A 57,671-nucleotide genomic window follows, 5' to 3' on the forward strand; every position below is an offset into this window, starting at 1 on the left:
AATTTTGCGAAGAAAAAGATATAGAATATGATGCAGATAACTATATTCTTCGTCGGGAGATTCTTTCGTCGGGAAAATCGCGTGCTTTTATCAATGACACCCCGGTTGCATTAACTGATCTGAAAGAGTTGGGCAGTCAGCTGATAGATGTTCACTCGCAGCATCAAAACCTGCTGCTAGCTGAAGATCATTTTCAAATGCAGGTAGTCGATGTTCTGGCTGGAAATAAAAAGCTGTTAAAAGAATATCAACAAGCTTTTAAGCTATATAAACAATCGGAAAAAGCACTTGAAGTGCTTAACGATTCTGTAAGAAAGAGCAAAGAAGAAGAGGATTATTTACGTTTTCAATATGAGTCCTTGCACGAAGCATCTTTAGTTGAAGGAGAGCAGGAAGAACTTGAATTGGAACAGGAAACATTAAATCATGCTGAGGAAATAAAATCGGCTTTGTATAAGTGCCACATCTTATTGTCGGATGATGAAAGAGGTATTGTCCCCGAACTAAAAGAAAGTCTGTCGGTTTCTCAAACATTACTAAAAGTCTATACAAAAGCCGAAGAAATATCGCAGCGTATACAGACTGCATATATTGATCTGAAAGATCTAAGTTCCGAATTGGAGCGATTGGCTGGCGATGTGGAATTTAATCCGAATAGATTACTCGAAATAAGCAATCGCTTAGATCTTATTTATAGCCTACAACAGAAACATCGATTGTCATCTGTCGCAGACTTGATTCAACTTTATCATGAATTGGAACTAAAGATAGAAAATATTGATTCGTTTGATTTACAGATAGAAAAGTTGGAAAAAGAGGTCGCTGAAAATAGAGTAAAGATGCTTAGTTTAGCCGCAAGCCTAAGCGAAGAAAGAGCAAAGGCAACCGAATCGATAGAAAAGGATTTAGTGGATAAAATAGCTGTGTTGGGAATGCCTAACGTTCGTTTCGAATGTAAATTGACAACCAAAGCACAACCCGATATTACAGGGATAGACCATCTTCAGTTTCTATTCTCTGCAAATAAGAATATACCTTTGCAACCCGTATCTGACATTGCATCGGGTGGTGAAATCTCACGTCTTATGCTTTGTCTGAAATCGATGATTGCAGGAGCAACAGCTTTACCTACAATTATTTTTGATGAAATAGATACAGGTGTATCAGGTGAAATAGCTGACAAGATGGGGCAAATCATGCAGGAATTCGGACAGAATATGCAGGTAATTGCTATTACTCATCTGCCGCAGATTGCCGCAAAAGGTAATGTCCATTATAGAGTTTACAAGTCGGATAATGCAGAAACAACGACAACTAATCTTATCAAACTGTCTAATGAGGAACGTCTCGAAGAAGTGGCGCGTATGCTTAGTGGCGCTACTCTCACAGATGCTGCTGTGCAAAATGCCAAAGTAATGTTAGGTCATAAATAGAATAAAGATGAGTATAATCCCCTTTCTTGATCTGAAAAGAGAATATGAGCGATATGCTGTTGAATTACGGCAGGCTACATTGCGGGTGTTAGACTCTGGCTGGTATATTTTAGGCGAAGAGAAGAAGAAATTTGAGCAAGAGTTTGCTTCATACTGTGGCGTAGATTACTGCGTAGGGGTAGGGAATGGTTTGGATGCAATCCGATTGACGTTGCTGGCATACAAAGAAATGGATATCTTCAAAGATGGTGATGAAATTATTCTACCGGCGAACGTATTTATTGCAACAGCGTTGGCCGTTTCACAGAGCGGACTTATACCAGTATTAGCCGATTGCGATATAGCGACATATAATATAGACCCTATTTCGGTAGAGAAAAAAATAACGAGTCGGACTAAAGCTATTATCGCTGTTCACCTTTATGGACAGATTGCGCCGATGGACGAACTGTCACAACTAGCTGAAAAGTATAATCTTAAACTTATAGAAGATGCAGCTCAGGCACATGGTGCAGTTTATAGAGGTAAGAAAGCAGGTAATTTGGCAGATGCAGCAGCTTTTAGTTTCTATCCGGTGAAGAATCTGGGGGCATTGGGTGATGCAGGGGCAGTTACAACAAATGACAGCGTATTGGCAGGGATTGTTGCCAGCCTGTCGAATTATGGATCGAGTAAAAAATATCTTCACGAATATAAAGGATTAAATTCTCGCTTGGACGAAATGCAAGCTGCGGTTTTATCAGTTAAATTGAAATATCTGGATGATGATAACAATCGAAGAAAAGAGATAGCCAGATATTATTCTGAGAATATAAAAAACGAGGCGGTTATTTTGCCGATAATATCGGATTATGACAGTCATGTTTTTCATATTTATGCAATCCGTTGTCAGCAAAGAATGAAAGTGCAAACAGCTCTTTTACAGGATGGTATTCAGACTCAAATTCATTATCCGATGGCCATTCATAAGCAACCTGCATATAAAGAATTGGAGGGGGATAGTCTACCTGTTTCTGAAAAATTGCAGGATGAAATATTAAGCCTTCCCATATATCCAAGCTTGACAAATGAAGAGATGGATAAGATTGTCTCGTGTATAAATGATCTGAAATAAATAATCAGACTTGTTTTCTCGCATTTTATGCACTTCTTTAATGTTTTTTTCCATTATTAAAAAAGCGGAGAATGTTTTTTATTATATCTTTGCAGTACATACATAGTAGGTAGTGATATCGAATGAAAAAGAATAATATATACTGTTTTTAAAAAACACAAAATTCCTTATAATAGAATGAAACTAAGTCCTCTGACAGCCATATCTCCGATCGATGGCCGTTATCGTAGTAAAACCGATAATCTGGCTTCTTATTTTTCCGAATATGCACTAATCAAATATCGGATATTAGTTGAGGTTGAATATTTCATCGCATTATGCGAATTACCTCTTCCTCAGTTGAAAAATGTAGATAAAAATGTTTTTCCTCAATTGAGATCAATTGTATCTGATTTTACGGAAGAAGATGCTTTGAATATAAAAGAAATAGAAAAAACTACAAATCATGATGTAAAGGCTGTTGAATATTTCATTAAAGAAAAATTTGATATTTTAAACCTGCATGATTATAAGGAGTTTATTCACTTCGGGCTAACATCTCAGGATATAAATAATACGTCTATTCCTCTCTCGTTGAAAGATGCTTTGAATGAAGTATATTACCCAATGGTAGAAGAATTGATTACCAAGCTTAAGGCTAAAGCAAACGACTGGGCTGATATTTCTATGTTGGCAAAAACACATGGTCAGCCGGCCTCTCCGACTCGTTTAGGAAAAGAGATAATGGTTTTTGTCAGTCGTCTCGAAGGACAATTGGCAATATTAAAATCGGTACCATTGTCTGCTAAATTTGGTGGGGCTACTGGGAATTATAATGCTCATAATGTTGCTTATCCGTCTTATGACTGGAAAGCTTTTGGTAATAAATTTGTTTCGGAAAAGTTAGGTTTAGTAAGAGAAGAGTGGACAACTCAAATTTCTAACTATGATAATCTGGCTGCGGTATTTGATGCAATGAAACGTATTGATACTATTATGATCGACTTAAATAGAGATTTTTGGCAATATATCTCTATGGAATACTTCAAACAAAAGATCAAGGAAGGTGAAATAGGATCATCAGCGATGCCTCATAAAGTAAATCCTATTGATTTTGAAAATGCAGAAGGAAACCTCGGAATAGCAAATGCTATTTTGGAACACCTATCTGCTAAATTGCCTATATCCCGTTTGCAAAGAGATTTGACAGACTCGACAGTATTGCGTAATATCGGAGTGCCTATGGGGCATATAGTGATAGCGCTACAAAGCACGTTGAAAGGCTTGGATAAATTATTGTTGAACAAGGATGCATTATACAGAGACTTGGAAAACTGCTGGCCTGTGGTAGCCGAAGGTATTCAAACAATTCTTCGCCGCGAAGGTTATCCAAAGCCTTATGAAGCTTTGAAAGAACTTACCCGTACGAACGAAGCTATAACAGGGAAGTCTATTGCCGATTTTATAAATGGGCTGAACGTGAGTGATTCCGTGAAAGACGAATTAAGAAAAATAACACCTCATACCTATACAGGTATATAAAGAAACGTAACCGTGAGGTTATTTTAATAACAATTTATTTAAACAGAAAAGAAATGGTAACAGACAATGGTAATGAAAGAGAAAGCCGTGATGGTGACTCTTCATCAAATGGATCAGATTCAGTAAAGAAAAAACGCACGCGCGTAGGTGATCTGCGCAAGCAAAACTATGATGCTCCGGCTTCTGATAGGGACAGAAATCCTTACAAATCAAATTCGGAAGGATCATCTCGCTCATCTTACGGCTCATCAGATAGTCAATCAAGACCATCTTACGAAAGAAGAGATAATAGCGAACGACGCCCTTATAGTAATCAAGGATATTCAGATAATCGCGGCGGCGGAGGTTATTCCGACAATCGTGGTGGTGGCTACTCTGACAACCGTGGTGGCGGTTACTCAGATAATCGTAGCGGTGGTTATTCTGACAATCGTGGTGGCTACTCTAACAATCGCGGAGGAAATGATAATCGTGGCGGTTATTCAGATAATAATCGTGGTGGTGGCTATTCTAACGATCGCAGAAGTGGCGGTTACTCTGACAATCGCGGCGGTGGTGGCTACTCGAACAACCGTGGAGGCGGAGGCTATTCTAATAATCGTGGTGGTAATGACAATCGCGGTGGTGGTCGTCCAAGCAATCAGGATAGAGGCGGTCGTCCTTCGTTCAGAACGAATGATGGTCGTTCATCATACAATAATGCAAGTGGTTCAAGAGGTTTCAACGGTCCGGAGCCAAGCGGTCCAAAGAAACTGATGAAGCCTGTTAAGTATAAAGAAAATGTAGATCCAAGTACTCCTTTACGTTTGAATAAATATTTGGCTAATGCCGGAGTTTGTTCTCGTCGTGAGGCTGATGCTCTTATCACATCGGGAGTAATCAAGGTAAATGGAGAAGTTGTAAATGAATTAGGAGCTAAAGTGACACGTGCAGATATGGTTACTTTCAACGATCAACCGATACGTCTCGAAAGCAAAGTATATGTATTGCTTAACAAGCCTAAAAACTGTGTGACAACATCGGATGATCCTCAAAATCGTACTACGGTAATGGATCTGGTAAAAGGTGCATGCCCTGAGCGTATTTATCCTGTAGGTCGTCTTGATAGAAACACAACAGGTGTACTTCTTTTGACAAATGATGGTGATTTGGCATCAAAGCTAATGCATCCGAAATTCAAAAAGAAAAAAATATATCAGGTAACTCTTGATCGTGATGTTACAATAGAAGATATGCAAACTATTGCCGATGGTGTTGAGCTCGACGATGGAGAAATTCATGCAGATTCAATCGCTTATCAGGCAGAAGATATATTAAATGTGGTTGGTATTGAAATTCACTCTGGCCGTAATCGTGTTGTACGTCGTATATTCGAAAAACTGAACTATCAGGTTGTAAAACTGGATCGTGTTTATTTTGCCGGATTAACGAAGAAAAATGTACAACGTGGAAAATGGCGTTACCTGTCGGAAAAAGAAGTGAATATGCTTCGTATGGGAGCTTTTGAGTGAGAAATAAAAATTAAAGATACATGGAAACTATTCGTAGAACAAAGATTGTAGACATATTTCGTAAGCCTGATTTAGGCGCAGTAGTAAGCATAAAAGGTTGGGTCCGTACTATGCGTGGTAATAAATTTGTGAAATTTATTCACATGAATGACGGCTCCACAATAAATAATATTCAGGTTGTAGCAGATGTAGAAACTTTTGGCGAAGAATTCTTCAAAAGAATAAGCACCGGTGCATGCCTCCATGTTGTAGGACTTTTGGTTGAATCTCAAGGTCAGGGACAAAATTGCGAAATTCAGGCGAAAACAATCGAGATTTACGGAGAAGCTAATCCGGAAGAATATCCTTTGCAAAAACAAAAAAATGGTCCGTCATTAGAATTTTTAAGGGAGATTGCTTATTTGCGTCCTCGTACGAATACTTTCGGAGCTATTTTTCGTATACGCCATCACATGTCTTATGCAATACATAAGTACTTTAATGATAATGGATTCTTCTATTTTCACACACCAATTGTAACAGGTTCTGATGCAGAGGGTGCAGGCTCCATGTTTCAGGTAACTACACTCGATGTAAATAATCCTCCCCGCACGAAAGAAGGAGCGATTGATTATAAAGAGGATTTCTTCGGAGGGCAAACAAACCTTACAGTCTCGGGTCAGCTTGAAGGAGAACTTGGAGCAATGGCATTGGGTGGTATTTATACTTTCGGGCCGACATTTCGTGCCGAGAATTCAAATACACCGCGCCACTTAGCCGAATTTTGGATGATTGAACCTGAGGTTGCATTCAACGACATTCATGATAACATGGATTTGGCTGAGGATTTTATGAAGTATCTGATTAGTTACGCTCTCGAAAACTGTGCTGACGATATCGCTTTCTTATCTGAAAAATACGATGCGGAACTTATAGACAGATTGAAGTTTGTTGTTGAAAACGACTTTGTGCGTTTAACTTATACCGAGGGTGTCGATATTCTTGAGAAATCAGGACAGAAATTCGAGTTCCCTGTTTATTGGGGTGCCGATCTTCAATCAGAACATGAGCGTTATCTGGTAGAGAAACACTTTAAACGCCCTGTTATTTTGACAGATTATCCGAAAGAGATTAAATCTTTCTATATGAAACAAAATGAGGATGGGAAAACTGTTCGCGGAATGGATGTACTTTTCCCTAAGATTGGTGAAATCATTGGCGGATCGGAACGTGAAGCAGACTATGATAAATTAATGGCTCGTGTGAAAGAATTGGATATGAATGTAGATTCTATCTGGTGGTACACCGAGATCCGTAAATTTGGAACAGCTCCTCACTCGGGATTTGGATTAGGATTTGAGCGTTTGATATTATTTATTACAGGTATGGCAAATATCCGTGATGTAATACCTTTCCCTCGCACTCCTAACAATGCAGAATTTTGATATTTGAATAATACGATATGTAAAAGCAGCAGGATTTAATTCTTGCTGCTTTTGTTTTTTATATTACTTTTGCTAATGTTACTTTACAAGGAAGAAAATGAATTTCGTACAACCGGATATATTTAACCGCAGTGTTGCATTTGTGAGCAATTTATATGATAAATTAGAATCGAAGTTTACGTCTATCAGTCATAATAAGTTGTCGGGAAATATATCATGGATTTTGGTAATACTAATCTGCTTTAGTATTCTTCTTATTCTCAATATTTTTACGCCAATGACAGCCGATGATTTTGGCTATCTTTATATTCATGCCGAGGATGGTGCACGCGTTACCTCAATAGGTGATATCTTTCAGTCTCAATACAATCATTATTATATGTGGGGTGGGCGCAGTGTAGTTCATTTTATAGCACAAGCACTCTTGTTATTACCTCCGTTTGTTATCGATTTGTTGAATACGCTGGCATATATGGCTTATACTTTTCTTATTTATTGGTTTATAAAGGGGCGAAAAGCAGGTAGCATATTATTATTTATATTAGTCAATCTGGCAATCTGGTTCATTCAACCTGCGTTTGGAGATACTATTCTCTGGATCACAGGCAGTGCTAATTATTTATGGGGAACAACCCTTATTCTTCTATTTCTTCTTCCTTTCAGGCTTTATAATGGTCATAAACTGAATAGAATTTCTATGATAATCTGTTCTATCACCTTTTTTATCTTCGCCTTTATTGCGGGATGGACAAATGAGAATACGGCAGGTGCAATGTTGCTTATGGCAATCTTATTTTTAATTTATTATCGTTCCCGAAAATGGGATATTCCCGTATGGGCGATAACAGGTCTGATAGGAGCATTGATAGGATATATTATTATGATTCTTGCACCCGGAAATGCTGTCAGAGCAGGAGAGGCTGGACATCTAGGTCTGTTCATTATATGCTATCGTCTTTTGATGCATACATTGACGCTGTTTACTGATTATGGAATACTTATTCTATCTTATTTAGTTATTTGGGTACTCTCTAGACGTTTCTCTAGGGAAGAATCGAAAGATAGCCTGGAGTTGTCTCTAATCTTTTTAGTTGGAGCTTTAGCTGCTATCTATACAATGATATTCTCCCCATCGTTTCCTCCTCGGGCATGGTTCGGTATTCTAACATTTTTCATAATAGCTATTGGTATTTTGTTTTATAATTTTGATTATAAAAACAAGTTCCTGCGTCAGATAAGAGTCTCTATGCTCACGGTCGGATTTATTGCTTTCGCTTTCTCGTTTTATTTGGCGGCAAAAGATGTAAGCAGATTTTATTCTGTTTATAAAGAAAGGCAGATGTTAGTTGAAAAAGCTAAAAGGGAAGGTGCTACGACTTGCGAATTTGAAAGATACATTGCCGATACAAAGTTTGTACATACCGAAGAGGTTCTTTCGAGGCACATGATGCATGGTTATTATGGTATAGAGATCGTATTTAAAGAATCACTGCAAGAATAGTTACATAACGTTATATAATAGTCAAGCCTGAGAAGATTCCGACTATTCCGACCAAAATTAAAATAGTTCCAATTATCCGATTGAAAATCTGAAGTCCTCTGGGGTTAAATCTCCTGCGTAATTTATTTACGAGATATGTAATTAGCAGCCACCACAAAAATGCTCCTACGCCGATGAAAAGCACAGTTACCAGATCGAAAAGGAACGACTTATTAGCGTCAATAACATTGAAGCGTGCAAAAAGGGCTATATAAAGAAAGAGGGTTGCTATATTTGAAATGGTGAGGATAAGGGAGGATGCAAAAACTTTCCAGTATGATTTTTTATTTTCGCTAAGCTTAGCTAAACTTTTAGACGGATTTTTTCTGAAAATGACATAACCGAAGACTATGAGAACAAGGCTACCGATGATTTTTAGAGGACCTTCGTGCTGCTGAATAAATTCGGTACTAAAGCCAAGCCCTAGTGCTGCTATTATGGCGAAAAAAGCGATAATCATATCTCCGCCGACAGCTCCGAATCCAGTAGCTAGTCCGTATTTTTTTCCATCATTCAAAGTGCGTTGTACACAAAGCATTCCTACAGGACCCATAGGGGCAGAGGATAGGAAGCCAATGAATAATCCTTTTATAATGATTTCTAACATCAATTACCTTTTTCTGGTAAGTATTCCGTCATATTTCTATTCCGTAAATTGGTTGAATAACTAATACATATGCGAAATATTGCCCGCTCATCAAGGCAAAGATACTATCAAAAACTTAATAACCCGTGTTATATTTATTTAAAATAGTAAAGTACTGCCATATTATGTTAATCTGACAGTACTTCATTTCTGTTATAAGGAGCTTAATTTCAGTCCTATAAAGAATGTTCTGGGTAGCGATGGTCCATAAATATATTCTGAATCCCTATTAGGTCCTTTATCAAAATCCTTTTGCCTCTGATCAAACATATTCTGGATTCCACCATTTATTTCCAGATTATTTGTTGCATTCAGATTGAAAAAATAGGATAGTTTAATAGTCATATCCATAAAACTCGGCGTTCTTACTGTTCTATCTACCATTATTCCTTCTGCTCCTGCAAAATGAGGGGTAAGCATAGGGCCTGTATATACACCTGATAGTGATGCGGCATAGCTCTTTTTAGGGGTGGCAGTTGCCGTGAAAAATCCATAGGTGTCGGGAGAACGGAGCATTTCTTTCACAGGAGGAAGTGTCGGTTCGCTAGACCAGCTTATAGGAACAGTGTATCTACTTCTTTGCAGAGTAAATCCTCCTTGCACTTCTAGCCAGTTGACAGGCTGTATTGTAGCTTCCATATTTACGCCATATACATAAGCTCCATCTCCATTTTTGCGGGTCATAATTGTATTACCTTGTTCGTCGCTGCCTGTTTCTTCAGTAATGAATACTCTATTTATTTTTGTGTAAAAGCCTTCGACTAAAAAATACGAATAGATTTTATCATTATAAAAAGTGAAATCAGCCCCACCGTTTATTGAACTCGAATATTCGCGTTTGAGATCTTTATCTAAAACTGTAATGGTAGCACTGCCTCCTATAATAGGTACATCAAGATCTGACGCTGTTATCTGAGGTGCGCGATATCCCATCGAATAGGCGGCTCTTAAGTTTATCTTCTCTGTCAATTTGTAACGTAGGCTACCACGAGGAATGATATTGATGTTGTGAAGCATATTGTGTTTGTCGGCTCTTATTCCTAGGATAAGTGTCAGGTTATCATCTTTCCATTCATTCTGAGCAAATAGGCTACCGATATTTACTATTTGTTTGATATCCCTGCTATGGATAGAGTCATTCAGATTCGTATATTCTTGTGTATATCCGATAGTGAATTTAGCAGGCATAAATAATAATTTATCCATGTTGATTTCGTACAAAGCAGTTCCGGTCGCAGCTATCTCATATGTTTTTCCATATCCGTTCGGATCAAAACCTGCTCCGTAGTATCCCGTTCTTCTTGTGTCTTGGAGGGACGCATGTATAGATAGTTTTTTCTTATGGTCTTCGCTAAGGTGAGTGTATCCCGCACCTCCCGAATGGATATAATAATCTGTAGTTTCTGCAATCATAGCTTGATGAGGAGGTTTATCCATATTGTCTCCCCCTCTTCGGTATTCAGATATATAATGGTATTCGAAAGTTATTTTATCGCGAAGAGTTGGTTTTACAAACGATCTTAACCCAATAGATGAAGCTCTGTTTTTTCCAATTTCGGAGAAACCGTCACCATTAGCATCCCAAGGATCACGACTACGCATATTGGCAAAAAGCGAAATTCCCGATGTTTTGGATCTGTCTACAAATGATGAATTGAGGAACACGGTATTGTCTGCAGATTTTCCATCTATCATAGATAGGTTATATCTGACCTGATATGAATTTTTTTCCGGTTCTTTCGTTATTATGTTCATGACACCCCCGATGGCATTCGATCCATATAAAACGGAACCTCCTCCACGAATAACTTCTACTTGTTCGATCATATTGGTTGGCAATTGCTCTAAGCCGTACATTTGCGTTAACGAACTGAAGATGGGCTGACCGTCCATCAGCATTTGAGAATATTGTCCCTCCAGCCCGTTGATTCTGACTTCTTGCGTTCCGCAGTTCTGGCAGTTCGTTTCGACTCTAAGTCCTGGCATATAATTTAATCCCTGAGAAAGAGATACGGAGTTGGTTGCTTCAAATGTTTTTGTTGTCAATTGGTTTACTACGACTGGTGATAGCTTTCTGTTTAAAGCTCTGGCTGAGGCTTCAACTGAAACTTCATTTAAGAGCTGGCTTTCGGGTTCTATGTATAAACTTACATTTTTCGTTTCATTGTTAGCTATGTTCACCTCCAATCTCGAACTTGCATAACCTAAATATTGTGTGGTTAGTATATATGTGCCTGCCGGTATATTATTCAGAGAGAAATGTCCTGTCTCGTCCGACATAACTGCACGCTCGGTATTTTCTATTTTTACGATAACTCCTGGTAGGTGTTCTTCGGTTTGGCTGTCGAGAACATGCCCTTTTATTGCTGAAGCTCTTGGCTGTTGAGCCGATATGCTGAGAAAGCACACTATATAAAATGATAAAAGTATAATCTTTTTCATGTCAGTATATATGTTATATGGCTATAAACAGATGGGTTAGAACTAGTTTATACGCCAAATCATCGCCTGCAATAAATTATTATTTCAGACTATGAATAAATAAAATGTAATGAATTAAGATCGGATAGGTTTATCTCGATCAATATGGATTCTGTTCAGAATTTTATTAAGAAAGAATGCCGATGATAGAATTAAGAGTAGAAGGAGGAGCTCTTAGGTTGAAATAAGGGACTTCTATTGGGGAAACTTCGCTTAATATGGGCTGTTGGTAAGGTATTACCCGAAAAGATAGATGGACGAACGCTATTGTATTGCCCGAAGCCTCGAAAGAAGTAAGATTGGATAATTGATTAAGCGTGAAAAATCCTGCTGCATTGTGGCTATGCGTTTCAAAGGGAGGTATGTCTTTATCTCCCGGATTTTGAGTCGCTTTGTTGTAAGGATGAGAGTGTACATATATTGCACCTTGGTATACGTGCATATGTACAAAATAAGAAACACAGCCATAATATCCTATGTATAACAGGAGTAATAATCTGGCTGTGTATTTTATTTTATTTGCAATCAATTTTATTTAGGTTATTCTCTGTCCGAATATCTACTAAAGATAAGTCCCATTTTCATGTTTTTCTCATCTGTTCTCAATATAGCAGATGTAGGACTCATTAAGTTATAGATACCTGATGTCACATTTACATACGAAGATCCTGAAACAACTCTTTCCGTAAGCCTGTTTACCGGTATTATGGTGTATTTGAGATCAGGGATAGAGTTTTTGTCCATGTTTTTATAATGATCGGCATAGTAATTGATCAACTGGGATATATTATAGCTATTAAGCGAGAATTCGTAAGTATTTGTACCTGTATTTCTTGGCATAAGGAAACTCGATATATTATTCTCAAGTCTCTTATTCGGGAAGAAAGTCGGAAGAGAATCGCTATTTACAAATAAAAGCATTGCCGGTCTTTGTAATTTTGAAGCAGTCTCTTCTTCAGTGAAACCTTTTATGTTGAATGTCGCTGAATTTACTATTTTATTAGCACCCATTTTTCTGATTATCTCACCTAACGGAATGGTCAGCTCGGTAGCTACACCTGCAGGTGTTTTCAGATAAGATCTTGTAAGATCGGTGTTTTCTAAAAGTGCCGGATCTATTTTGTTTTGAATGCGATTCATCTGTATAACCTCCGGTGTCACAGCAAGGCTGAATATCGAAGTTCTGATTGAATCTGCAGTGTCACCACTATTACGACCTACATACTTATAAAAAATATCTAATGTAGTGTTGCTAACATTTAGAAGCGTACCATTACCAAAGTTAGTAGTAACATATATTCCGCGGAAGAATGTCTTTCTCAGTGATTCTGAATCTTTAAATGTTCCGGGATTTGTTTTCCACTCTTTAAGGAATCTTTGTCCGAAAAGTGTATCTACCTGCGTTGTAATCATTCTAGGTCCAACAGAGCCATCGCTATATTTTATTTGATATGCATCATTAACCGTAAAAGATCCGCTACCCAATAGATCTGCCGGGTCATAAAAATCTTTTGGATTAATATTTGTATAGAAGTTTTTTACTAATGGCGTGTTAAGTTCGTATGTAGATATTCCCATTAGATTTGTGGAATCTCCGCTGAAGCTCGAAAAAACAACATTTACTTGTACAGAATCTATCGAAAATGTTTTGTTTTTGAATGCCATGTCTTTAGGACAATAAAATTCAGACAGATAGTCTGATTTAACTTTTCCGAATATCGGATCAATATACTCGCCAAGAACTCCTGCTGCTGTACGAGCATAAATGCGATCTTCTAATGAAATAGTTTTTGCTGTGATCACAACAGTGTCAACACTAACGTATATACTGTCACTCTCGGTCTGGATAGAGCTTCCAACCGAATGTAAATCGTCATCACAAGCGATAAAGCTTATAGCAAGAAGTGCTATTATAAAACCTAATAATGTCTTTATTTTCATTCAGAATTAATTATTAAATGAATTTGGGCATCAAATATCCACAAAAAATACTGTTCTCAAAAGATAAACAGTATTTTTCTAGTTTTATTTTAGATACTTTAAATATTATCGTAAAAATTATTGATTGCATCCACCGAAGCCGCAACGTCTCCTTGGTAAGGAAGGAATTTTTTACCTGAAGCATTGGCATATTCCAGTACGGTAGGGTTTATTGTTTCTTCGCTTTGTATGATTCCATCAGCATATTGCATAGCAAACTTGCAAAGAGCCTCATAGCTGACCTCTCCTTTTGTCAAGTCGGCAACATCTGCATCTTTAATTCCGTCGAATTTTAATTTATTTGCAAAATTAGCACTGAAAGGTTGTTTAAAGTCGTCATTGTATAATGAGTATACAATTTTTGAATTTTTGAAGCAAGGATCGTCAGCGTATGCTTTTTTAATATAAAGACCGGTAAGTGCAGTCATCCATCCATGGCAGTCTATAACGTCAGGTATCCAGCGTAATTTTTTTATTGTTTCCAACACTCCTCTTATGTAGAATATACTGCGCTCGTCATTATCTGTGAATTCAACGCCTTCGTCTGTTGCGGTTGTAGCTTTGCGTTTGAAAAAATCCTCATTGTCGATAAAGTAGATTTGCATTCTGGCTGCTTGTATAGAGGCAACTTTGATAATAAGAGGGTGATCGGTGTCGTCTATAATCAAATTCATTCCCGAAAGACGGATAACCTCATGGAGTTGATTTCTTCTCTCGTTGATATTACCGAATTTAGGCATAAATGTCCTGATTTCCTTACCTTTTTCTTGTATAGCTTGTGGTAAGTATCGGCAATTTACTGAGATTGGAGACTCCGGAAGATAAGGTGTTATCTCTTGGGTAATGTATAAAATTTTCTTTGTGCTCATTTGTCTTATTTTACAGAACTGAATTGAAAGCACAAAGATAATAAAAAAAAATCTTGTTATTTGCAAACCAGACTTAACAAATTGCTGATTTTTTTGGTTTTATCTCAATTGTTATGAATTATTAGATATCTGTCTACGTTAAATTTGAAAACAAAAAAGAATGATTGTTTCACCGTTACATAAATATTTAGTTGCTTTGTATCCTCTTTAGGAATATATAGACTAAAAGAATGGATTTAATACACACCGTTAGTAAGTTGCAGGAGGCGATTTCGGCTCTGCGAACAAGTGGTAAAACTGTCGGCTTCGTTCCGACAATGGGAGCGCTTCATGCCGGACATTTATCATTAGTGAAGCAGTGTCTTATCGATAATGATATTTGTGTAGTTAGCATCTTTGTTAATCCTACGCAGTTTAATAATAAGGAAGATCTTGTAAAATATCCACGTAACCTTGAGCGGGATAGTCAATATCTTACTCAGGCAGGAGTCTCGATAATTTTCGCTCCATCCGAAGAAGAGGTTTATCCGGAACCTGATACCCGTCAGTTCGACTTTGGTCAGATCGACAAGGTGATGGAAGGGAAGCATCGTCCCGGACATTTTAACGGGGTAGCACAAGTGGTAAGCAGATTGTTTGATATTGTAAAACCCGATAAAGCATATTTTGGTGAAAAAGATTTTCAGCAGTTAGCGATTATCCGGGCAATGGTTAAGCAACTTGCCTTACATGTGGAAATTGTCGCTATGCCTATTGTCCGCGAGAATTCGGGGTTGGCGATGAGTAGCCGTAACGAGCGACTGACGGCTGAGCAAAAAGAGATTGCGATAAATATATCGAAGGTTCTTTTTCAAAGTAAAATATGGGTCGGTGATTATTCTGTCCAAGACCTGGTGAAAAAAGTAGTTGAAACTATAAATTCATTCGACGGTCTTGATGTCGAGTATTTTGAGGTTGTAGACGGGTATTCGCTACAATCTATTACTGATTGGTCAGAAGCCAATTACGTTGTAGGATGTATAGCCGTATATTGCGGAGAAGTACGCCTCATTGATGATATTGTTTATATTAAAGCATAATAGCTAAATAGTAGAAAGATATGATTGTAGAAGTTGTAAAATCGAAATTACATCGAGTTACAGTAACTGAAGCTAATTTAAATTACATAGGAAGTATTACTATTGATGAAGATTTGATGGATGCCGTGAACCTGATAGAAGGCGAAAAGGTACAGATAGTCGACAATAACAATGGTGAGCGTCTCGAAACCTATGTTATCAAAGGTGAGCGCGGTTCGGGAGCAATCTGCCTTAACGGAGCTGCTGCGAGAAAAGTGCAACCGGGTGATATTGTTATCATTATGTCGTATGCTCAAATGGATTTCGAAGAAGCTAAATTGTTCAAACCATGGGTGGCATTTCCCGATACTAAAACAAATAAGCTTGTGAAATAACAAGTTTTTTTCTACTAACTTTTCCACATTTATGTACTCCTATAAAGATATATGGCGGGTGAGCGTTCCTATAATGCTCGGGTTGCTGGCTCAAAATGTAGTTCAGGTAACCGCTACCTATTTTCTTGCATCTATTGGTGAAGGAGCTAAGGTTGCGCAGAGCGCGTCCGGTTTAGCCGGTATTTATTACATTGCTTTCTTTACGTTGTGTTTCGGTTTCAGTATCGGTGGTCAGATAATGATCAGTCGTCGTAATGGAGAGGGGAATCATAATAAAATAGGAAGTATTGTCATACAAGGTGTTTTGTTTTTAGAGTTACTTGCTCTCATTCTTGTGGTGGGCTCGTCTTTAATGACAAAGTTTATCCTACCTAAATATATAGACTCGGCAGAAGTATATCAAGCTATGCAAGCCTATCTTTCGTGGCGTATATTCGGATTGTTCTTTTCTTCTATAAATGTAATGTTCCGTGCATTTTACGTCGGTATTGCCCGTACTCGCGTCCTTACAGTGAATGCTGTAATTATGGCAGTCGTAAACTGTATAGGTGACTATGTGCTAATCTTCGGGAATTTTGGATTCCCTAAAATGGGTATCGAAGGTGCCGGTATTGCTGCCGTTATATCTGAAATAGCTTCAGTCCTGTTCTTTGTTATCTACACATTGAAGACAGTCGATTTGAAGAGATACGGATTTATGAAAATGCGGTTTAGATTTTCTATAATACGTAGTATATTAAATATTTCGTCTTTTACGATGGTGCAGTATCTGATATCTATGTCCACTTGGTTTCTGTTCTTTATGGCAATGGAGAAGCATTCGGTCGATGCGCTGACTATAACAAATATCGTTCGTAATTTCTATATGCTATTCTTTATTCCGATGAATGCCTTCGCTACGACTGCCAATACGCTGGTCGGAAATACGATGGGAGCTGGACGGATAAAAGATGTGATACCACTTGTTAAAAAAATATGCAGCTTGAGTATAGGGATTATATTTATTGTAATGCTCTGTACTGCCATTATGCCCGAATTTTGGATATCATTTATTACTCCCAAAGATTCGCCGGAATTAATTGGCTTATCAGTAAATCCTTTGCTGGTAGTTGTGTTAGCTTTACCTATTTGTAGTGTCAGCACTGTAATATTTAATTCTATATCAGGAACCGGAAATACACGTGCGGCTCTTTGTCTGGAAGTGATAACTCTTGTGGCCTATATCCTCTATATGATTTGGATCGTAATGTATAAGCAAGCTTCGGTTGCAGTATGTTGGACTGTTGAGTATGTATATTGGGGTGGCCTGCTCGTTTTGTCTTTTATTTACCTCAGATATGCGAGGTGGCAGAATAAGCGAATTTAGTAGGGTCACAGCTTCAAATAAAAGTCTTTCGTTAGATTTTTGAAATCATCAGTATATACATGCCTTTCTTTTTCAATAACCAGATCATCCTCTACTAAAGGAATATTTGCCTTTGAAAATTCCATTAGCACTCTTTTGGCTGTAGACATAGGGGTAGGAAAGATATTTGTAATGTGAGATATATAGAGTCCACTCTTTGCAGCTAAAGTAATAAGGGTATTCTTTTGCTCGTAAGGAAATATTATAGACAAATGTCCGTTATCTGCCAAATGCTTTGAGGATAGGGCAATCAGCTCTTCAATATATAAACTATCGGTATGGCGTGCTAAAGTGCGTTGCTTATCGGGCGATTTTAACGATTGCAGGAAGAATGGGGGATTAGAAACAATTACATCATATTTGATACTATTCCGTTTTGCAAAATCCTGAAATGATATATGTTGGCATTTGATGAGTTTGAAAAAAGGTGATTGTTTTATATTATCATTAGCTTGCTCCACAGCATCTGTATCAGTGTCTATTGCATCTATTTCAGTATCGTTTTTTCGCTGTGCCAGCATTAAAGATATTAAACCGGAGCCTGTTCCTACATCAAGTATTCTCTTTGCGCCTTCCAGTTTGGTCCATGCACCAAGTAATGTGCCGTCTGTACCTACTTTCATGGCGCATCGGTCATGATAGACAGTAAATTGTTTAAATTGAAAATACGGATTAGCCATGCGGTTTGATCAAACTGACAGATTCTTATACTTTTAAACTCTTGGCATAGATTTTGCTCTATAATCAGACAAAGTTAGTTATAATTCTGTACTTTTACACCCTCTTAAATTTAAAAGAGAAATATATAAAAAGGACATAAATATGTTTAAAAATAAGAAAGATCTTCTAGGTATTGGTGAAAGTGATGAACCTGTTATTTCAATCATTACAACCGATTTGATCGATGGAGACTGCTATATAAACGAAAAGGATTTGAAGGAAGAATTGTTTATTCTACCCCTTCGTAATACTGCTATATTCCCGGGAACAAGTTCGCCGATTGCTGTGGCAAGGAAAAAGTCGATGAAGCTGATAAAAGCCGCTAACCGCCAAAAAGGCAAGTTGGTCGGCCTTATTTGTCAAAAGGATTCCGACATAGACGATCCGGAAAAGGACGATTTGTATCCGGTGGGTGTTATTGCCGAAATTATACGTGTGATCGAGTTACCCGACAGCGATAATGTTACCGTTATATTCCAAGGTAAAAAGCGCTTCAGATTGACAGATGTAACGCAAACAGAACCGTTCTTAAAAGGACGTTATGAGATATTAGAAAGTGTTCCCGCATTGAAAACCGATTCCGAATATAAAGCATTACTTGATTCTATTCGTGAATTAATGGTTCAGATGCTACGCATGTATGGAGATCCTCCCAAAGAGTTTATTCAGCGAATGAACTCGGAATCTGTTAAATCTGTTTTGGTAAACTATTGTTGCACGAACCTTCCGGTATCGGGCGCTGAGAAACAGGCTTTGCTGGAGATTAACGACGAGAAAGAACGCGCTTATAACTTGCTGGTCATTCTCAACCGCGAGACTCAGATGATGGAAATGAAGCTCAATATCCAGATGAAGACTCGAGAGGAACTGAATCAACAGCAAAAAGAATATTTCCTACAACAGCAAATAAGAACTATTCAAGATGAGTTGGGTGGCAATCCACAGCAAGCCGATATCGAAGAGTTTAAAATCAGAGGTGCGAAGAAAAAATGGAGTAAGGATGTTGCTCAGGCATTTGAGAAAGAAATAAGTAAACTGGAACGTTTACACCCTCAATCGCCTGATTATTCAACTCAATATACCTATGTTGAGACATTGCTCGACTTACCTTGGAACGAATATACAAAAGATAATTTCAATTTAAAGAATGCGCAAAAAGTACTTGATCAGGATCATTTCGGACTTGAAAAAGTAAAAGAGCGTATCATAGAGCATCTTGCTGTGTTAAAACTGAAAGGCGATTTGAAATCTCCTATTATTTGCCTTTATGGCCCTCCGGGAGTTGGTAAAACTTCTTTGGGTAAATCGGTCGCAAAGGCTTTAAATCGCAAATATGTGCGTGTCTCGTTCGGTGGATTACATGATGAATCTGAAATCAGAGGACATCGTCGTACATATATCGGTGCTATGCCCGGTCGCATTATTCAGAATATACTGAAAGCGGGTTCATCTAATCCGGTATTTGTATTGGATGAGATCGATAAAATAGGATCAGATTTTAAGGGTGATCCGTCATCGGCTTTGTTAGAGGTTTTGGATCCAGAGCAAAATTTTGCATTTCACGATAACTATTTGAATATAGATTACGACTTGTCGAAAGTGATGTTTCTGGCAACAGCCAATAATCTATCTACCATATCGCAACCGTTATTGGATCGTATGGAGTTGATAGATGTTAGTGGATATATTATCGAAGAGAAAGTGGAAATTGCTTACCGCCATCTTGTTCCTAAGCAATTGGAAAATCACGGCTTAACAAAAGATGCGATTAATATTCCGAAGAAGACATTAGAAAAGATTGTAGAAAACTATACAAGAGAATCGGGGGTTCGCGAATTGGATAAAAGAATCGCGGAGCTTATGCGTAAACTTGCTCGAAAAGTTGCTTCTGACGAGGATTACAAGAAAACGATAGAGCCTGCTGACTTGCAAGATTATCTTGGAGCTGTAAAATATAGTAGAGATCAATATCAAGGTAATGATTATGCCGGAGTGGTTACCGGTTTAGCCTGGACGTCGGTTGGTGGAGAGATATTATTTATCGAAACATCTTTGAGCCGAGGTAAAGGTAGTAAACTCACCCTTACGGGGAATCTAGGCGATGTTATGAAGGAATCAGCTGTTTTGGCATTAGAATATCTTCATTCGCATAGTCAATATTTAGGCATAGATGAATCCATTTTTGAAAACTGGAATGTGCATGTGCATGTGCCCGAGGGTGCTATACCAAAAGATGGCCCATCGGCTGGTATAACCATGATTACATCTTTAGCTTCTGCTCTTACTCAACGCAAGGTTAAACCTAATCTGGCTATGACAGGTGAGATTACTTTACGAGGAAAAGTGCTTCCGGTGGGTGGTATCCGTGAGAAAATATTAGCTGCTAAACGTGCCGGAATAAAAGAGATAATTCTTTGCAAAGAAAATAAAAAAGATATAGAGGAGATCAAACCGCTTTATTTAAAAGGGTTGACGTTTCATTATGTTGGAGATATCAAAGAGGTTCTCGATATAGCCTTGTTGAAAGAGAAAATAAAGCATCCGCTCGATTTAGTAGCGAAAGATAATAAATCGGTAAATTGATAATTAAGTAAGTGTAAATCCCAGATTTGCACTTATTTTTTAAACAAAATTCTTACATTTGTACCTCAATAAAGTAAACATGGAAGAAAAGAAAGCATCGATAATCAACTACGCTATGCACTATGGCGCTATATTGGGGCTTTTCTGGGCTTTTAAGTATTTGGTTTATGTAGGAGCCAGTTATTGGGAGCATTTTATCTATCTGTATTATTTGCTGAATGCAGGGACCTTCTTTCTTATCTATATTTTTTATTTTAGATATAAGGAATCCGATACAGAAAAGATGAAATCGGCATTACAATGTGCTGTTTTTACTATTTTGGCTTGTTTCTTTGCATCCTTTTTCGAAGGAGCAATGATATACCTTCATTATAAGTTTATCGACCCGGGTTATTTTGCCCAAATGATTCATCCTTTTACCGAGTCTATAGAGCAGGTAAAGAAGATGGATATGATGTCGGATGAAGAGTTTGCCGAATCTAAAAAGATTCTTTATTCGATTTTCAACAATAGAGGAACTTATATATTGGGTAAATTTATCGGTAATACCTTCATTGGGCTAATTTTTGGTGTATTGATAGGAGCTCTTGGTAATAAAAAATATAATTAACCGGATGGATATATCTGTAGTCATACCACTGTTTAACGAAGAAGAATCTCTTCCCGAACTTTATGCTTGGATTAAGCGAGTAATGGACGAGAATAGTTTCTCGTACGAAGTTGTCTTCGTTGATGATGGAAGTACAGACCATTCGTGGGATGTTATATGTGGACTACAAAAAGATTCGCCGAATATAAAGGGTATCCGTTTTAGACGAAATTATGGCAAATCACCTGCTTTGCATTGTGCTTTTCAAAAAGTAGAAGGCGATGTTGTTATCACGATGGATGCTGATTTGCAAGATAGCCCTGATGAAATACCTACTCTTTACAAAATGATAAAAGAGGAGAAATATGATTTGGTATCGGGCTGGAAGAAGAAACGCTACGATCCAATATCTAAAACTCTGCCTACAAAACTATTTAATGCTACTGCTCGAAAAGTATCAGGTATAAAACTACATGATTTTAATTGCGGGCTTAAAGCCTACCGCAAGAAAGTCGTTAAAAATATAGAGGTGTACAACGATATGCACCGTTACATACCTTATCTGGCAAAAATCGCAGGATTTAATAAAATAGGGGAAAAAGAAGTGTGTCATCAAGCCCGTAAATACGGACAAAGCAAATTTGGTATGAGCCGTTTTATCAATGGGTATCTTGATTTGATGACATTGTGGTTCTTATCTAAATTTGGGCGCAAACCTATGCATTTCTTCGGATTGTGGGGTAGCGTTATGTTTTTTGTTGGGCTTATCGCTGTTATTATTGTTGGTTTTAATAAATGGTATGCTATGTATCAAGGAGTACCACATCCATTGGTTACCAACTCTCCATATTTTTATATTTCGTTGACAATGATGCTTTTGGGTACTCAGTTGTTTCTTGCAGGTTTTCTGGGTGAGATTGTTTCCCGAAATTCGAGTGAGAGAAATAATTATAAGATAGAAGAAGAACTATAAAGCAAAGTGCCGGTTTCCTAGACGACCGGCACTTCTTTATTTAATATAAGATCACTAAAAAATGAATTTGAAAGACCTTAGCGAAAACCGTTACTCGGTTAGAGCTTATTTGCCGCAGGTAGTAGAGCGGGAAAAAATAGACTACATTCTCAATTGTGCAAGACTCGCTCCTTCTGCTTGCAATTTTCAACCTTGGCAGTTTTATGTTATTACTGATCAATCTGTAAAACTCAAAATTCATGAAGCGTACGATAGAGAGTGGTTTAAGACCGCACCTCTTTGTATCGTCGTTTGTAAAGATTCGGCTTCATCGTGGAAGCGAACAGCTACCGACCAAAAAGACTTTGGAGATGTAGATGCAGCTATTGCAGCAGAACACATTTGCCTTGCAGCAGCTGAAATCGGACTAGGTACATGCTGGGTGTGTAATTTCAAACCCGATGTCTTGGCTGAGGCACTCAATTTAGATGCAAATATAGAGCCGATAGCAATTTTTCCTTTAGGATATATTGACGAAGAAAAGAGTAGAGTTCCTGAGAAAAAGCGTAAAACTCTTTCTGATATAACCCGATGGATATGATTCAAATGAGTATTCTTGCCATTGGTTTATCCATGGATAGTTTGATTATAGCCCTTACAAGTGGTGCTATAATTCGCGATCATCGCGCGACCAATGTTATGAAGATAGCGGGTATGTTAGCATTTATTCAATTAGGGCTGACTGTTTTCGGATGGTTTATAGGATCTACGTTTGCTGAGTATATAGATCAATATGATCATTGGTTTGCATTCGGAATTTTATCGCTATTGGGTGTAAGAGTTATTTACGAGGCCTTTAAGGGAGAGCAAGATAAGAGACCGTTCAATCCGCTTGATATACGTGTAATGTTTAGTCTGGCAGTAGCAACAAGTATAGATGCTATGGCTGTCGGTTTATCCTTATCTCTCGTTAATCGACCGATTTTCACTCCAGCCATAATAGTAGGGCTTGTGACCTTTACCGTTGCTGTGTTTGGTGTTGTGTTCGGTTGCAAGGTTGGAAGGCGTTATAATCTGCGCATAAACCTGGCAGGCGGTATTATTCTGATCCTTATCGGATCGAGTATTTTAGTAGAGCATACGCTTCTGAAAATATGAATAATCTGCTTTTGTTTATTAATGAGAAGTCTTGTTAAATATAGTAAATAAGTGTACATAGGATTCACTAAGTTAGTATATTTGTTATACAATTTCAGTGAGAAAAAATATAGGTAGTTGTTCGTAAAAGTAACAAATTGGTCTGTGACCTTTTAATTTAATAATTGATAGATGAAAATTTTATTATTTCTTGTTATAACATCACTAATGCTTGGCATTATGTTGATTTTATCTGTTTTCAGAAAAATAGCATCTATGTCAGGTAAGCACTCCCCATACTCAAAATATAATGCAAATAACCGAAATGCAAATTCTCCGGTACAGGATGATGTACCTAAGAAGATATTTTCAGAGAATGAAGGAGAGTATATAAAATACGAAGAGCTGAAAGATTAACTTTTACCTTCGAGTTAAAATAAAAAGGATGTATCTTGTAGATACATCCTTTTTTATTTATTTGATTTTGGCTTTACTTCCGAAGCAAATCTTCGTATTGCTTATCATCACGGATGATTTCATAAGCTTTCTTGTAAATATCGCTGTAATCGTTTATGATTTTGAAATAGGTTGCCATATCGTACAAATCACGTGCCATCAAAGCTTTTATCTGCATCGCTAGGAATGGCTTTGCTTTTTCATATTCTTTTTCGTTAAATACAACCTTTTCTTCTTCTCCGGCTGCAATTACCTTCTGCATGATTTCTTCTGAAATAGTATAGTTCTTGTAAAAAGATTCAGCATTCGGATATTTGGCAAGAATTTCTTTCCGGTTATTGTCAACCTCGTTATGAGATATTTTGAGTGTAACGCCTTTTCCTACTATTTGTCTTAAATACATAGGATAAGCAGTTGTGTCTACCGGAACAAAATAGTCGGGCATAATGCCTCCACCGCCATATACTGTACGTTTATTGATAAGAGTCTGATATTTTAGAGAATCAGGAAAATGTATACTGTCAGCACTCATCATTTCTCCCTTATTGTATCGTTCTATAACATCCATCTCGTAAGCATCCTTGTCGCCACTTGTATATGGTTTCTGGATACAACGTCCGGTTGGGGTATAGTAACGGGCTACAGTCAATCGTATCATCGATTCGTCGGGCAATGGTATTTGTCTTTGTACAAGACCTTTTCCAAAACTGCGGCGTCCAACGATAATTCCTCTGTCCCAGTCTTGTACAGCTCCTGATACAATTTCGCTTGCTGAAGCCGATCCCTCATTGATGAGGATTACTAGTTTACCTTGTTCGAAAGAACCTTTAGCTGTTGCTGAATCTAGCTTTTTGGGTTGGCGCGATCCTTCTGTATATACTATTAATCGATCTTTCTCTAAAAATTCATCGGCTAACTCAATCGCAGCGGAAAGATACCCTCCACCATTATTCTCCAGATCGAGTATAAGGCTTTGCATTCCTTCGGCTTTCAGTTTTTTAGCAGCTTCCTGAAACTCCTTTGTGGTAGTTGCTCCAAAACGGCTCAATCGGATGTATCCTACATGCTTGTCTATCATATAAGCTGCATCTAAGCTATAGATAGGAATTTTTGCTCTTACAATTTTAAACTCAAGTAATTGAGGTTCTCCTTTACGCAATACCTTTACATTAACCGAAGTCCCTTTTGGACCTCTAAGGCGTGACATAATATCTTTATTGCTTCTTTTTACACCGGCAATCAGTGTGTCATTCACATATATGATTTTATCACCTGGTCTTATGCCTACTCTTTCGGAAGGACCTCCTGATATAGTTTCTATAACATACAGTGTATCTGTCATCATATTAAAAGAGATACCTATGCCATCGAAGTTTCCTTCAAGCGGCTCATTCATTTCTTTTACTTCCTCGGCACTTGCGTAAGTAGAGTGGGGATCGAGTTTCTCCAAGAGCGCTCTGATGGCATCTTCCGAGAGCTTTTGATCATTAACTTCATCTACATACAGATTTTCTATAATTGCCATTGTTGTTGCAACTTTCTTTGAGCCTTCACTCATTCTTAATTGAGCAGAAGCTGTTGTTACAATAGCACAAATACAGAGTACGAATATTGTTGTTTTTTTCATATTAAGAGTTGTATTTATAAGCTTAAAGGCTTATATATTAAAATCTTATTTTAGTCTTGAATATCTAAATTCAATCCTTCCGGAACAAATTTACTGACATCATGATTGTATCTTAATAACTCGCGTACGATAGTAGAACTAATATGTGTTAGTTCTGGTTCAGTAAAAAGTATAAAAGTTTCAATTCCGGATATATTTCGATTCATGTCTGCGATGGTTTTCTCATATTCGAAATCATTCACAGAGCGTATACCTCTAACTATGAAATTTGCTCCGACTTCTTTCGCATAATCTACCGTCAGGCAATCGTATGTTCCGACAGTAATGCGTGAATCATCTTTGTACAGCGAGCGGATCATGTTCACCCGCTTTTCTAATGAGAAATAACTTTTTTTGGAATCATTTACTCCAATAGCAATAACGATCTCGTCCATAAGGCCTAGAGATCGTTTTACTAAGGAATCATGACCGATGGTGAATGGGTCGAATGTTCCTGGGAAAATAGCTTTTTTTTTCATTCTTAATTTGCCATATCCGAAATGAATTTGATTCTGACCAATCGGATTTCATCTTCAGTATACATACCTAATTCGTCGATAGCATCGGCTAGAGAATCAGATTCAGCTTCCTGAAAGTAGCTGAATATATCATCCATGTGATCTTCATCAATCACTTCGCGAAGGAAATAATCGATATTTATTTTTGTTCCCGAATAGACAATTGCCTCTACTTCATCAAGTAATTCGTGGAATTCTATTCCTTTCGATTCTGCTAAGTCGTCGAGTGCTACTTTACGATCTATTGCCTGTACAATTGCCACTTTAAGTTTCGACTTGTTTGCAACTGTTTTGACACGTAAATCCTCAGGACGTTCTATTTCGTTTTCTTCAACATGCTTTCTTATGATTTGTACAAACTCGTCACCATATCTCTTAGCTTTACCTGCACCTACACCCGGAATATTTTGCAATTCATCGGTAGTTATAGGATAGATTGTTGCCATAGCTTCGAGCGATGGATCTTGGAAGATAACATAAGGAGGTACATTTAGCTTTTTAGCCATCTTCTTGCGAAGATCCTTCATAATAGAGAATAGTACAGGATCCACAGCAGAGCCGCCTCCGCCACCTTTCACTGCTACTTCATCCATATTACCATCATCATCCATATCTTCATCTTCGTCTGTCGATATTTTAAACGATACAGGCTTCTTCAAGAAATCTTTACCCTTTTTGGTTACTTTGAGCAATCCGTAGTTTTCTATGTCTTTATCAAAATATCCGGCAATTATGGCTTGGCGAATCAATGCATTCCATGTGTCCTCGTCAGTATCATCACCTGAGCCGAAAACTTCTAAATCTTGATGATTGTACGTCTCTATTTCTGATGTTTCTTTTCCTACCAGTATATTGATAACATACTCAGGTTTAAATTTTTCTTTTAATTCAATTACAGCTTCTAGGGCTGTTGATAATAAGTCTTTAGCTTCCACTTGTTTTTTAGGGTTTATACAATTGTCACAATTACCACAATTCTTTACTTTATATTCTTCTCCAAAATAATGGAGTAATACTTTTTTACGACAAAGGGCAGTTTCGGCATAAGCAGCGGTTTCCATAAGTAATTGCTTACCTATTTCTTGCTCTGCAACCGGTTTGCCTTGCATGAATTTTTCTAATTTCTGCAAATCTTTGTATGAATAAAATGCTATACATCTGCCTTCGCCACCATCTCTGCCGGCACGTCCGGTTTCCTGATAATAGCCTTCGAGGCTCTTTGGGATATCATAATGTATAACATAGCGTACATCGGGTTTATCTATTCCCATCCCAAAAGCAATGGTTGCCACAATCACATCAACTTTCTCCATTAAGAAAGCATCCTGATTGTTGGAGCGTGTATTTGGGTCTAAACCTGCGTGATATGGGAGTGCATTAATATTGTTGGTCTGAAGTATTTCTGCAAATTCTTCCACTTTTTTGCGACTGAGACAATATATAATACCCGATTTATCACCTTGCGATTTGATATACTTGATGATATCTCTGTCTACATTATTCGTTTTGGAACGAACCTCGTAGAACAGATTTTCTCTGTTGAATGATGCTTTAAATACATCGGCATCAGACATTCCCAGATTTTTTTGTATATCAAGTTGCACTTTTGGAGTGGCTGTCGCCGTGAGTGCTATAAGTGGATGTTTACCAATCTCTGCCACTATCGGACGAATTCGTCTATACTCGGGTCGGAAGTCATGCCCCCATTCCGATATGCAGTGAGCCTCGTCAATAGCATAGAACGATATTTTTATCTGACTTAAAAATTCAATGTTTTCTTCTTTGGTCAACGACTCGGGAGCAACAAAAAGTAATTTTGTCTTCTTCGATAAGATGTCGTTTTTTACATTTTCAATAGCCGACTTATTGAGTGATGAGTTCAAGAAATGTGCTACACCATCCTCCTCGCTAAAGTTCCGCATGGCATCTACCTGATTTTTCATCAGAGCGATGAGTGGCGAAATAATTACTGCCGTTCCCTCCATCAACAGTGCTGGAAGTTGATAGCATAATGACTTTCCTCCGCCGGTAGGCATCAGTACAAAGGTGTCCCTGCCATCCAGAATATTCTGAATGATCTCTTTTTGGTTACCTTTGAATTTATCAAAGCCAAAATGCTTTTTTAGAGCAATAATTAGCGTATCGTCTTGATTAGACATATTTAAACATCTCTAGGTCGTTTTATTTTATGAAGCTATGCAGCTATGTTTTAAACTTCAACCGAAAGTAGACTATTTTTTATGAAATAACCAAATTTATACAGCTTTTTTTAGCCTGTCTAAGTTCGATTTTCCTAATTGGTCTACTGCATATTCTTTAGTTATATGCAATTCTGTTTGTTTTGTAGATGGTATAGTGAACATCGAATCCATCATAATAGATTCTACAATCGACCGTAAACCACGCGCTCCAAGTTTATATTCTATTGCTTTATCCACCACATATTCGAATACATCTTCGTCAAATGTCAGATCGACATTGTCCATCTTGAATAACTTGATATATTGCTTGATGATAGAATTCTTAGGTTCGGTCAGTATTCGGCGTAATGCAACTCTATCTAACGGATTCAAGTAGGTGAGGATGGGTAACCGACCAATTATTTCGGGAATCAACCCGAAAGATTTTAAATCAACTGGAGTGATGTATTGCAACATGTTTTCGCGATCTACATCTGCTGTTTCCAACAATGATGCATAACCTACTACACGTGTGTTGAGACGCTGAGCGATTTTACGTTCGATTCCGTCAAAAGCACCACCACAAACAAAAAGAATGTTTTTTGTGTTTACAGCAATCATTTTTTGATCAGGATGCTTGCGTCCACCTTGTGGTGGCACATTTACTATCGAGCCTTCGAGTAGTTTTAGCAGACCTTGCTGTACACCTTCACCACTTACATCGCGTGTAATGGATGGGTTATCGCCTTTGCGTGCTATTTTGTCGATCTCGTCTATAAATACAATACCCCTTTCTGCGGCGGCTACATCATAGTCGGCAGCTTGTAGCAAGCGAGTTAAGATACTTTCTATATCTTCTCCTACGTATCCGGCTTCAGTTAGAACAGTTGCATCTACAATCGCAAACGGGACATGTAGTAACTTGGCAATAGTACGTGCTAAAAGCGTTTTACCTGTACCCGTAGGCCCTACGATAATGATGTTAGATTTTTCAATTTCTACATCGTCGTTACTATCTTCCTGTAGTATTCGTTTATAATGATTGTATACAGCTACAGACAGATAGCGTTTGGCGTTATCTTGTCCTATGATGTATTGATCCAGATACTCTTTTATTTTCTTCGGATCGGGTAGCTTATTTTTGTCTAAACCGTGGGAGCCTGATTTCTTTGTGTCAAGACCTTCCTTTACAATCAGATATGCTTGCTCAACGCAGCTATCGCAAATTTCGGCAGACATTCCCGAGATAAGTAAGTTTACATCTTTCTCACTTCGTCCACAAAAACTACAATGTGTGCTATTTTCTTTTTTTGCCATCTATTTTTAAGCAAATTGGTTATATAAGTACAGTTAAATATAAATCTTATTCTGGTAAGGACAACAAATGCTTGTTATTGAGTAGAATAAAGTGTAAAAATAAATAAGGTCGCAGACCTTATTTATTTTTTAATAGTACGTCGTCGACCATACCATATTCTTTTGCTTCAGCCGAAGTCATCCAGTAGTCACGGTCAGAATCTGCCGCTACTTTCTCTATTGGTTGTCCGGAATGATCAGATATGATTTTGTAAAGTTCTTGTTTAACTTTACCTATCTCGCGTGCTGTGATCTCGATGTCAGATGCTTGTCCTTGTGCTCCGCCTAGTGGCTGATGAATCATTACACGTGAATGTTTCAATGCCGAACGTTTACCTTTTTCTCCGGCTACAAGTAATACAGCAGCCATAGAAGCAGCTATACCGGTACAGATAGTAGATACATTGCTGTTTATAAATTGCATAGTGTCGTAAATTCCATATCCTGCATAAACAGAACCTCCGGGAGAGTTGATATATATAGATATGTCTTTACCCGAGTCGGCCGAATCCAGATACAACAATTGTGCTTGGATTACATTCGCTGTATAGTCGTCTATCTGTGTACCAAGGAAGATAATTCTATCCATCATCAAACGGGAGAATACATCCATTTGTGCAACATTAAGTTGACGTTCTTCGATGATTGTCGGAGATATATAGCTGCTTGTAAAACCTACGTAGTTGTCAAGAGCTAATCCGTTCATCCCAAGATGCTTTGTCGCATATTTTCTAAAATCATTATTCATAATCTTCTATTTTTATTTTTAATAATAGTATTGAATGTAGGATTAACAATTACCGTGCCAGCATATTGTGGCATAATGATAAGGTTTTGTAAAAGACATTTTCTTACCTAAACAAAGTTATAAATAAAAAATTGAAATAATGGGTAAATCTTTTCTTTTACCTTAATTATTAGCAGAAAAAAGAAAACGAGCAGGGATATAATTAACCTGCTCGTTTCTTATTATTTAGTATGCTGTGATTAAGCTTCTGTTTCCTCTGCTGTTTCGTTTTCGAAGAATTTACGGAATTCTTCAAGTGAAATTGCTTTTTCTGTTACACCTAGTGTTGATTTCAAACTTTCGATGATTTTGTTTTCCATTGCGCGGTCAACAAGATTACGAGCATTATCTTGGTTTTTCAACATGTCGTTAGCGTAATTCTCAACCATTTCGTCAGGAAGACCCATCATGCCGTATTGTGCAAATTGCGCACGCGCTGCTTGGATAGCAATGGCTTTAACGTCTTCGTTCTCTATTTTGAGGTCTTTGTCTTTTGCTATCTGCTCTTTGATTAGATGGAATTTCAAATCTTCTACAATTTTCGGATATTCAGCCTCTACCGATTCTGCTGTTCTTTCTTTTCCGCTGGCAATTAACCATCTTTTTAAGAATGCATCAGGGAATTCAATATCACCGGCTTTTTTCTCCAGTAATTCTTTTGCATCGAGCAAGAATTTGTAGTCACTGTCAGGAGTGAATTGTTGAGCAACAGTTTCTTTTACTTTTGTTCTGAATTCTTCTGCTGTTTTCACAGTGCCTTCGCCAAATATTTTGTCGAATAACTCTTGATCTAGGTCTGCTTCTTTATAACGGGTAACTTCTGTTACCTCGAAGCTAAATTCAGGAGAAATAGCTTCAACTGCATCTTTTTCGATATGAAGAAGTGATGCTATTTCAGTTTCGTTTCCTTCGTAAGCTTTACCCGGGTTGAATGTGATAATATCACCTGGTTTTACACCTACAAATTTAGCTTGCTCTTCAGCATCTTTTATATAAGAAGCCATAACAACACCAGCTTCTACTGAAATGCCATTTTCTTTTGCTTTGCCATTTTCCAACTCGGTGATTTTACCTTTAGTCAGGTCAGTTTCTTTAGCACCTTCGCTGATAGTTTCGTATTTGCCATAATTTGCTTTGTACGAATCTATTTGTTTTTCAACAAGCTCTTCATATACGTCGATAGCGTAATATGTGATTTTGTCCTTTTTAGTTAATGCAAGTTTGATTTCGGGAGCAAGAGCTATATCGAAAAAGAATTCATAATCTCCTTCAGTAGCAAAGTCAACAGGTTGTTGCTTTTCTTCATTTGGAAGAGGCTCGCCTAAAACGTTTAGTTTGTTTTCTTGGATATAATTGTATAACCCTTCGCCTACAAGTTTATTTACTTCTTCTGCAATGATAGATTTGCCATACATCTTTTTCACCATACCGGCAGGTACTGTTCCCGGACGGAAACCTGGTACATTTGCTTTCTTGCGGAAGTTTTTAAGTGAGCTTTCTACTTTTTCTAGATAGTCTTCTTTTGTAATGATTATTTGTAGAACAGCATTTACACTGTCAACATTTGTTAGAGATATATTCATCTTAACGGGTTTATGGGGTTAGTTTTTATTGTTTATCAAATCCAAACCGATCTAAAGGGCTGATTTATACAGATTATAATCAGTCATCCTTTTTTAGGTGGTGCAAAAATAGTCTTATTATTGTAATATTCAAAGTGAAATACCTATTTATTCATTCGATTTTAAGAAGAAATAATAAACGTAATGTATTATAAATATGTTTTGTAACATGTTTGTAAATAAAAAATATTAACTTTGTTTTCGATTGTATTTGATTCTAATAGTCATATTTCTTTATGGTGGCAGACAAGAGTGATGTAATTAGTCTATCGGAAAGCATTCCGGAGATATGGAATTTACTGAGTGACAAAGAGCGTGAGATTATTACTATAAACACAAGGATTCTTGAGTTTAAGAAGAATGAGGTGATCTACCGAGAGGAAGAAACCCCACAGGATCTTATGTGCTTGTGTAAAGGCAAGGTGAAAATATATAAAGAAGGAGTAGGAGGGCGTAGTCAGATAATCAGGATGATTAGGCCTACTCAATATTTCGGATACCGTGCTTATTTTGCCAATGAGCCTTATGTTACGGCAGCTTCGGCTTTCGAGTCGGCAACAATCTGTTTCATACCAATGAAAATTATAGAAGAATTAGTCTTGTCGAGTCCTCGATTGGGTATGTTCTTTATCCGCGAATTATCTACCGACCTGGGAATTGCTGACGAACGTGTGGTGAATCTCACTCAAAAGCATATTAGAGGACGTTTAGCCGAATCGCTGATATTTCTTATTGAAAGCTATGGCTTGGAGGAAGACGGTGCCACTATTAGTATTTACCTTTCCCGCGAAGATTTAGCAAGTTTGTCTAATATGACAACGTCTAATGCTATCCGTACTTTATCCACATTCGTGGAAGAGCATATTATTGCACTCGATGGACGAAAAATAAAAGTTATTGACGAAGAAAAACTTCGAAAAATAAGCAAAATCGGATGATTACCCGTCTCGTTCATAAATATCTTGATCATGGTTACAGGGAAGTCGACAGGTTTATAAACAGGCCTTTTGAAACCCAAAGTAAGGTATTAGATTATTTGCTCCGTAACGGAGAGCATACCTTTATTGGTCAAGAGTATGATTTCGTATCCATAAAAACTAAAGATGACTTTCGTAAGAAAGTTCCAGTTTTTCATTACGAAGATCTACGTCCTTATCTGGACAAAATTATCATAGACAAACAGAATAATATCCTTTGGAATAAGCCGGTTAACTGGTTTGCTATGTCGTCGGGTACTACCGAAGATAAGAGTAAATATATTCCTGTTACCCGTGAGTCGCTCACTAAAGGGCATTATAAATGTGGCGAGCAAATGCTTTCCATTTATGCACAAGCCAATCGTGATGCTAAGTTCTTCTTTGGTAAGACGCTTGTAATGGGAGGTAGCAAGCAGATCAATAACATTGGCGATAGTGTCTTCACCGGAGATATATCGGCTATCCTTATTCGCAATTTATACTTCTGGGCGAAGATGAGCCGTACACCAGAACATATATCATTGTTGCCCGATTGGGAAATTAAACTACAAGCTCTGACGGACTATGCTATTAAGCACGATGTTCGTGCATTTATGGGTGTCCCGTCATGGTTGCTGGTTCTTCTAAAGAAGATTAAAGCAGATACAGGTCGTGAGTTGACCGATATATGGCCTAATCTCGAAGTGTTTTTTCATGGAGGAGTCAGTTTTACTCCATTCGAGGAGCAATATAAGAAGCTGATCCAGAAGCCTGATATGTATTATTGGGAGACTTATAATGCTTCGGAGGGATTCTTTGGAGTTCAGTTTTCTAACGATTCTAAAGACTTGTTGCTTATGCTCGATAATAGCATTTATTATGAGTTTGTGCCGATGAACGAATGGGATTCGCAAAACCCTCATACATTGACTTTAGAAGAGGTTGAAGTAGGGCAGAACTATGCAATTATTATTTCGACCAATGGTGGTTTATGGCGTTATATGATAGGCGACACAATCGAGTTTACGTCTACTAACCCTTATCTATTCCGAATAACAGGGCGCACGAAGAACTTCATAAATGCTTTCGGTGAAGAGATCATAATAGATAATGCCGAAAAAGCATTGGCTGAAGCATGTAAAAAAACGAGTGCGCAAATAGCTGAATACACTGCTGCACCGGTTTATTTTGGTGATGAAAATACAGGTGCACACGAGTGGCTTATAGAGTTTGCCGAAGAGCCGAATAATCTACATGCTTTTATTCAAGTGTTGGATGAAACCTTGAAGAAAGTAAATTCAGATTATGAAGCGAAACGTTCATATAATTTATCCCTAGGAACCCCTATAGTGAAAAGTTTACCGAAGGGCACATTTAATGAATGGCTTAAGTTTATAGGCAAGTTAGGTGGGCAGAACAAAGTGCCGCGGCTATCCAATAATCGTGAGTATATTGATAAGCTTTTGGCTTTTATCGATAATAAAAAATAGAGATATGATCTTTGTTATATAAGATGATATTTTACCTTTGACAAAACTTTTAGTGTAAACTGCGCTTCGAAAATATATTGAGTATATAGATATGTTGATAGTTTTATTAGTATGGGTCGCAATTACTATTGTACTTCACTCATACGGTGCTTTTTTTATTCACTTATATAACCGCATTTGTAATAAAGATGAGCAATACTCATTGCTGGATACATTCTTATTAGGTATTCCTTTTGTTTTGATTGTGTTATCAGCAGTTTCATTTTTCTTCCCGATAAATGTTATAGTAGTATCTACATTCCTCTTATCTAGCCTTCTCTATAGTGCATTTATGTGCAAAAAAACTCATCTGTTTACGAGAATAAGGGAATATTTTGAGGGTTATAGCCTGTCAGAAAAAATATTTTTATTTTTATTTGTTTTGCCATTGGTTATTATTGTGGCTTGGGGAGCATCTAATTTCGATCCGGCATGCTACCACTATCAGAGTGTGCGATGGATTGAAGAATTTGCCGCTGTGCCCGGGCTTGCAAATCTCGAAGAAAGGATAGGTTTCAACTCTAATTATCTTCTACTGAGTTCTCTTTTTACATTTCGTTTTTTATTGGTTGAACCTATATTTGCCATTCAGGGTTTGTTGAGTGTAGGTGTTTTTCTTTGGGTTTTTCACGAAATGGTAAAGAGTGGATATGAGCTGAGACGTTGTTTTTTACTTTTTCTTTATTTGCTATTCCTTTATTTAGGTTTTATCCATATTGGCGATTCTTCTACGGATATTGTGCCTAACCTAATCGTTTTCTACCTTGTCTCTAAGCTTATACTAAATCCGCAGATACTGAAAAGCAATATTTTATTATATACCGTCGTGCTTATTACGTTGGCAACATTTAAACTGTCTATCGCCTTTATTGCATGTATCAGTCTATTTGTAATTATTACTCTATATAAGAATAAAGAAATAAAGTCTCTTGTTTTTATTCTGTGTATGTCTTCTTTGATATTCGGTATGTGGATGGGGCATAATGTTATAATTTCGGGATACTTAATTCACCCGCTTTATGAAATCGATTTGTTCGATTTTGATTGGAAGCTCCCAAGAGAGATTTCAATTATAGAGAGGCGTTATATTCATGATGGTGCATTGTGGCAATTAAAATATGTGTATCATGGTGCATTAACGTTATTTTATGCGCCGTCGACACTTAAAATGCATTACTATTTTACGGCGCTAGTATATGTGCTTGCCGGAGTATCGCCAATAGCCTTTCTATTTGCTTTTTATAAAAAAGCGTGGAAAGAATCAATACCTCTGGCCTTAATTTATGGGGTATTAATTATATGCTTACTTGGAGGTTTTGTTTCGACTCCTGATATAAGATTTGTTTCAGGTATATTGTTTTCTATGATATTTATATCTGTTGTTCAGGTGTTTAATGTAGTGGGCACTACTTGGTTTATAAAAAAAAGAGAACTCTTTTTAGCTGTAATGTTATTACCTTATTTATTTCTTGCAGCATTCTATTTGCAGGGGGTAGCTACACCGGCGTGTAATATGAGGACTGTGGTTCGTACGATTGTTAGGCCAAGACCCTTGCGTGAAAAAATCTGGTATCCAGAAGAGGTGCTTCAATATGATACTTTTAAATTGAATGATGATGTGGAGATTTACATAATTAAAGAACCTTCCGGTTTGGTCTTTTATAAATTCCCAAGTGTTCCTTATGATAGTGAAATTCATCAATTTTGGAGATTCCAAAGTTATAAATCAATAGAGGCAAGGGGTACGAGTCTAAAGGATGGATTCAGAATGAAAAAAGGGTATTACGAATAAATAATCATATGATATAAATAAGAAAAAGGATCGTTTAAAAACGATCCTTTTTCTTATTTATGATTTATTGTTTACAACAAGCTAGCGGCTTCAGAGTCAAGAAACCAATATAAATAACCGTGCTTAGGGTTTACCTTAGCTGCAGGATACTTCTCGCTAAACAAATGTCTCTCTTTGATTATATCTCTTACTTTCTCAGCTTTATTCTTGCCAGTAGCTAAGAAAACTACGTATTGTGCATTATTAACCACCTTCCCGGTTATGCTGACACGTTCCATGCCACTTTCAGGATGTTTCCCTACAACACAACTTTCGGGTCTGTCCCATAGTTCTATTTGGTCAGGGAATATCGATACAGTATGACCATCATCACCCAAGCCGAGCATAATAATCTCGAAACAAGGAGTATTGTCACGTTGCAGGATTTTCCGTTGCAATATTTTATTATACCACTGTGCCTCTTCTTCAGATTCATTTTCACCATGTATACGGTATATACTCTTCGGTTTGAGTCTAGGTATCTTGTCGAAAAGATGCTCTTTAGTCATCCCGTAGTTATTCATTTTATTTTCTGGTGGAACACATCTTTCATCTCCCCAGAAGAATGATATACGCTCCCACGGAATTGATTCTTTGCAATGTTCTGCCCAATAATCGAATATAACCTTGGGGGTTGACCCTCCCGATAATGATAAGTTGACATGAGGGTAAACCTCTAGTAACTTCATTAAAAACTGACTGAAACCTTCACTTAAAGCCTCTGTGTCTTGAAATACTTTAATTTCTTCTTTTATCATAATTCACAATATATGCCATCATCAGATAGATTTTTACAAGGGTATCTCCACGTTAATTGCTCACCTTCTATAAGGTCGTCGGCACATGCCGGACCCCACGAGCCGGCGGGGTAGCCATAGAGTGGAGCATCAGGATTATTTTCCCAAAAGTCGATAAGTGGTTGTACAAATTTCCATGTAGATTCTAAAGCATCTCCACGAATATACAATGTAGAGTCACCAATCATACAATCGAGTAATAACCTTTCGTATGCTTCCGGTACATACATACCTTCCAGTTGAGTATAGTGGAAATCCATATTTACATTCTTAACCTGATAGCCGCTGCCGGGTACTTTCATTCCTGTTTTTAGAAGGATTCCTTCGTCGGGTTGAATACGGAGTACAAGTATGTTGCCATCATTACAAAACTCTTTATTCTCAATAAATAGATTTTGTGGTGTAGGTTTGAAATGGATAACGATTTCAGAAACGCGTGTCGGTAGCCTTTTTCCACTGCGAATATAAAATGGAACACCTCCCCATCTCCAGTTATCTATAAATAGTTTCATCGCAAAAAACGTATCAGTACGTGATTCTGGATCTACATCTTTTTCTTCACGATAACCTTTTGTGTAATTTCCTTTTATTTTGGAAGAAGTATATTGACCACGAATAACATTGTTAACTAAATCCTCCTTGCTCATTGGGCGTAGCGCCTGAAATACTTTTAGCTTTTCGTTGCGGATAGCGACCGAATCGATCGCCATTGGGGGCTCCATAGCCACAAGGGCTAATAGCTGGAGTAAATGGTTTTGAACCATATCGCGAAGTGCACCCGAATGGTCATAATAGCTACCACGATTCTCGACTCCAATACTTTCTGCAGCCGTAATTTCTATGTGATGGATGTAATTTCTGTTCCAAAGGGGTTCGTATATGCCATTGGCAAAGCGTGTTACCAATACATTCTGAACTGTTTCTTTGCCCAGATAGTGATCTATGCGATAAATCTGATCTTCTTCGTAATCTTTCATTAAAGACGCATTCAGGCTAATTGCCGTTTGAAGGTCAGTACCGAATGGTTTCTCTATAATTATACGCCTGAAATTACCTTCTTCTTTATTTAATCCCTGCTCTGCTAAATAGCGTGGAATCAAAGGATAAAGAGTTGGAGGAGTAGATAGATAAAATATATAATTTCCGGCTGTTTTATCAGTTTTGTCCAATTCAGCCAATCTGTCTTTTAATTTGCTGTATTCTTTTCCATCATCTGTATTTATGGCCAGATAATGAAGCATTTTGCAAAAGCTATCAAGTTCTTCATCAGAAGCGTCTTTTGCAGTTGCAAATTTCTTAACCCCTTCTTTCATTTTTTCACGAAACGAATCATCTGAAAAAGGAGAGCGAGCAACCCCTAGTACTGCAAAGTTAGCAGGTAATGAACCCTGTTTATGTAAATCGAATATTGCAGGAATTAATTTCCTGTATGTCAAATCGCCTGACGCACCAAAAATGACAAGCGCTTGGTCTTGTATCGGTTTTGATTTCATCTTGTATATGGTTGTTTTATATTTATATAACAGACTGACTACTAATTAAGCCATGTAAATGACTCAGATAATTAATTGTCTAAACTCTACGAAGTTACTTATTTTTTCATGATTCCAAGTTGAGTTTGTAGATTATTTTAAGAGGTTGTTGATTGTTAGTGTTGGTTGTCAATAATTTATGAGCGAGAATGTTTTATAAATTATATCTATAAAATGTGATGATTTATTTGATTTGCATATAATGGATGCTTTAAATTAGGACGAAATGAAAAAAAACTAGGCGATTAAACTTAGATGTGTCCTATGTTTTTAGCTAAAATCAAAAGGTAAACTGTGGGAATTTAGGTCGATGGTCTGAACTGTTTGTGGGTGTATGGATGGGTATTTGTTCAAGTATGATGGAATTACTGAACAATGGATTTTAAGAAAAGAGGTTTCAACGGAAGAATTAGATTTAGTTACTATGTGATGAGCGAAAAAAAGAGCTACCCAAATGGATAACTCTTTTTTTATATTGAGATTGAATCTTATTCAGAAACTACTTCAAAAGGTATTTCAACAGAAACCTCTTTGTGAAGTTTCGCGATTGCTTTGTAAGTACCTACTTCTTTAACAGCATCCTTGATAAGGATTGTTTTTCTGTCTACATTGTAACCCAGTTTTTCCAGGGCTTCTGAAATTTGGATATTAGTAACAGAACCAAAGATAGTACCTGTAGAACTTGTTTTTGCTCCTATCGATAGAGATACTCCTTCTAGTTTTGCAGCTAGAGCTTGAGCGTCTTCTTTTATTTTCGCTAGTTTATGAGCACGTTGTTTCAAGTTTTCAGCTAGAACCTTTTTTGCTGATTCAGTAGCTATAACACCTTTACCTTGGGGAAGAAGGTAGTTACGCCCGTAACCATCTTTTACGGTTACGATATCGTCCTTAAATCCTAGATTTAGAACGTCTTCTTTTAGTATAACTTGCATATCTTTTTCCTCCTTTTATTATTTCATTAAGTCTGTTACGTAAGGAAGCAAAGCCAAATGGCGAGCTCTCTTTACAGCTTGAGCGATACGACGTTGGAATTTCAAAGATGTTCCTGTAATACGACGAGGAAGAATTTTTCCTTGTTCGTTCAAGAATTTCTTCAAGAATTCAGGATCTTTGTAATCAATATACTTAATACCATTCTTTTTGAAACGGCAGTATTTCTTTTTTTTGACATCAACTGAAGGCGGAGTCAAATATCTGATTTCTGATTGCTGTGCCATAATTTAATTCTCCTTTACTTCTTCTTTTTTGGTTGATTTTAAACCTCTTCTCTTCACTGCATACTCGTGAGCAAATTTGTCTTGACGGAAAGTCAAGAAACGGATCACGCGTTCGTCGCGACGGAAGTTTGTCTCTAATTTAGCGATCACTGTCGGATCAGCTTCGAATTCTAGCATAGCGTAGAAGCCTGTAGATTTCTTCTGAATTGGATAAGCCAATTTGCGAAGTCCCCAGCTTTCTTCACTAACTATTTTCGCGCCCTCTTCTACTAGAAGAGCCTTGAATTTTTCTACCGCTTCCTTCATCTGAACGTCAGATAAAACGGGAGTCAAAATGAAAACGGTTTCGTAGTTGTTCATAATTAAATCTTAAATAAATATTAAACATATTCTCATTTCCGTAAAAATGAGGGTGCAAAGATAAGTGTTTTATCGGATTTTACAAACTTCAAAGTTAAAAAATATTGACCTGTTATTGTTTTACTATCTATAAATTATATCTTTACACTCAATTAACACCTAGTTATAATAAAATGGAATTAAACGAAGATCAGGACCTAGACCTCATCTTTCCTATCATTAATGGAAAGGTTTCAATGGCGATAAACAGAATGATGTACCGAAACTTTAGAAAAGAAGGGTTGGACATCACGCCCGAGCAATGGACTGTCCTTGCTTTTTTGTGGCGCGAAGATGGGGTAACCCAACAAACATTGTGCAATTCTACATTTAAGGATAAGCCAAGTATGACGAGATTGATAGACAATTTGGTAAAACAAAACTTGGTTTGTCGCAATGCCTCTGTCAAAGACCGCAGATCTAATTATATCTTTTTGACTGACACTGGGAAATCTATAAAAGAGAAAGCTCGAAAAGCGCTATTCGATACAATGAATGCCGCTTTAGCGAGAATTGACGAGGAAGGTTTGCAACAGGTGCGTAGTATATTATCCATCGTTTTTGGTAACATCAGAGAAGCTTTGGACGAAAGATAAGTTTTACTCGTTTATCAATAGGTCCATGTGAATGGGCAGGTGATCACTTGTGCCTCCCAGATATTTATATCCAACATAAGTTCTGAAAGGCTTTTTATTTCCATACTTTACATCATTTTCCAGCAAAAAATCAGCAGAGTAGATTGTCGCAGTTCTGTCTTTAATTCTCACTTTGGTGTCGACATTTAATAAGTTACCACTAACGACAAACTGATCGAGATAATTCCATTTGCCACGATATTTGTAAGTTCCCTGGCTTTTATCATCGATCTTGTGAAGAAACATATTATAGAGTTCTTTTGAGGAAGCGGTTGACTCTATACTCTGCGCTCGCAGTGTTTCAGTCATGCTGATGTCATTCGGATAATCGTTAAAGTCTCCCATTATAATAATATTGGCTTTTTTACGGATACGGAAAAGACTATCGCTTTTTTGCTTTAATAACTGGGCACAGTTTACTCTGAATGGTCTGGTTTTCTTTATTCCTTCGGTGCGGGACGGGAAATGGCAGACGAATATATCGAGGGTATCTCCACTAATAACTTTTCCTGTGATATGTAATATATCACGTGTTGTTCTGTCTTTTGCATCTAATACAGGAGTGTATGTGTTTTTTTTAAGAATCCTTATCTGATCTCGTTGATATAATAATGCTACATTAGAGCCTCGTAAGTCTTTCGATTTGGTAATGATATATTCGTATTTCTCTTTTTTTAGATTAGCTTTTTGGGTGAGATCATGTAATACAGAGTCATTTTCTACTTCGCAAAGTCCAACTAAAGCCGGTGCAATACCATTGCCTACCGATATTATGACTTTACTTATATCATTCAGTTTCTTCCAATATCTATAACTTGTCCAGTGGAGATTTCCCCCAGGTGTGAGGTCGTCGTCATTCGTTTTAGGATTATCCTTTATGTCATACAAATTCTCCACATTGTAAAACATGACACGAAATTTGTTCTGTGCCTGTATTTGAATTAGACAGAAGAAAATTACAAAAACGAGTATTCCGGATCTTACCATTTTAATTCGCAAACCATTCATAGCACCCTATATCGGGGTTCGAATCACTAAGGCGTGATCTGCCGATTAAATCAAAAGGAGCTTTTATCGAGAATATCTTATCTGCTTTATCAATCGCCGGAGAGGATGATTTTAATTGAAAATCATATACATAATTACCTTCATAATTCAGATTCCTGAATAGAGGATCTTCATTCCATATTGTATTAACAAATTGTGGATTACTTGTTTGCGGTGACTTCACTAAGCAGTTTGTAAATTGATAGACGAAAGGTACGGTATTTGTCCCACTCAGACTAATTTCATTACTTACCGAACCATAAATAATTGAGTTGATTATATCGCATTGAGTAAGAGGTAATGCCTTAGATAAGCCAAGAGTGTTTTTTATTATTAAAGCTTCCTTTTGTCTAGGCGACCAAGTATAATAATTGGCAATAGTGCAATGTAGAAAACTATATTTCCCTCCGTTTAATTCCAAAGCTGCCCCTTTCGAATTGACGAGTAAACAGTTTTGTGCATCTATATCACAATTGATAGCAAGTACACCATTCTCCGAATTATTCTGGACGACTGTATTTATCAAAGAGGCTTTTTTGATAGTAGGCTGAGATTCTAAAAAAATCATCCCATTAGTTGCATTCCGAGTATGGAAGTTTTTTAGGTAATTATTATAGCTGTTTGAAGAAAAGTATATACCATCCCATTGTCCTGAAACATTATTGTACGAAATATCTCCTTCTATATTGTCGAAGCGGTCTCCTCTCAAGATGATAGGTTTTTCTATGGTTCCTTGTGCATTTAATGTCCCATGAATAATTAGAGAGGCATTGCGACGAAAAAAGAATTTGGTACCTTCCTTCACATCCAGTGTTACACCCTCTTTCACTACTAACGAATCATAAATCAAGAACGGCTTTTTATTGGTAAGAGTTGTATCTGTGGCGATTATTTTGCCTTTCCAGATATACACATCCTGCCCGATGGCTTCGAGATGAACATATTGCGTATTTCCATTTGTGACAAAACGGATAGAATCTCTGATTATGGTCTGGCTGTTTGTTTTCGGATTTACAGTCACTTCAACAAATGCAAAAAGACTGTCGTTTCTCAGAATTGGTACATCCGAAAAACTAGTGCCTCTTTGCCCGTCTATATTCATTCTGAAACCACTAACTGATGCATTAACCAATTCTATAGATTGAATAGTCAACGAATTATTATTCCTGTTAAATATTTTAAACTGTCTGGTCGTTGAGCCAATAGACGAAAAAACAGTATCGAATTGTACAGAATTCGTCGAAAATTCTAATTTGAGTTTTGAATCGGATGAAAAATTATCATTGTCATCGCATGCCCAAAAATAAGAACAGCAAATAGTTATTAGAATAATATAAAGTAGTTTTCTCACAAATTCTTTAGTTTTTTAGCTGCATACACCATCAATAGAACACGATTGTCCGCTAATGATATCACCTCTGTCGTTAGAAATACCATTCTGTTCCCATTCATCGTACGATTTTTTCAATACCTTTAAATACTCTTCTGGGGCAATAGAGCCTTGAACAATATGCTTATTATTGAATAGATAGAATGGAATATATTCCAAATTTAGTTCATTCTCGCTATATTCAATATCTTTCTTTATATCATTAATGTATTTATCGCTATCAAGCATCTTTATTATCTGGTCTTGACTTAGTCCTACTTCCACGCCTAGTTCTATAAGAACCGATCTGTCGCTTATATCTTCGCTATCCACAAAGTACGCTTTGAAAAGCACCTCTTCGGCTTCTGTCGCTAACCCCGATTCTTTGGCTAGTTTTATGAGTCGCAGGGCATCGGATGTATTTGCAACAACAAGCTGGTCAAAGTTATAATCTAGACCCACTTCTTTCGCTAGCTTAATAAGTTCGACATGATCTTCCTTTATTGCGGCTTCAGTTGTATTATGGGTTTCGGCAAAGTATTGATAAAATGTTTTGTCTAAAGCCTTTTTGGGAAGTTCTGGATTTAGTTCGTAGCTATGCCATACAAGTTCTACTTTGTCCTTATGAGGAAATTGAGCCAGTGCTTTTTCTAATTTACGTTTTCCTATATAACAATATGGACAAGCTATGTCTGACCATATTTCTATCTTCATTTTATCCATAATTATTTTTATTTGTATGATTTTAGTTTTCTGATTGATGCTGTGTTGTTTAGATCGAATAAAGTAACAAAGGTAACACTTTTATGTTGTTTTTTTGATTGTCACTTAGTGTTACTTAAGATTATTTATTTTCATTGAGTATGTAACCCTTATTATAGATAAAACCCGAAGTATTTATACTATAAGAGGCCCCTGCTTTCGTATAAAACGCTTTCAAAGACTAAAAGATCCTTGTTTTGCAGAAATTAACCTTTTAATAGCGATGCAGTAGACGGCCTTTGTTTATTCGAATTATTATTAAATATATAGTGCAAAATCTACAATTATTTTACATCTCATTTATCTATATATAGAAAACTAATGAATAAGAATAAATGAGAGTAGTACAAACACTATGGAATGGAAATAAAGACATTTTGAATGATGATTTTGGCTGGGTAAGCTCACAATATCATTTAATGTCGTGGGCTTTGAGTTGCTTAAGTCTGAAAGAAAACTATGAAAAAGTTGTCTTATACACAGATTATGCCGGCTATAATATTCTGGGTAAACTTTTAAAATTGCCTTATTCCGAGATCATTATTCAATACGACAATCTTTCTTGTCCTGAACACCATTGGGCATACCCTAAGTTACTAACGTATTCTCTTCAGAAAAAGCCATTTATACACATCGATGGGGATGTTTATTTACCTAAAAGGCTGGGAGTAAAAATGGAAACAGATGGGCTAATTGCACAGAACAGAGAAATAGGTACCGATTACTATAAGAATATGATGGATGGAATCTTACAAGAAGATATAATTATTCCTGACTTTTTGAAAGAAGTGCTAAAAAAAGATTCCATTCCATCCTACAATGCCGGAATAATCGGAGGAAACGATATTCAGTTTATACAAAAATATTGTCGGACTGCTTTCGACTTTATAGAAGGTAATCGATTAAACGACATTAATCGTAAAAATGTCAATGTCAATTATAACATTCTTTTCGAGCAGATATTATTTTATGCTCTTTCAGAAAAATCGAACAAGGCTGTTACAACTGTGCTTAACCATAGTGTACAAGATAATGGATATACTTATCATGAATTTTGTGATTTTTATTCTTATGATAAATATAGTCTGATGCATATTATTGGTGGGCACAAAAGGAATGCGAGGATTTGCGAATTACTCGGGCGGACTCTATTGAATAAATATCCGGAATATTATGAGAGAATTACAGACCTGTTCCCGGAACATAATAAACGACCTCAGCCCAAAGAAACAAGGCAATTGATTTTCCCCAATCTGACAAAACCAATGGGAATAACTTCTTACCAAGATTATTTAAACAATTTATCTATAAAATGGAAGGATATCCCAGATAGTTATTTATTCGATTTAGATAAGCAATCGTGCAACTATTTTGAGTTTTTAAATAAATCGAAGGGCGATAGACTTCCTGTCGTAATCAAGAGCAATCCACATTTATCTATATACGAAATTGGGGATGATTGGACATCAGAAACAAAACTACTAATAAAGGAAAAAATAAATAAGAATTATGCTTCATCTCATTTTGACATAGCATGTATTCCGTGCTTATCCACTGATGGGTTAAAAGAAGTCCTTATAAATGATTTGGCATATAATATTCTGATTCTTCTGAAGATCAGTAAAACTTTTGAATGCTTATTTGAGGAATTGCAGCAATGTTTTTATCCTGAAATTGAAATAGATAAAAGTCTTATTTATAATGTTATGGTAGCAGAATTAGAATATCTATTTTATAACAAACTGATTATTTGTTCGTATCCGAATTGATAAATGACTTATTAATAAATAGCAATACCATCATATCTAAAAAGTTAACCGCATATGGATATTAAAAATATAATAGAGCTTTTTTTAGGACAGTTAAAAATAAAATACACAAAAAGCTATTTGAATAAACTTTATGACGAACATCCATACAAAAACACGCTTTTCGGTATTTCAGATATTTTATCGAAGTATAATCTGAAAACAACAGGACTTCAGATAAACACAGATGAAAATATGGGTGAACTTAATACTCCTTTTATAACAGGTATCAATAATAAATTTGCTGTTGTATCTAAAATCACCAATGATAATGTTCAATATTTAGGGGAAGATGATCGTAAAACAATCCCGATTAATGATTTCTTAAATCGCTGGAATGGCACCATACTGATCGCCGAACAGAACAATGAGTCAATAGAACCAAACTACTCACAACACAAGAGGGTCGAGACATTCAATTTTCTACGTAATAAAGTACTTCAGGTATCCATTGTTTTATTATCGATATTGGGGATTATATCTGGCCATTCGTACTCTGATATTGGATTCTTAATGTTGCTGTCAATAAATGCAGGAGGGGTTTATATCGGCTATTTGCTTTTACAAAAACAAATGCATATCTCTAACAATCATGCAGACAAAATTTGCTCTTTGCTAAAACATGGGTGTAATAGTATTTTAGATTCATCCGCTGCCAAAATTATGGGAGCTATCGGCTGGAGCGAAATCGGACTCGGCTACTTTCTTTCTAATCTATGTGTTTTGCTTTTTTTCTCTTCTTTTAGTCCTTATTTAGCTTTAATTAATTGCTGTGCTCTCCCTTATAGTTTATGGAGTGTTTGGTATCAGAAATTTATTGCTAAAGAGTGGTGCCTTCTATGTCTTATTGTACAAGCTCTCCTCTGGCTGTCATTCATTATAAATCTGGTATTTGATTACATATATGTTCCCCGTTTATCCTTTTTTGCAATTTTTATTGTTGGATGTCTTTTTATTATGCCATCGGCTATAATTAATATACTGCTACCCTATTTTATAGATAAGAAGCAATTGAAAGCAGTACAACTAAGATATAGTAGTATAAAAATGGATGCAGGAGTATTCGAATCCAAGTTAAAAGTACAACCGTATTATGAAGTAAATAGAGAAATATCTCAAATTTTATGGGGTAATAAGGATGCTGAAACGCTTGTAACCCTTGTTACCAATCCTCATTGTGGATCTTGTGCAGCTATACATCAGCAATTAGATAATTTATTAGACAGAGTAGGGGATAAAATATGTGTTCAGTATATACTCACGTCTTTTTCAGAAGAATTAGAATCCAGTGCAACTTTTCTTACGGCTGTTTATCTGTCTGATGAAATAAAGCCCGATGAGAAAAGAGAAATCTTCAATCGATGGTTTAGCCATGGAAAAAATAATAGACAAGATTTTTTTGATAGATATGATTTTGATATCACGAGTCAAACTGTCTTAGACGAAATAGAGAGTCATCGAAGATGGTGTAAAACTGTCTCTTTGAAGGGTACGCCTACTATAATCATGAATGGTCATGAATTACCCGAAGGATACAATATAGATGATGTCGCCTATTATACAGATTTAGCTACAAATAAATAAAAATAAACCTTTTGTTAAGTTGTAAACAAAAGAAGCAGCTGCAAACAATTGAACCTACAACACAATAATTAAACATTAAAAGAAATGGAAAAATTAAAAAAAATCAAAGTCTTAAATGAGCAAGAGCTAAAAACATCAATGGCGGCCTCTAGTGCGGCCGATAATTTGAAGTCGGGGTCATTCTATGGAGTTTCTTGCCCTACTGGCGATTATGTTGGATGTCAGTATAATAACTATTATACAATACATAGTTCCCTAGTCGAAGGAACGCTTAAGCCTGTAGGTGTTACATGTGATAGCGGCAGTGGAGTATACTGTCCTGGATATTCAGGTTCAGGTTCAGGCTCAGGTTCAGGCTCAGGCTCAGGCTCGGGTTCTGGTTCTGGCTCAGGTTCTGGCTCAGGTTCAGGTTCAGGTTCGGGCTCAGGCTCAGGCTCTGGTCTAAAGAACTGTAGTGAAATCGCTCTATTTGGATCAGGAGCAAAGAGTGTCTCACTACGTCCTTATTCCTATCACATTAATTTAAATATGAGAGACGACTTTCCCAACGAAGAACCGCAAAATTGGGGGCTGTGCTTTGCAGCTTGTGTTCAGCAAATGCATCTAAAATTGGGTATCTATGGAGATAGGCCAGATTCTTTCCTGAGGAAATTTATAGAAATTGTTAAGACAAGCGATAGCTATGAACATAGAAAACGATATGGCTTTAGCCATTATGAGCAAGAGAAAATCCTGTCATATTATTTCGAAGCGAACAAATCTTATGAATGTCTGCATCCTCTATCTTTTTTGTTTAATGATAGATGTCTTTTTGCTATGGTAAAAGATTCAAGCGATGCAAGAAGCCGTCAGGTCCTTGTTGCCGGATATGATGAAACTCGCCCTTCCGAGAAATATGAGTTAACTCTTACTTATTGGGATCCGGCAGATACCAAAAATCTTAAAACAGCTTTAATTCAGAATTTCGATGAATTTTATTTCATTGGAGTTGCGAAAAAGAAATAACAGAAACTCATTAGACAAACCCTAGTTCGGTAGCAACTATTTAAATTTTAAAAAAGCGGATTGATGTTTCGAGATCAATCCGCTTTTCATTTTATTTCTTTGCAGGTATATTTTTCAAAACCTCAAGCAAGAAGTCCCACCATTTGGCAACTGATGGTATATTAATTTGCTCAGCCGGCGAATGTGCATCCGTTATAGTCGGGCCACATGATATCATATCCAGATGAGGATATTTCTCAAGGAATAACCCACACTCCAGTCCCGCATGAATTGCTTTAATCTCGGGTTCTTTATTATAAAGTTTTTTATACGTTTCTTTTGCAATATTCAGAATCTTAGAATCCGGATTTGGTTTCCATCCTGGATATCCGTCAGAATGTGTTACCTCTGCTTTAGCCTGTGTAAATATTGCATTTACCATATTGGCAGCATTTTCTTTCTGCGATTCGGTAGAGCTACGTTGGCTTGTTCCTACAACAATCGTATTGCTGGCTTTCATTTTGATAGAAGCCAGGTTAGTTGATGTCTCTACCAATCCCGGTATATCGAAGCTCATGCCTAATACTCCATGAGGGCAACCATAGATAGCATTCAATAGATTATTTGTTGTATTCTTATCGATGAGTGATGTAGGGGTGTCGGTCGATTCAACTGTTATTCTAAAGTTCGGATCCACAGCCTTCAGCTCAGCTTCTATTTGTGGAGCGAGAATATTCAGGTCGATAATAATGTTCTCTTTCTTATTGTAGGGAACACCTGCTATCGCATAAGCTTCGCGCGCAATGGCATTATGAAGATTTCCTCCGCCAATCTCTGCAAGAAGAAGATCGTATTTTCTGTTCAAATCCCAAAGGTAGCGATTGAGTATCTTGTTAGCGTTGCCTAATCCTTTGTGTATCTCGGCGCCGGAATGTCCTCCGTTGAGCCCTTTTACTTGTACCTTGAACCAGAAGAAATTAACAGGAGTCGATTCCGATTTATATGTGAAAGTCGCTGTCGTTCCTTTCCCTCCGGCACAACCGATATAAATCTGCCCCTCTTCTTCTGTATCCAGATTAATGAGAATATCTCCGGTAAGAAAGTCTTTGCCTAAAGCATAAGCACCTGTCAATCCGGTTTCTTCGTCTACCGTAAATAAGCATTCCAGTTTGCCGTGTTCTATATCATTCGATGCTAAAATCGTTAAAGCTGCTGCTACACCCATGCCATTATCTGCACCTAAAGTTGTTCCTTTAGCTTTCAGCCAATCACCGTCTATATAGGTTTCGATGGGGTCTTTGTCGAAATCATGTACAGTATCGGTGTTCTTTTCGCATACCATATCCACGTGTCCTTGCAGAATTACGATCGGTAGGTTTTCTTTTCCTTTTGTTGCTTCTTTGGTGATAAGGACATTGCCTGTATCATCTTTTTTTACACTTAAGTTATGTTTTTTTGCAAAGTCAAGTAAATAAGTAATTATTTTTTCTTCTTTCTTTGATGGACGGGGTATTTGAGTGATTTCATGGAAATAATTCCAGATAGGAGCGGGCTTTAAATCTTTTATATTCATCTTTTTTATATTTGATAATATTTTTTCACAATCTTAATAACATATAAAAATATACAGATAAAGGATAAAAAGCAATATTTTTACAACTTTTAAAGGTTTATTTGTAGCGTACTTTTAACATTATGATATATCTTTGCCGGGTCGTTCTAAAATAAAACTTGTATATTTGGAGCCTAGGAGTAAGATTAACTAATTTTTTATAGATAAATAATGAAGAATATTTCTTATGTGATTAATGGTGTTTTGGCTGTTGCTATTATCATTTTATTTGTACTGTTCTTTACTAACAAGGGTAATTCAAATGAAGAAGATAAAACTCCTTTGGCTTTCGAGCCGGGAGACTCTACTGTAACATTGCCTATAGCATATGTAAATGTAGATTCATTACTTGCTAACTACGAATTTGCAAAAGTGTCGGGAGAGCGATTGATGAATAAATTTAAAAGTTCGAATAATACAGTAGCTCAAAAACAACGACAGTTGGAAACTGAAGCTACCGATTTCCAACGTAAGGTTCAGAGTAATGCATTCCTAAGTCAGGAGCGTGCTCAAGCAGAATCGCAACGTATCCAAAAATTAAATGCAGACTTGCAACAAATGGCTCAACGCTTAGAAAATGAGTTAGCGCAAGAAGAGCAAAAAATTAATGAGCAGTTAGCTGATTCGGTACGTGTTTGTTTAGTAGAATATAACAAAAAAGCAAATTATCAGATTATTTTCAGTAATAAAGGTTTGGATAATATTCTTACTGCAAAAGATAAATACGATATAACTCAAGATATCTTGAAGTTGTTGAATAGCCGCTATAAAGCGGAAGCAGCTAAATAAAAAGCATAAGAAAGATAGTATAGATAGGGTGGCCCGATAGGATCACCCTATTTTTTTGTTTTTTTCTCGATTGTAGATTATGAAATTTGAAGTGGAAATGTATCTATAGTTTTAGAAATACATTTTTAAACAAACATAATACTTAACTATCATGAAAAAAATGATCGCTTTCTTACTTGTTTTCATGGCTTTTGTCGAGCTGAGTTATGCCCAAAAGGGAATTCGTGTAGGACTTATGCCTATAATAGATGTTTCTGCATTAAGGTCAAGCGAATCTCCTGTCCGCATTTCGGAAGTAAAGGTAGATGTCAAGGTTGTCGGAACTATGGCTGTGACTACTGTTGATATGGTATTTTACAATCCGAATAATCGCATTCTGGAAGGAGAACTACAGTTCCCTTTGGGCGACGGGCAATCTGTTTCGCGCTTTGCTTTAGATATTAATGGGAAGTTACGCGAAGGTGTAGTTGTAGATAAGGCTAAGGGTCAGGAAGCTTTCGAATCGGTGATCCGTCAGAAAATAGACCCGGGATTATTCGAAAAAACACAAGGCAATAATTTTCGTACCCGCGTATATCCATTACCTGCGAAAGGAACACGTAGAATTGTAATCGCTTATGAGCAAGAGTTGATAGAAAATAATGTTAGCTTTCGCTTTCATTTGCCTGTGGAGTATGGTAATGTGTTAGATCGTTTCGACTTGAATCTTACAGCTTTTGCAACAAACAGTCAACCTGTGATAGATGAAACTCCTTGGGGCAAATTTTCGTTCGACAGGGCAGGGGATGCTTATGTCGCTTCTTATAGTAGTACAAATTATGACGCTAAGGGTCAGCTTGTTTTTTCTATTCCTAGCAAGAATAGTCAGACACAGTTTGTTGAGCAAGGAAAATTGAGTGGTGATTTTTATTTTTATACGAATGTTAAGCCGGAAATCAAACAAAAAAATCGCGAAAAAATAAATATTCCTGCCACCATTGCATTATATTGGGATGCATCCGCATCTATGGAAAATAGGGATTTAAATAAAGAATTTCAATTTTTGGATAAATATTTCGAAGGAGTAAGTGATAAAATAGTATTCTTATATTCTTTCAATCTTAATGTAATAAAGTCTCAAACGTATATTATTAAAGAAGGGAACTGGTCTGAACTCAGAAAAGTATTGGAAAATATAAAATATGATGGAGCCACCCAATATGGTACCTTGAATCTGAAAAACTCTCATAGGTCGATGCCTAGACCATCAGCGTCTGCGCAATCGATGAAAAGGCTAAAATCGTGGAATGAACCCGATGAAATATTGTTCTTTTCGGATGGATTGACAAATTTCGGCGAATCGGAGCCTGAAATAGGGGGCATCCCAGTGAATACAATAACTTCTCTATTATCAGCGGATCATGCTATGTTGAAATATATGGCATCAGCTACGGGTGGTAAGTTCATAAATCTTATGCAAGAAACGGTGGACGAAGCTGTGTCGAGAATGCATACGCAAGAGCTTCAATTCCTTTATGCTGATTATGATAAAGGTGAGATTTCTGACATAACGCCCTCTATACCACAAACTGTAAATTTATCAAGTATTTTTTCTCTGGCTGGTAAGCTTAAAACCAAATCTGCGACTATTACATTACACTTTGGAGTAGGAGATGAAATATTATATTCTAAAACAATAAAGATGAGTAAGTCTGATGCTGCTGATTACAATAATATTGTGGAGCGTGTCTGGGCAGAAAAAAGAATAGCAGAATTATATATTCGTTATGATAAAAATAAGCGAGAAATAGAAACCTTGGGCAAACAGTTCAATATTGTAACCCGCAATACTTCTCTTATCGTTTTGGATAGGGTAGAAGATTACGTGCAATATGAAATAACTCCTCCTGAAGAACTGCTCGCTGAGTATACAAAACAAATCAACTATATAAAAAAGAATAAAAGTAATTATGTACAAGAGCACATAGAATCTGTAGTGCAGATGTTTGATGCCCGTAAAGCTTGGTGGAATAAGTCATTTCCTAAAACGTGCTCGAAGCAATCTCAAAATAGGAAAGGTTCTGAACCTCACTTTGTACCACCTGTTATTTATGAGGATAATATGGTTATGGCAGATATGTATATAGCGAGTTCAGATGAAGAAGACATGGTGCTTAGAGAAGAAATTAGTATTAGTAGAATGGCGGTGTCTAGTAGTTCTATATCAGGTGTTTCTATCGAAAGTTTATCAGAAAATAAGGAGATGGAGAGAGACATAAAATTGAAGCCTTCTACTTCTCTGCAACAAGTAAAACAAGCGAAAATTGAGTTAAAGGTTTGGAGTCCGGATACACCATATATGAAAATTCTGAAATCTAAATCAGATACTGAGCTTTATCGGGTTTATCTGGATATAAAAGAAGATTATAAAACTACACCATCTTTCTATCTTGATGTGGCGACTCTATTCGAAGAGAGGGGATTAAAACAAGAGGCACTGATTATATTATCTAATCTGGCAGAACTAGAGGTCGAAAACTATCGTTTGCTTCGTGTTTTGGCTAATAGGTTAAATCAACTCGGTTACACTGGATATGCAATTGTATTTTTTGATAAGGTTTTAGAGCTTCGTCCAAATGAGCCACAATCATATCGTGATTTAGGACAAGCCTATGCAGCCAATGTTGATTACCAAAAGGCAGTAGATATAATGTGCAAATTGGTACAACGTTCTTGGGATGGTCGCTTCCCGGGCATCGAAGTTATCGTTGTCGAAGAGATAAATAAGGTGATCATAGAGGCAAAAAATAAGAAAGTGAAATTAGACTTGTCAGCAATAGATAGTCGTTTAATTTATGAGATGCCTGTGGATATTCGTATTGTTCTCAATTGGGATACCGACAACAGTGATATGGATCTCTGGGTAACAGATCCTTGTGGTGAGCAATGCTTCTATAATAATCCAAACACACGAGTTGGAGGCTATATTTCCAGTGACTTCACAGGAGGATATGGCCCCGAGGAATTCATGATAAAAGAGGCCATATCGGGTAAGTATAAAATTCAGGCGCATTATTTTGGTTCAAGAGAACAAACGCTGGTTGGCCCGACAACGGTTTATCTGGATATTTATACTTATTACTCTACAGTAAGAGAGAAAAAGGAAACGATAACATTACGATTGACTCAAGATGAGTCTACTGTAGATATTGGCGAAATTATTTTTGATGGGAGATAAGTAAACTGTTTTTTAGAAAGGATAGGCGGAAAGTAGAAAAAACTTCCGCCTATTTTTGTTTGTTTCTGTATAGTATTTATCTTTGTTCAAATTATAGATGATATGAATAAATACGGACTTATTGGTTATCCGTTAAAACATTCTTTTTCCCAACGCTTTTTTACAGAAAAGTTTGCTAAAGAAAATATTGAAGCAGCGTATTTGAATTTCGAAATACCACAGTTGCTTTTATTTCCCGATATTATAAAATCTCATCCTGACCTAAAAGGACTGAATGTGACCATTCCTTACAAGGAGGATGTTATGCAATTTCTTGATGAATTAGACATTGAGGCCGAAGCTATAGGTGCTGTAAATGTTATTAAGTTCGATAGGAGCAAGGGCGGTGTGAAATTAATTGGCTATAATTCTGATATAATCGGTTTTCAAAACTCGATATTTCCTTTGGTCAAGCCAGCTATTCATAGAAAAGCATTAGTATTAGGTACTGGGGGGGCTTCTAAAGCTGTAGTGCGTGCCTTGCAAAATCTAAATATACAACCAGTATATGTTTCACGTACTAAAAAAGAAGGTGCGTTCATATATCAAGATCTGAGTGAAAAAATACTGACAGAGTATACTGTAATAATTAATGCTTCGCCATTAGGTACATATCCTAATGTGAATGAGGCTCCTGATATTCCTTATCAATATATATCAACAAATCATCTGGTATATGATTTAGTGTATAATCCCGAAGAAACTAAATTCTTAAAATTAGCTAAAGAAAATGGGGCTATAATCAAAAACGGAGCTGAGATGTTAGAATTACAGGCACTTGCTGCATGGGAAATATGGAATAGATAAGACGAAAATAAATTAAATACGAAATACCATTATGGAAATAATAAATCTATCAGAACAAAATACCATTCTTAATCGCTTTGTGAGCGAGTTGCGGGATGTAAACATTCAGGGTGACAGCCTCCGTTTCAGACGGAATGTAGAGCGTATCGGCGAAATTATGGCATACGAAATAAGTAAAAAGCTGTCTTATACTCAAATAGAAACACAAACACCATTGGGTGTATCTACGACCAATGTCCCTACAGACCAGATTGTAATTGGTACAATATTGAGAGCAGGTCTCGTATATCATAGTGGATTCTTGAATTGTTTCGACAAAGCTGAAAATGCTTTTGTTTCGGCATACCGTAAATACAGAGAAAATCATCAAAGTTTTCATGTACATATAGAATATATTGCTTCTCCTAAGATTGAGGGAAAGGTGTTGATTCTTACCGATCCTATGCTGGCAACGGGTGGCAGTATGGATTTATCATATCAGGCATTGTTGACAAAAGGTCAGCCTAAGCACATTCATGTGGCTACTATAATAGCAAGCCAGCAGGCAATCGACTACTGTAAACAAACTTTCCCGGATGCTAAAACGACTATCTGGGCTGCGGCAATCGATCCGGAGTTGAATGACTTGGCTTATATTGTCCCAGGATTGGGTGATGCCGGCGATTTGGCGTATGGTGAAAAAGAATAATACTTGTCTCTGAATAAATCATAATAAAAAGAGTCGGATGAAATTTCAGCCGACTCTTTTTATTATAATTACCTAAGCAATTACTTATTTCTAGTGGAAAACAGCCAAGCTGTTTCATATTTCGGATTTTCTTTACGGAAATTCTCTAAGAAACTTTCAGCCGTTTTTTTATCATCAAAACTTTCAGCAGATATTCTGTATCTATCCGCAGACTGGATTATTTCTGCATGAGGAAAGTCTGAATTTTGTATTTTTTTCAGAAGGCTGTTAGCTCTTGCAGTATTATCCTCTCCACCAATAATAATGTGATATTTACGAGATGGTATTGTTTTTTCTGCTTGAATATCTTCTCCCTCTAAATTAGCCTTATTCGTTGTTGAAACAAGACTCGCTGTCGATTCAGTTTTAGAGGCTTGAATGTTAGCTGACGAACGAAATGATTTTGTTAGCGACTGAACAAAACCAGCTTCTTGCTTATTTGTATTACTACTATCGATTATGCTTGTGGATGGGGTAATAAATAATAGTACTGTAGCTGCGATAGCAGCAGTGGTAGCTAACGCATGCTTTAATCTTGATGCATTTTTTCTTTTACCTTCCGAATTATAAATACCCGCCAGAGGATAAAGTTCTGTATGTGTTAAACCCCAAAGCTGAGGATGAATAATTACAGGATTCGCTATGAAGATAATATTATTATAATCGTCTAATTCTAGCCGTCCTACTTTACCACACTCAAAAATCCTTTCGGTTAAGAGAGTTTTTCTAATAGTAAATACTTCCTCTTTTACTTTTTTTGTTGCTATATTATATGATATGCACTCATTTCTATGTATATGCGAGATAAGTATGCCGTCATCATGACCTAGTTCTTTGTTGAAACTTATGGTATAAGTGGGAGGGAGGATCTTATTATTAGTGTATTTTGCAGGCTCTATATTTGTAATAAAGCCGCCAAAATCGGGTATAATTACACAATTATGCCTTGGAAGTAGAAAGTTTATATATTTAAATATTATAGATTCCATTATACAAAGATAATGCAATAGTTGAAAATCAAAAGTCTATTTTAATATAAAATTATCGTATGTAATACTTGGTTTAAGCTAAAAGTTATCTAACTTTGTACCGCTAAAATAACTAGTGGTTTTAGATCATGAATAATGTTTGAATTATTTTTTCGCTGGTTAGTATGATATATTCTGTATAATGAGAGGCGATTGCTTAAAACAAACCTATTAGTCGATATACACATAATAAAAAAAATATGAAGTTTGTATTGAAAAAGTTTTATTGGATACTCTTTGTATCTATGTTGTTAACTTCTTGTAATTCGTATAAAACAATCCCTTATCTTACAGAGGCAGAGTCAATATCTTCCGAGGAGTTTGCAAAGGTTGCAAAAAAGTATGAAGCAACAATTATGCCGAATGATATTCTGACTATTACGGTGAATACCCCGACAAATAAGGCTTCTTTGGATTTTAACTTACCTCTTGTTCCTCAGGAAGCAAGCGACCTTGTGCAATCTAGGGTTTCTTCCGCTGCGGGTGGGTATGGTAGCCTACAGAATTATATTGTAGAAAAAGATGGGTGCATTAATTTCCCTGTTTTAGGTAAGTTGAAGATAGGTGGGCTCACAAAGCAGGAAGCTCAGCAAAAAATATCATCCATGATTTACCCCCAATATCTTAAAGAAGAACCAATTGTGAGTATTCGGTTTCTGAACTATAAAGTCGCAGTATTTGGTGAAGTTACAAAGCCTGGTGTTTATTCTTTCACGAATGAACAGGTTACAATTCTTGAAGCTTTGGCTACAGCGGGTGATTTGACTATTTATGGAAGGCGAGATAATATTATGCTTATAAGAGAGGATGCGGATGGTTTTCGTAGCGTGAAGCGTATTGATCTTCAGAATAAGGATGTGCTTTTGGAAAATGATATATATTATCTTCAACAAAATGATAAATTGTACATTGAACCTAACAAAGCTCGAGCACGAAATTCCCAAATTGGTTCAGTTGAGACACTTACTGCTACAGCATTGATATCAGGGCTGTCTCTTATAATTACAATTGTTTCAGTTATAACACGATAAGTTTCTTTATAAATATGAATAAATTTAC

At 36.8% G+C, this 57,671-nt stretch carries 50 protein-coding genes (2 of these 50 cut by a window edge); 28 read left to right on the forward strand and 22 right to left on the reverse strand.

Annotated features, from left to right (window positions below; genetic code table 11):
* The 6 genes from recN to G7Y57_RS01550 all read left to right on the forward strand — a co-directional run.
* A protein-coding gene (recN, locus tag G7Y57_RS01525) for a DNA repair protein RecN (protein ID WP_165020405.1) crosses the window boundary here: on the forward strand, positions 1-1,433 show its 3' portion. The gene continues 229 nt to the left of window position 1, outside the view; 1,433 of the gene's 1,662 nt are visible here — the last part of the coding sequence; its start codon lies beyond the left edge, outside the window; the stop codon is at positions 1,431-1,433.
* A 7-nt stretch (positions 1,434-1,440) separates the two neighbouring features.
* Entirely contained in the window at positions 1,441-2,547 is a 1,107-nt protein-coding gene (locus G7Y57_RS01530) for a DegT/DnrJ/EryC1/StrS family aminotransferase (RefSeq protein WP_165020406.1), read from the forward strand.
* A gap of 177 nt (positions 2,548-2,724) precedes the next feature.
* Positions 2,725-4,068 carry an adenylosuccinate lyase gene (gene purB / locus G7Y57_RS01535; protein ID WP_165020407.1) on the forward strand — a complete coding sequence of 448 codons (1,344 nt, stop codon included), beginning with the start codon at positions 2,725-2,727 and terminating at the stop codon, positions 4,066-4,068.
* Positions 4,069-4,121: 53 nt separating this feature from the next.
* On the forward strand, positions 4,122-5,579 hold the full coding sequence (locus G7Y57_RS01540; protein WP_165020408.1) for a pseudouridine synthase: 1,458 nt from the start codon (positions 4,122-4,124) through the stop codon (positions 5,577-5,579).
* A 20-nt stretch (positions 5,580-5,599) separates the two neighbouring features.
* The gene (gene asnS / locus G7Y57_RS01545) at positions 5,600-7,003 is read left to right on the forward strand and encodes an asparagine--tRNA ligase (protein WP_165020409.1); all 1,404 of its coding nucleotides are present in this window, start codon (positions 5,600-5,602) and stop codon (positions 7,001-7,003) included.
* A 97-nt stretch (positions 7,004-7,100) separates the two neighbouring features.
* Positions 7,101-8,504: a DUF6056 family protein gene (locus tag G7Y57_RS01550; protein ID WP_165020410.1), complete on the forward strand. Its 1,404-nt coding sequence runs from the start codon at positions 7,101-7,103 to the stop codon at positions 8,502-8,504.
* Between the two features lie 10 nt (positions 8,505-8,514).
* Here the strand turns inward: G7Y57_RS01550 and G7Y57_RS01555 are convergent, their stop codons facing one another.
* The 5 genes from G7Y57_RS01555 to G7Y57_RS01575 all read right to left on the reverse strand — a co-directional run bounded on the left by G7Y57_RS01555 (position 8,515) and on the right by G7Y57_RS01575 (position 14,519).
* On the reverse strand, positions 8,515-9,150 hold the full coding sequence (locus G7Y57_RS01555; protein ID WP_165020411.1) for a LysE family translocator: 636 nt from the start codon (positions 9,148-9,150) through the stop codon (positions 8,515-8,517).
* 192 nt (positions 9,151-9,342) lie between these two features.
* A complete protein-coding gene (locus G7Y57_RS01560; protein ID WP_165020412.1) occupies positions 9,343-11,631 on the reverse strand; it encodes a TonB-dependent receptor in 2,289 nt (762 codons plus the stop codon).
* Between the two features lie 166 nt (positions 11,632-11,797).
* Entirely contained in the window at positions 11,798-12,112 is a 315-nt protein-coding gene (locus G7Y57_RS01565) for a hypothetical protein (RefSeq protein WP_255491303.1), read from the reverse strand.
* Between the two features lie 98 nt (positions 12,113-12,210).
* Positions 12,211-13,611, reverse strand: a complete 1,401-nt coding sequence (locus G7Y57_RS01570; RefSeq protein WP_165020414.1) for a DUF4270 domain-containing protein — start codon at positions 13,609-13,611, stop codon at positions 12,211-12,213.
* Between the two features lie 98 nt (positions 13,612-13,709).
* Complete coding sequence (locus G7Y57_RS01575; RefSeq protein ID WP_165020415.1) at positions 13,710-14,519, reverse strand: glycogen/starch synthase; 810 nt, start codon at positions 14,517-14,519, stop codon at positions 13,710-13,712.
* A 230-nt stretch (positions 14,520-14,749) separates the two neighbouring features.
* Between G7Y57_RS01575 and panC the strand changes: the two genes are divergently transcribed.
* The 3 genes from panC to G7Y57_RS01590 are packed head-to-tail and all read left to right on the forward strand — an operon-like array spanning position 14,750 to position 17,338.
* Positions 14,750-15,598 carry a pantoate--beta-alanine ligase gene (panC, locus tag G7Y57_RS01580; RefSeq protein WP_165020416.1) on the forward strand — a complete coding sequence of 283 codons (849 nt, stop codon included), beginning with the start codon at positions 14,750-14,752 and terminating at the stop codon, positions 15,596-15,598.
* Between the two features lie 20 nt (positions 15,599-15,618).
* Entirely contained in the window at positions 15,619-15,972 is a 354-nt protein-coding gene (panD, locus tag G7Y57_RS01585; protein ID WP_165020417.1) for an aspartate 1-decarboxylase, read from the forward strand.
* Positions 15,973-16,003: 31 nt separating this feature from the next.
* On the forward strand, positions 16,004-17,338 hold the full coding sequence (locus G7Y57_RS01590) for an MATE family efflux transporter (protein WP_165020418.1): 1,335 nt from the start codon (positions 16,004-16,006) through the stop codon (positions 17,336-17,338).
* Between the two features lie 5 nt (positions 17,339-17,343).
* Here the strand turns inward: G7Y57_RS01590 and G7Y57_RS01595 are convergent, their stop codons facing one another.
* On the reverse strand, positions 17,344-18,057 hold the full coding sequence (locus G7Y57_RS01595; RefSeq protein WP_165020419.1) for a tRNA1(Val) (adenine(37)-N6)-methyltransferase: 714 nt from the start codon (positions 18,055-18,057) through the stop codon (positions 17,344-17,346).
* A gap of 142 nt (positions 18,058-18,199) precedes the next feature.
* Between G7Y57_RS01595 and lon the strand changes: the two genes are divergently transcribed.
* The 6 genes from lon to G7Y57_RS01625 all read left to right on the forward strand — a co-directional run bounded on the left by lon (position 18,200) and on the right by G7Y57_RS01625 (position 23,775).
* Positions 18,200-20,680 carry an endopeptidase La gene (gene lon, locus G7Y57_RS01600; protein WP_165020420.1) on the forward strand — a complete coding sequence of 827 codons (2,481 nt, stop codon included), beginning with the start codon at positions 18,200-18,202 and terminating at the stop codon, positions 20,678-20,680.
* 79 nt (positions 20,681-20,759) lie between these two features.
* Positions 20,760-21,290: a DUF4199 domain-containing protein gene (locus tag G7Y57_RS01605; RefSeq protein ID WP_165020421.1), complete on the forward strand. Its 531-nt coding sequence runs from the start codon at positions 20,760-20,762 to the stop codon at positions 21,288-21,290.
* 4 nt (positions 21,291-21,294) lie between these two features.
* Entirely contained in the window at positions 21,295-22,242 is a 948-nt protein-coding gene (locus G7Y57_RS01610) for a glycosyltransferase family 2 protein (protein WP_165020422.1), read from the forward strand.
* 61 nt (positions 22,243-22,303) lie between these two features.
* Positions 22,304-22,822: a nitroreductase family protein gene (locus G7Y57_RS01615; RefSeq protein ID WP_165020423.1), complete on the forward strand. Its 519-nt coding sequence runs from the start codon at positions 22,304-22,306 to the stop codon at positions 22,820-22,822.
* Positions 22,813-23,379 carry a manganese efflux pump MntP family protein gene (locus G7Y57_RS01620; RefSeq protein ID WP_165020424.1) on the forward strand — a complete coding sequence of 189 codons (567 nt, stop codon included), beginning with the start codon at positions 22,813-22,815 and terminating at the stop codon, positions 23,377-23,379. The genes G7Y57_RS01615 and G7Y57_RS01620 overlap by 10 nt, the downstream gene beginning before the upstream one ends.
* A 171-nt stretch (positions 23,380-23,550) precedes the next feature.
* Entirely contained in the window at positions 23,551-23,775 is a 225-nt protein-coding gene (locus G7Y57_RS01625) for a DUF4834 family protein (RefSeq protein WP_165020425.1), read from the forward strand.
* A gap of 73 nt (positions 23,776-23,848) precedes the next feature.
* Here G7Y57_RS01625 and G7Y57_RS01630 read toward each other — a convergent pair whose 3' ends face one another.
* From G7Y57_RS01630 to tig, 6 genes are all read right to left on the reverse strand, one after another.
* Positions 23,849-25,441 carry a S41 family peptidase gene (locus G7Y57_RS01630; RefSeq protein WP_165020426.1) on the reverse strand — a complete coding sequence of 531 codons (1,593 nt, stop codon included), beginning with the start codon at positions 25,439-25,441 and terminating at the stop codon, positions 23,849-23,851.
* Positions 25,442-25,491: 50 nt separating this feature from the next.
* Positions 25,492-25,959 (reverse strand): pantetheine-phosphate adenylyltransferase, encoded by a 468-nt coding sequence (coaD, locus tag G7Y57_RS01635; RefSeq protein ID WP_165020427.1) that lies wholly within the window; start codon positions 25,957-25,959, stop codon positions 25,492-25,494.
* A 2-nt stretch (positions 25,960-25,961) separates the two neighbouring features.
* Positions 25,962-28,157: a DNA helicase RecQ gene (recQ, locus tag G7Y57_RS01640; RefSeq protein ID WP_165020428.1), complete on the reverse strand. Its 2,196-nt coding sequence runs from the start codon at positions 28,155-28,157 to the stop codon at positions 25,962-25,964.
* Positions 28,158-28,253: 96 nt separating this feature from the next.
* The gene (clpX, locus tag G7Y57_RS01645) at positions 28,254-29,495 is read right to left on the reverse strand and encodes an ATP-dependent Clp protease ATP-binding subunit ClpX (RefSeq protein WP_165020429.1); all 1,242 of its coding nucleotides are present in this window, start codon (positions 29,493-29,495) and stop codon (positions 28,254-28,256) included.
* Positions 29,496-29,613: 118 nt separating this feature from the next.
* Positions 29,614-30,282 carry an ATP-dependent Clp endopeptidase proteolytic subunit ClpP gene (gene clpP, locus G7Y57_RS01650; RefSeq protein ID WP_165020430.1) on the reverse strand — a complete coding sequence of 223 codons (669 nt, stop codon included), beginning with the start codon at positions 30,280-30,282 and terminating at the stop codon, positions 29,614-29,616.
* A gap of 239 nt (positions 30,283-30,521) precedes the next feature.
* Positions 30,522-31,904, reverse strand: coding sequence for a trigger factor (gene tig, locus G7Y57_RS01655; protein ID WP_165020431.1), 1,383 nt, complete (start codon positions 31,902-31,904; stop codon positions 30,522-30,524).
* Positions 31,905-32,179: 275 nt separating this feature from the next.
* On the opposite strand from tig, the gene G7Y57_RS01660 reads away from it, so the two are divergent.
* From G7Y57_RS01660 to G7Y57_RS01670, 3 genes are all read left to right on the forward strand, one after another.
* A complete protein-coding gene (locus G7Y57_RS01660; protein ID WP_165020432.1) occupies positions 32,180-32,881 on the forward strand; it encodes a Crp/Fnr family transcriptional regulator in 702 nt (233 codons plus the stop codon).
* Positions 32,878-34,389: a GH3 auxin-responsive promoter family protein gene (locus tag G7Y57_RS01665; RefSeq protein WP_165020433.1), complete on the forward strand. Its 1,512-nt coding sequence runs from the start codon at positions 32,878-32,880 to the stop codon at positions 34,387-34,389. The genes G7Y57_RS01660 and G7Y57_RS01665 overlap by 4 nt, the downstream gene beginning before the upstream one ends.
* A gap of 91 nt (positions 34,390-34,480) precedes the next feature.
* Positions 34,481-36,220 carry an LIC_10190 family membrane protein gene (locus G7Y57_RS01670; RefSeq protein WP_165020434.1) on the forward strand — a complete coding sequence of 580 codons (1,740 nt, stop codon included), beginning with the start codon at positions 34,481-34,483 and terminating at the stop codon, positions 36,218-36,220.
* A 71-nt stretch (positions 36,221-36,291) separates the two neighbouring features.
* Here the strand turns inward: G7Y57_RS01670 and pgl are convergent, their stop codons facing one another.
* The 5 genes from pgl to rpsF form a co-directional block, all read right to left on the reverse strand.
* Positions 36,292-37,017, reverse strand: a complete 726-nt coding sequence (gene pgl, locus G7Y57_RS01675; RefSeq protein WP_165020435.1) for a 6-phosphogluconolactonase — start codon at positions 37,015-37,017, stop codon at positions 36,292-36,294.
* A complete protein-coding gene (zwf, locus tag G7Y57_RS01680; RefSeq protein WP_165020436.1) occupies positions 37,014-38,549 on the reverse strand; it encodes a glucose-6-phosphate dehydrogenase in 1,536 nt (511 codons plus the stop codon). The genes pgl and zwf overlap by 4 nt, the downstream gene beginning before the upstream one ends.
* Before the next feature lie 527 nt (positions 38,550-39,076).
* Entirely contained in the window at positions 39,077-39,520 is a 444-nt protein-coding gene (gene rplI / locus G7Y57_RS01685) for a 50S ribosomal protein L9 (RefSeq protein WP_165020437.1), read from the reverse strand.
* Positions 39,521-39,538: 18 nt separating this feature from the next.
* Positions 39,539-39,808, reverse strand: coding sequence for a 30S ribosomal protein S18 (rpsR, locus tag G7Y57_RS01690; protein WP_185153912.1), 270 nt, complete (start codon positions 39,806-39,808; stop codon positions 39,539-39,541).
* Complete coding sequence (gene rpsF, locus G7Y57_RS01695) at positions 39,809-40,165, reverse strand: 30S ribosomal protein S6 (protein ID WP_165020439.1); 357 nt, start codon at positions 40,163-40,165, stop codon at positions 39,809-39,811.
* A gap of 173 nt (positions 40,166-40,338) precedes the next feature.
* On the opposite strand from rpsF, the gene G7Y57_RS01700 reads away from it, so the two are divergent.
* A complete protein-coding gene (locus G7Y57_RS01700; RefSeq protein ID WP_165020440.1) occupies positions 40,339-40,800 on the forward strand; it encodes a MarR family winged helix-turn-helix transcriptional regulator in 462 nt (153 codons plus the stop codon).
* A gap of 3 nt (positions 40,801-40,803) precedes the next feature.
* On the opposite strand, the gene G7Y57_RS01705 is transcribed toward G7Y57_RS01700, so the two are convergent.
* The 3 genes from G7Y57_RS01705 to G7Y57_RS01715 all read right to left on the reverse strand — a co-directional run bounded on the left by G7Y57_RS01705 (position 40,804) and on the right by G7Y57_RS01715 (position 43,978).
* Positions 40,804-41,748 (reverse strand): hypothetical protein, encoded by a 945-nt coding sequence (locus tag G7Y57_RS01705; protein ID WP_165020441.1) that lies wholly within the window; start codon positions 41,746-41,748, stop codon positions 40,804-40,806.
* Between the two features lie 79 nt (positions 41,749-41,827).
* On the reverse strand, positions 41,828-43,237 hold the full coding sequence (locus tag G7Y57_RS01710; RefSeq protein WP_255491304.1) for a choice-of-anchor Q domain-containing protein: 1,410 nt from the start codon (positions 43,235-43,237) through the stop codon (positions 41,828-41,830).
* A 15-nt stretch (positions 43,238-43,252) separates the two neighbouring features.
* Complete coding sequence (locus tag G7Y57_RS01715) at positions 43,253-43,978, reverse strand: DsbA family protein (RefSeq protein WP_165020442.1); 726 nt, start codon at positions 43,976-43,978, stop codon at positions 43,253-43,255.
* 374 nt (positions 43,979-44,352) lie between these two features.
* Here G7Y57_RS01715 and G7Y57_RS01720 point away from each other — a divergent pair, with 374 nt between their 5' ends.
* The 3 genes from G7Y57_RS01720 (at position 44,353) to G7Y57_RS17855 (ending at position 48,414) form a co-directional block, all read left to right on the forward strand.
* Positions 44,353-45,786 carry a DUF6734 family protein gene (locus G7Y57_RS01720; protein ID WP_165020443.1) on the forward strand — a complete coding sequence of 478 codons (1,434 nt, stop codon included), beginning with the start codon at positions 44,353-44,355 and terminating at the stop codon, positions 45,784-45,786.
* A gap of 54 nt (positions 45,787-45,840) precedes the next feature.
* Positions 45,841-47,409 (forward strand): vitamin K epoxide reductase family protein, encoded by a 1,569-nt coding sequence (locus tag G7Y57_RS01725; RefSeq protein ID WP_165020444.1) that lies wholly within the window; start codon positions 45,841-45,843, stop codon positions 47,407-47,409.
* A 138-nt stretch (positions 47,410-47,547) separates the two neighbouring features.
* Positions 47,548-48,414 carry a hypothetical protein gene (locus tag G7Y57_RS17855; protein ID WP_185153907.1) on the forward strand — a complete coding sequence of 289 codons (867 nt, stop codon included), beginning with the start codon at positions 47,548-47,550 and terminating at the stop codon, positions 48,412-48,414.
* A 91-nt stretch (positions 48,415-48,505) separates the two neighbouring features.
* On the opposite strand, the gene G7Y57_RS01735 is transcribed toward G7Y57_RS17855, so the two are convergent.
* On the reverse strand, positions 48,506-49,966 hold the full coding sequence (locus G7Y57_RS01735) for an aminoacyl-histidine dipeptidase (RefSeq protein WP_165020445.1): 1,461 nt from the start codon (positions 49,964-49,966) through the stop codon (positions 48,506-48,508).
* Between the two features lie 210 nt (positions 49,967-50,176).
* On the opposite strand from G7Y57_RS01735, the gene G7Y57_RS01740 reads away from it, so the two are divergent.
* The 4 genes from G7Y57_RS01740 to upp all read left to right on the forward strand — a co-directional run bounded on the left by G7Y57_RS01740 (position 50,177) and on the right by upp (position 55,545).
* Complete coding sequence (locus G7Y57_RS01740) at positions 50,177-50,794, forward strand: OmpH family outer membrane protein (protein ID WP_165020446.1); 618 nt, start codon at positions 50,177-50,179, stop codon at positions 50,792-50,794.
* A 151-nt stretch (positions 50,795-50,945) separates the two neighbouring features.
* Positions 50,946-54,011, forward strand: coding sequence for a VIT domain-containing protein (locus tag G7Y57_RS01745; RefSeq protein ID WP_165020447.1), 3,066 nt, complete (start codon positions 50,946-50,948; stop codon positions 54,009-54,011).
* A 102-nt stretch (positions 54,012-54,113) separates the two neighbouring features.
* Positions 54,114-54,857 (forward strand): shikimate dehydrogenase family protein, encoded by a 744-nt coding sequence (locus G7Y57_RS01750; RefSeq protein WP_165020448.1) that lies wholly within the window; start codon positions 54,114-54,116, stop codon positions 54,855-54,857.
* A 31-nt stretch (positions 54,858-54,888) separates the two neighbouring features.
* Positions 54,889-55,545 (forward strand): uracil phosphoribosyltransferase, encoded by a 657-nt coding sequence (upp, locus tag G7Y57_RS01755; RefSeq protein ID WP_165020449.1) that lies wholly within the window; start codon positions 54,889-54,891, stop codon positions 55,543-55,545.
* An 80-nt stretch (positions 55,546-55,625) separates the two neighbouring features.
* Here upp and G7Y57_RS01760 read toward each other — a convergent pair whose 3' ends face one another.
* Positions 55,626-56,573 (reverse strand): SPOR domain-containing protein, encoded by a 948-nt coding sequence (locus G7Y57_RS01760; protein WP_165020450.1) that lies wholly within the window; start codon positions 56,571-56,573, stop codon positions 55,626-55,628.
* A 239-nt stretch (positions 56,574-56,812) separates the two neighbouring features.
* Here G7Y57_RS01760 and G7Y57_RS01765 point away from each other — a divergent pair, with 239 nt between their 5' ends.
* Together G7Y57_RS01765 and G7Y57_RS01770 are read left to right on the forward strand one after the other, a co-directional pair.
* Positions 56,813-57,643, forward strand: a complete 831-nt coding sequence (locus G7Y57_RS01765) for a polysaccharide biosynthesis/export family protein (RefSeq protein ID WP_165020451.1) — start codon at positions 56,813-56,815, stop codon at positions 57,641-57,643.
* Positions 57,644-57,657: 14 nt separating this feature from the next.
* A protein-coding gene (locus tag G7Y57_RS01770; protein WP_165020452.1) for a GumC family protein crosses the window boundary here: on the forward strand, positions 57,658-57,671 show its 5' end (the start). Its footprint extends 2,371 nt past the window's final position; the window shows 14 of its 2,385 coding nt (coding positions 1-14); its start codon is at positions 57,658-57,660; its stop codon lies off the right edge, out of view.

The organism is Dysgonomonas sp. ZJ279 (assembly GCF_011039205.1).
Taxonomy (GTDB): Bacteria; Bacteroidota; Bacteroidia; order Bacteroidales; family Dysgonomonadaceae; genus Dysgonomonas.

What these genes read in the sequence shown, in the direction of transcription:
- coaD (WP_165020427.1), bottom strand. Translation starts at nt 25,959, where the DNA reads ATGAAAAAAAAAGCTATTTTCCCAGGAACATTCGACCCATTCACCATC.
- G7Y57_RS01750 (WP_165020448.1), top strand. Translation starts at nt 54,114, where the DNA reads ATGAATAAATACGGACTTATTGGTTATCCGTTAAAACATTCTTTTTCC.
- G7Y57_RS01760 (WP_165020450.1), bottom strand. Translation starts at nt 56,573, where the DNA reads ATGGAATCTATAATATTTAAATATATAAACTTTCTACTTCCAAGGCAT.
- G7Y57_RS01610 (WP_165020422.1), top strand. Translation starts at nt 21,295, where the DNA reads ATGGATATATCTGTAGTCATACCACTGTTTAACGAAGAAGAATCTCTT.
- asnS (WP_165020409.1), top strand. Translation starts at nt 5,600, where the DNA reads ATGGAAACTATTCGTAGAACAAAGATTGTAGACATATTTCGTAAGCCT.
- G7Y57_RS01590 (WP_165020418.1), top strand. Translation starts at nt 16,004, where the DNA reads ATGTACTCCTATAAAGATATATGGCGGGTGAGCGTTCCTATAATGCTC.
- G7Y57_RS01595 (WP_165020419.1), bottom strand. Translation starts at nt 18,057, where the DNA reads ATGGCTAATCCGTATTTTCAATTTAAACAATTTACTGTCTATCATGAC.
- G7Y57_RS01725 (WP_165020444.1), top strand. Translation starts at nt 45,841, where the DNA reads ATGGATATTAAAAATATAATAGAGCTTTTTTTAGGACAGTTAAAAATA.
- G7Y57_RS01620 (WP_165020424.1), top strand. Translation starts at nt 22,813, where the DNA reads ATGGATATGATTCAAATGAGTATTCTTGCCATTGGTTTATCCATGGAT.
- G7Y57_RS01720 (WP_165020443.1), top strand. Translation starts at nt 44,353, where the DNA reads ATGAGAGTAGTACAAACACTATGGAATGGAAATAAAGACATTTTGAAT.
- rpsF (WP_165020439.1), bottom strand. Translation starts at nt 40,165, where the DNA reads ATGAACAACTACGAAACCGTTTTCATTTTGACTCCCGTTTTATCTGAC.
- G7Y57_RS01555 (WP_165020411.1), bottom strand. Translation starts at nt 9,150, where the DNA reads ATGTTAGAAATCATTATAAAAGGATTATTCATTGGCTTCCTATCCTCT.
- panC (WP_165020416.1), top strand. Translation starts at nt 14,750, where the DNA reads ATGGATTTAATACACACCGTTAGTAAGTTGCAGGAGGCGATTTCGGCT.
- G7Y57_RS01630 (WP_165020426.1), bottom strand. Translation starts at nt 25,441, where the DNA reads ATGAAAAAAACAACAATATTCGTACTCTGTATTTGTGCTATTGTAACA.
- zwf (WP_165020436.1), bottom strand. Translation starts at nt 38,549, where the DNA reads ATGAAATCAAAACCGATACAAGACCAAGCGCTTGTCATTTTTGGTGCG.
- G7Y57_RS01665 (WP_165020433.1), top strand. Translation starts at nt 32,878, where the DNA reads ATGATTACCCGTCTCGTTCATAAATATCTTGATCATGGTTACAGGGAA.
- G7Y57_RS01565 (WP_255491303.1), bottom strand. Translation starts at nt 12,112, where the DNA reads ATGCACGTATACCAAGGTGCAATATATGTACACTCTCATCCTTACAAC.
- clpX (WP_165020429.1), bottom strand. Translation starts at nt 29,495, where the DNA reads ATGGCAAAAAAAGAAAATAGCACACATTGTAGTTTTTGTGGACGAAGT.
- G7Y57_RS01715 (WP_165020442.1), bottom strand. Translation starts at nt 43,978, where the DNA reads ATGGATAAAATGAAGATAGAAATATGGTCAGACATAGCTTGTCCATAT.
- pgl (WP_165020435.1), bottom strand. Translation starts at nt 37,017, where the DNA reads ATGATAAAAGAAGAAATTAAAGTATTTCAAGACACAGAGGCTTTAAGT.
- G7Y57_RS17855 (WP_185153907.1), top strand. Translation starts at nt 47,548, where the DNA reads ATGGCGGCCTCTAGTGCGGCCGATAATTTGAAGTCGGGGTCATTCTAT.
- recQ (WP_165020428.1), bottom strand. Translation starts at nt 28,157, where the DNA reads ATGTCTAATCAAGACGATACGCTAATTATTGCTCTAAAAAAGCATTTT.
- G7Y57_RS01625 (WP_165020425.1), top strand. Translation starts at nt 23,551, where the DNA reads ATGAAAATTTTATTATTTCTTGTTATAACATCACTAATGCTTGGCATT.
- G7Y57_RS01570 (WP_165020414.1), bottom strand. Translation starts at nt 13,611, where the DNA reads ATGAAAATAAAGACATTATTAGGTTTTATAATAGCACTTCTTGCTATA.
- G7Y57_RS01670 (WP_165020434.1), top strand. Translation starts at nt 34,481, where the DNA reads ATGTTGATAGTTTTATTAGTATGGGTCGCAATTACTATTGTACTTCAC.
- clpP (WP_165020430.1), bottom strand. Translation starts at nt 30,282, where the DNA reads ATGAATAATGATTTTAGAAAATATGCGACAAAGCATCTTGGGATGAAC.
- G7Y57_RS01575 (WP_165020415.1), bottom strand. Translation starts at nt 14,519, where the DNA reads ATGAGCACAAAGAAAATTTTATACATTACCCAAGAGATAACACCTTAT.
- G7Y57_RS01740 (WP_165020446.1), top strand. Translation starts at nt 50,177, where the DNA reads ATGAAGAATATTTCTTATGTGATTAATGGTGTTTTGGCTGTTGCTATT.
- G7Y57_RS01735 (WP_165020445.1), bottom strand. Translation starts at nt 49,966, where the DNA reads ATGAATATAAAAGATTTAAAGCCCGCTCCTATCTGGAATTATTTCCAT.
- lon (WP_165020420.1), top strand. Translation starts at nt 18,200, where the DNA reads ATGTTTAAAAATAAGAAAGATCTTCTAGGTATTGGTGAAAGTGATGAA.
- panD (WP_165020417.1), top strand. Translation starts at nt 15,619, where the DNA reads ATGATTGTAGAAGTTGTAAAATCGAAATTACATCGAGTTACAGTAACT.
- tig (WP_165020431.1), bottom strand. Translation starts at nt 31,904, where the DNA reads ATGAATATATCTCTAACAAATGTTGACAGTGTAAATGCTGTTCTACAA.
- G7Y57_RS01700 (WP_165020440.1), top strand. Translation starts at nt 40,339, where the DNA reads ATGGAATTAAACGAAGATCAGGACCTAGACCTCATCTTTCCTATCATT.
- G7Y57_RS01745 (WP_165020447.1), top strand. Translation starts at nt 50,946, where the DNA reads ATGAAAAAAATGATCGCTTTCTTACTTGTTTTCATGGCTTTTGTCGAG.
- rplI (WP_165020437.1), bottom strand. Translation starts at nt 39,520, where the DNA reads ATGCAAGTTATACTAAAAGAAGACGTTCTAAATCTAGGATTTAAGGAC.
- G7Y57_RS01530 (WP_165020406.1), top strand. Translation starts at nt 1,441, where the DNA reads ATGAGTATAATCCCCTTTCTTGATCTGAAAAGAGAATATGAGCGATAT.
- G7Y57_RS01540 (WP_165020408.1), top strand. Translation starts at nt 4,122, where the DNA reads ATGGTAACAGACAATGGTAATGAAAGAGAAAGCCGTGATGGTGACTCT.
- purB (WP_165020407.1), top strand. Translation starts at nt 2,725, where the DNA reads ATGAAACTAAGTCCTCTGACAGCCATATCTCCGATCGATGGCCGTTAT.
- G7Y57_RS01765 (WP_165020451.1), top strand. Translation starts at nt 56,813, where the DNA reads ATGAAGTTTGTATTGAAAAAGTTTTATTGGATACTCTTTGTATCTATG.
- G7Y57_RS01605 (WP_165020421.1), top strand. Translation starts at nt 20,760, where the DNA reads ATGGAAGAAAAGAAAGCATCGATAATCAACTACGCTATGCACTATGGC.
- G7Y57_RS01660 (WP_165020432.1), top strand. Translation starts at nt 32,180, where the DNA reads ATGGTGGCAGACAAGAGTGATGTAATTAGTCTATCGGAAAGCATTCCG.
- G7Y57_RS01705 (WP_165020441.1), bottom strand. Translation starts at nt 41,748, where the DNA reads ATGTTTTACAATGTGGAGAATTTGTATGACATAAAGGATAATCCTAAA.
- G7Y57_RS01550 (WP_165020410.1), top strand. Translation starts at nt 7,101, where the DNA reads ATGAATTTCGTACAACCGGATATATTTAACCGCAGTGTTGCATTTGTG.
- upp (WP_165020449.1), top strand. Translation starts at nt 54,889, where the DNA reads ATGGAAATAATAAATCTATCAGAACAAAATACCATTCTTAATCGCTTT.
- G7Y57_RS01560 (WP_165020412.1), bottom strand. Translation starts at nt 11,631, where the DNA reads ATGAAAAAGATTATACTTTTATCATTTTATATAGTGTGCTTTCTCAGC.
- G7Y57_RS01615 (WP_165020423.1), top strand. Translation starts at nt 22,304, where the DNA reads ATGAATTTGAAAGACCTTAGCGAAAACCGTTACTCGGTTAGAGCTTAT.